36 protein-coding genes and 3 pseudogenes are annotated in these 44,427 nt (G+C 60.9%); 17 read left to right on the plus strand and 22 right to left on the minus strand.

Annotated elements, in window-relative coordinates; translation table 11 throughout:
- Positions 1-181: 181 nt before the first annotated feature.
- The 5 genes from BM004_RS34535 to BM004_RS34555 are packed head-to-tail and all read right to left on the minus strand — an operon-like array spanning position 182 to position 5,841.
- A complete protein-coding gene (locus BM004_RS34535) occupies positions 182-1,240 on the minus strand; it encodes an ABC transporter ATP-binding protein (protein WP_093220370.1) in 1,059 nt (352 codons plus the stop codon).
- Positions 1,237-2,271, minus strand: coding sequence for an ABC transporter ATP-binding protein (locus BM004_RS34540; RefSeq protein ID WP_093220373.1), 1,035 nt, complete (start codon positions 2,269-2,271; stop codon positions 1,237-1,239). Before BM004_RS34540 ends, BM004_RS34535 begins: the two co-directional genes overlap by 4 nt.
- Before the next feature lie 6 nt (positions 2,272-2,277).
- Complete coding sequence (locus BM004_RS34545; RefSeq protein WP_093220460.1) at positions 2,278-3,195, minus strand: ABC transporter permease; 918 nt, start codon at positions 3,193-3,195, stop codon at positions 2,278-2,280.
- Between the two features lie 45 nt (positions 3,196-3,240).
- Entirely contained in the window at positions 3,241-4,218 is a 978-nt protein-coding gene (locus tag BM004_RS34550) for an ABC transporter permease (RefSeq protein ID WP_093220375.1), read from the minus strand.
- Positions 4,219-4,251: 33 nt separating this feature from the next.
- The gene (locus BM004_RS34555) at positions 4,252-5,841 is read right to left on the minus strand and encodes an ABC transporter substrate-binding protein (protein WP_093220378.1); all 1,590 of its coding nucleotides are present in this window, start codon (positions 5,839-5,841) and stop codon (positions 4,252-4,254) included.
- 295 nt (positions 5,842-6,136) lie between these two features.
- Between BM004_RS34555 and BM004_RS34560 the strand changes: the two genes are divergently transcribed.
- The 6 genes from BM004_RS34560 to BM004_RS34585 all read left to right on the plus strand — a co-directional run bounded on the left by BM004_RS34560 (position 6,137) and on the right by BM004_RS34585 (position 14,796).
- Positions 6,137-7,105, plus strand: a complete 969-nt coding sequence (locus BM004_RS34560; protein ID WP_143072604.1) for an MBL fold metallo-hydrolase — start codon at positions 6,137-6,139, stop codon at positions 7,103-7,105.
- Between the two features lie 760 nt (positions 7,106-7,865).
- Positions 7,866-9,206 (plus strand): FAD-dependent oxidoreductase, encoded by a 1,341-nt coding sequence (locus BM004_RS34565; RefSeq protein ID WP_093220383.1) that lies wholly within the window; start codon positions 7,866-7,868, stop codon positions 9,204-9,206.
- 15 nt (positions 9,207-9,221) lie between these two features.
- A complete protein-coding gene (locus BM004_RS34570) occupies positions 9,222-9,965 on the plus strand; it encodes an enoyl-CoA hydratase/isomerase family protein (protein ID WP_093220385.1) in 744 nt (247 codons plus the stop codon).
- A complete protein-coding gene (locus BM004_RS34575) occupies positions 9,962-11,545 on the plus strand; it encodes an acyl CoA:acetate/3-ketoacid CoA transferase (protein WP_093220388.1) in 1,584 nt (527 codons plus the stop codon). Before BM004_RS34570 ends, BM004_RS34575 begins: the two co-directional genes overlap by 4 nt.
- A 34-nt stretch (positions 11,546-11,579) precedes the next feature.
- Positions 11,580-13,094 carry an amidase gene (locus tag BM004_RS34580; protein WP_093220391.1) on the plus strand — a complete coding sequence of 505 codons (1,515 nt, stop codon included), beginning with the start codon at positions 11,580-11,582 and terminating at the stop codon, positions 13,092-13,094.
- 112 nt (positions 13,095-13,206) lie between these two features.
- Complete coding sequence (locus BM004_RS34585) at positions 13,207-14,796, plus strand: amidase (protein WP_256220183.1); 1,590 nt, start codon at positions 13,207-13,209, stop codon at positions 14,794-14,796.
- Between the two features lie 250 nt (positions 14,797-15,046).
- On the opposite strand, the gene BM004_RS34590 is transcribed toward BM004_RS34585, so the two are convergent.
- The gene (locus BM004_RS34590) at positions 15,047-16,018 is read right to left on the minus strand and encodes a LysR family transcriptional regulator (RefSeq protein WP_093220393.1); all 972 of its coding nucleotides are present in this window, start codon (positions 16,016-16,018) and stop codon (positions 15,047-15,049) included.
- A gap of 111 nt (positions 16,019-16,129) precedes the next feature.
- On the opposite strand from BM004_RS34590, the gene BM004_RS34595 reads away from it, so the two are divergent.
- Positions 16,130-17,128, plus strand: coding sequence for an MBL fold metallo-hydrolase (locus BM004_RS34595; protein WP_093220396.1), 999 nt, complete (start codon positions 16,130-16,132; stop codon positions 17,126-17,128).
- 69 nt (positions 17,129-17,197) lie between these two features.
- Here BM004_RS34595 and BM004_RS34600 read toward each other — a convergent pair whose 3' ends face one another.
- Positions 17,198-17,908, minus strand: coding sequence for a GntR family transcriptional regulator (locus BM004_RS34600; RefSeq protein WP_093220465.1), 711 nt, complete (start codon positions 17,906-17,908; stop codon positions 17,198-17,200).
- 495 nt (positions 17,909-18,403) lie between these two features.
- A complete protein-coding gene (locus tag BM004_RS34605) occupies positions 18,404-19,306 on the minus strand; it encodes a LysR family transcriptional regulator (RefSeq protein ID WP_093220399.1) in 903 nt (300 codons plus the stop codon).
- Positions 19,307-19,471: 165 nt separating this feature from the next.
- Here BM004_RS34605 and BM004_RS34610 point away from each other — a divergent pair, with 165 nt between their 5' ends.
- Together BM004_RS34610 and BM004_RS34615 are read left to right on the plus strand one after the other, a co-directional pair.
- On the plus strand, positions 19,472-20,197 hold the full coding sequence (locus BM004_RS34610) for a DUF1028 domain-containing protein (RefSeq protein ID WP_093334574.1): 726 nt from the start codon (positions 19,472-19,474) through the stop codon (positions 20,195-20,197).
- 18 nt (positions 20,198-20,215) lie between these two features.
- Positions 20,216-21,184 carry a Bug family tripartite tricarboxylate transporter substrate binding protein gene (locus BM004_RS34615; RefSeq protein ID WP_093220405.1) on the plus strand — a complete coding sequence of 323 codons (969 nt, stop codon included), beginning with the start codon at positions 20,216-20,218 and terminating at the stop codon, positions 21,182-21,184.
- A gap of 544 nt (positions 21,185-21,728) precedes the next feature.
- On the opposite strand, the gene mmsB is transcribed toward BM004_RS34615, so the two are convergent.
- From mmsB to BM004_RS34640, 5 genes are read right to left on the minus strand one after another with little or no spacing between them, the layout of a single operon-like run.
- Positions 21,729-22,652 (minus strand): 3-hydroxyisobutyrate dehydrogenase, encoded by a 924-nt coding sequence (gene mmsB, locus BM004_RS34620; protein WP_093220407.1) that lies wholly within the window; start codon positions 22,650-22,652, stop codon positions 21,729-21,731.
- Between the two features lie 47 nt (positions 22,653-22,699).
- The gene (locus BM004_RS34625) at positions 22,700-23,719 is read right to left on the minus strand and encodes a branched-chain amino acid ABC transporter permease (protein ID WP_093220410.1); all 1,020 of its coding nucleotides are present in this window, start codon (positions 23,717-23,719) and stop codon (positions 22,700-22,702) included.
- 3 nt (positions 23,720-23,722) lie between these two features.
- Positions 23,723-24,601, minus strand: a complete 879-nt coding sequence (locus tag BM004_RS34630; protein WP_093220412.1) for a branched-chain amino acid ABC transporter permease — start codon at positions 24,599-24,601, stop codon at positions 23,723-23,725.
- Positions 24,602-24,625: 24 nt separating this feature from the next.
- Positions 24,626-25,339, minus strand: coding sequence for an ABC transporter ATP-binding protein (locus tag BM004_RS34635; RefSeq protein ID WP_093220416.1), 714 nt, complete (start codon positions 25,337-25,339; stop codon positions 24,626-24,628).
- Positions 25,336-25,821, minus strand: a complete 486-nt coding sequence (locus BM004_RS34640) for an ABC transporter ATP-binding protein (RefSeq protein ID WP_256220184.1) — start codon at positions 25,819-25,821, stop codon at positions 25,336-25,338. Before BM004_RS34640 ends, BM004_RS34635 begins: the two co-directional genes overlap by 4 nt.
- Here BM004_RS34640 and BM004_RS34645 point away from each other — a divergent pair.
- Complete coding sequence (locus BM004_RS34645; protein WP_093220421.1) at positions 25,802-26,233, plus strand: sodium:solute symporter family transporter; 432 nt, start codon at positions 25,802-25,804, stop codon at positions 26,231-26,233. The two genes, BM004_RS34640 and BM004_RS34645, sit on opposite strands and share 20 nt — an antisense overlap.
- Before the next feature lie 766 nt (positions 26,234-26,999).
- Here BM004_RS34645 and BM004_RS34650 read toward each other — a convergent pair.
- A complete protein-coding gene (locus tag BM004_RS34650) occupies positions 27,000-28,355 on the minus strand; it encodes an ATP-binding protein (RefSeq protein ID WP_093220424.1) in 1,356 nt (451 codons plus the stop codon).
- The gene (locus BM004_RS34655) at positions 28,324-29,016 is read right to left on the minus strand and encodes a response regulator transcription factor (RefSeq protein ID WP_093220426.1); all 693 of its coding nucleotides are present in this window, start codon (positions 29,014-29,016) and stop codon (positions 28,324-28,326) included. Before BM004_RS34655 ends, BM004_RS34650 begins: the two co-directional genes overlap by 32 nt.
- Before the next feature lie 441 nt (positions 29,017-29,457).
- Here BM004_RS34655 and BM004_RS34660 point away from each other — a divergent pair, with 441 nt between their 5' ends.
- The gene (locus BM004_RS34660) at positions 29,458-30,255 is read left to right on the plus strand and encodes a MipA/OmpV family protein (RefSeq protein ID WP_093220429.1); all 798 of its coding nucleotides are present in this window, start codon (positions 29,458-29,460) and stop codon (positions 30,253-30,255) included.
- Positions 30,256-30,626: 371 nt separating this feature from the next.
- Here the strand turns inward: BM004_RS34660 and BM004_RS42180 are convergent.
- Positions 30,627-31,155 (minus strand): annotated as a pseudogene (locus BM004_RS42180) (SDR family oxidoreductase); the annotation flags it as partial.
- Positions 31,156-31,195: 40 nt separating this feature from the next.
- On the opposite strand from BM004_RS42180, the gene BM004_RS34665 reads away from it, so the two are divergent.
- Positions 31,196-32,008: a GntR family transcriptional regulator gene (locus BM004_RS34665; RefSeq protein ID WP_093220431.1), complete on the plus strand. Its 813-nt coding sequence runs from the start codon at positions 31,196-31,198 to the stop codon at positions 32,006-32,008.
- On the opposite strand, the gene BM004_RS34670 is transcribed toward BM004_RS34665, so the two are convergent.
- Genes BM004_RS34670 through BM004_RS34685 form a run of 4 tightly spaced genes read right to left on the minus strand, consistent with a single transcriptional unit; the run spans position 32,005 to position 36,963 of the window.
- Positions 32,005-33,687 carry an FAD-dependent oxidoreductase gene (locus BM004_RS34670; protein WP_093220434.1) on the minus strand — a complete coding sequence of 561 codons (1,683 nt, stop codon included), beginning with the start codon at positions 33,685-33,687 and terminating at the stop codon, positions 32,005-32,007. The two genes, BM004_RS34665 and BM004_RS34670, sit on opposite strands and share 4 nt — an antisense overlap.
- Complete coding sequence (locus BM004_RS34675) at positions 33,687-35,084, minus strand: FAD-dependent oxidoreductase (protein ID WP_093220436.1); 1,398 nt, start codon at positions 35,082-35,084, stop codon at positions 33,687-33,689. The genes BM004_RS34670 and BM004_RS34675 overlap by 1 nt, the downstream gene beginning before the upstream one ends.
- Positions 35,085-35,092: 8 nt before the next feature.
- Entirely contained in the window at positions 35,093-36,100 is a 1,008-nt protein-coding gene (locus BM004_RS34680) for a Bug family tripartite tricarboxylate transporter substrate binding protein (protein ID WP_093220439.1), read from the minus strand.
- A gap of 41 nt (positions 36,101-36,141) precedes the next feature.
- Complete coding sequence (locus BM004_RS34685; protein ID WP_093220441.1) at positions 36,142-36,963, minus strand: shikimate dehydrogenase family protein; 822 nt, start codon at positions 36,961-36,963, stop codon at positions 36,142-36,144.
- Between the two features lie 107 nt (positions 36,964-37,070).
- Here BM004_RS34685 and BM004_RS34690 point away from each other — a divergent pair, with 107 nt between their 5' ends.
- Positions 37,071-37,859 carry an alpha/beta fold hydrolase gene (locus BM004_RS34690; RefSeq protein ID WP_093220444.1) on the plus strand — a complete coding sequence of 263 codons (789 nt, stop codon included), beginning with the start codon at positions 37,071-37,073 and terminating at the stop codon, positions 37,857-37,859.
- A gap of 354 nt (positions 37,860-38,213) precedes the next feature.
- The gene (locus BM004_RS34695) at positions 38,214-38,816 is read left to right on the plus strand and encodes an IS66 family transposase (protein WP_093220446.1); all 603 of its coding nucleotides are present in this window, start codon (positions 38,214-38,216) and stop codon (positions 38,814-38,816) included.
- 141 nt (positions 38,817-38,957) lie between these two features.
- Here the strand turns inward: BM004_RS34695 and BM004_RS34700 are convergent, their stop codons facing one another.
- Positions 38,958-39,464, minus strand: a complete 507-nt coding sequence (locus tag BM004_RS34700; RefSeq protein ID WP_093220449.1) for a hypothetical protein — start codon at positions 39,462-39,464, stop codon at positions 38,958-38,960.
- 426 nt (positions 39,465-39,890) lie between these two features.
- Between BM004_RS34700 and BM004_RS34705 the strand changes: the two are divergent.
- A pseudogene (locus BM004_RS34705) lies at positions 39,891-41,300 on the plus strand (IS701 family transposase).
- Between the two features lie 283 nt (positions 41,301-41,583).
- Here BM004_RS34705 and BM004_RS42185 read toward each other — a convergent pair.
- Positions 41,584-41,769, minus strand: a pseudogene (locus BM004_RS42185) (IS110 family transposase); the annotation flags it as partial.
- A gap of 85 nt (positions 41,770-41,854) precedes the next feature.
- On the opposite strand from BM004_RS42185, the gene BM004_RS34715 reads away from it, so the two are divergent.
- Together BM004_RS34715 and BM004_RS34720 are read left to right on the plus strand one after the other, a co-directional pair.
- Positions 41,855-42,832 (plus strand): IS5 family transposase, encoded by a 978-nt coding sequence (locus BM004_RS34715; protein WP_093220452.1) that lies wholly within the window; start codon positions 41,855-41,857, stop codon positions 42,830-42,832.
- 202 nt (positions 42,833-43,034) lie between these two features.
- Positions 43,035-44,060, plus strand: a complete 1,026-nt coding sequence (locus tag BM004_RS34720; RefSeq protein ID WP_093220468.1) for an IS110 family RNA-guided transposase — start codon at positions 43,035-43,037, stop codon at positions 44,058-44,060.
- Positions 44,061-44,427 lie beyond the last annotated feature (367 nt).

Here is a 44,427-nt window from a genome sequence, read left to right on the forward strand (position 1 = left end):
TTGCATTCCCAGACTTGCGGACCGTCTTCATCGAACATTGACGGGTAAGCTGCGGCACTCTCGTGCCTGTCGTATGCATCTGCCCTGCCATCGGGCGTCTCGCACCCGTGATGTCCCGCCATTTCGGTGTCACATTCCCGCGCCGCGGCCAGCGCATACAAGGGCCATTGCGCCCGGTCCTTCATGCCACTTCAGGACTGAAGTGACAGGCGCTCCAACGCTGCACGCCAATCTGTCGCAGCAAAGGGCGCTCGACCCTGCAACGGTCTTGCGCCTGGGGACAGCGCGGATGGAAGTGGCACCCCGGCGGCGGCGATAGTGGGGACGGGATTTCACCCACGATCGACACATATGCCTTCTTTCGCACCTCGAGACTCGGAGCCTCCGCCAACAGTGCGATCGTGTATGGATGACTTGGACTGGCGAACAGCGCTTCGGTCGGAGCGCTTTCCACCACGCGGCCAAGATACATGATTACCACGCGGTCGCTGATGTGTTGCACGACGCCAAGATCATGGCTGATGAAGAGGTAAGTTAGGTTGAGCTCCTGACGGAGTCGCATGAAGAGGTTGAGTACCTGAGCCTGTACAGAGACGTCAAGGGCAGCGACAGACTCGTCACAGACGATCAGTTCCGGCTGCACCGCCAGCGCGCGCGCGATGCCAATGCGCGCGCGCTGCCCTCCCGAGAACTGATGCGGAAAGCGCTGCATGGACGCCTCATCCAGACCGACGCGATCGAGCATCCGTGCGACATAGGCGTGCTGATCCCTCCCTTTGACCAGACCGTGAACCACCGGGGCCTCACCAACGATGTCGATGACGCGCATACGCGGATTAAGCGACGCATATGGATCCTGGAAGATCATCTGGATAGCAAGTTGGCGCTGTCTTCGCTCCTCGATGTCCTTGCCGCTCAACGAATCGCCCTTCCAAAGCCGGGCTCCCTCTGTCAATGAATGCAGACCGACGACCATACGTCCAAGCGTCGATTTTCCGCACCCCGACTCGCCTACCAGGCCCACCACCTCACCGCGTCGAATGGTGAAATCGACGTCGTCGACCGCGCGCACCGCCTGGGCCTCGACCCTAGCGCCGAAGAGGCGCCCGGCCCGGGCAAAACCACCGATCGGTTTGACGAAGCGCTTCGACGCCCGCCTCAGTTCCAAAAGCGGCGCCTCGTCTTGATGCACCGGGAGATGCGGGGCAAGGTTGAGATTCTCGGCAACGGGGCTTTTCATACATTGATCTCATACTTCTGCCGCACGGGGTGAAAGCATCTGAGCACCCGGCCAGAGATGTTGGTTTGCAGCGGTGCGCTCCGTTGACAGTCGTTCTGCACTACGGCACAGCGCTCGGAAAAGGCGCATCCGACAGGAAGACGGGCAAGCGACGGGGTCATGCCTGGGATCTGAGCCAACGACTGGCCGCGCCGACTGCGCGACGGCGCGCATCCAATAAGCCCTTGCGTATAAGGATGCATCGGAGACTCGAGTACCTCAGCGACCGAACCCGATTCGACGATCCTGCCCGCATACATCACACTGAGCGAGTCTGCCAGTCCCGCTACCACCGACAGATCGTGCGTGATCCAGATGAGCGCAGTCCCCGATTCGGCGCAAAGCTTCTGCATCTCGAAGAGGATTTGTCCTTGAATCGTGACATCGAGCGCCGTAGTTGGTTCGTCGGCAATGATCAGATCAGGCTTGTTAATCAGTGCGATAGCAATCGCGACGCGCTGTCGCATCCCTCCCGAAAAATGATGTGGATAGGCCAGCAAGCGATCGTCTGGCGACGGGATGCCGACCTTGACGAGCGCTTCACGTGCCCGACGCCGGGCTTCGCTCGTACCCACTGCTTCGTGCGCAAGCACCGCCTCCATCATCTGTGTGTCGATACGCAGGACCGGATTGAGCGTCATCATCGGATCCTGGAAGATCATGGCGATGCGGTTGCCTCTGATGCGACGCATCTGCTCCTGGGTCAATGCCCGGAGGTCAATCGTCACGCCGTCTCTACCGGTGTATTCGATCGTTCCACCGCAGATTCGACCAGGCTTGTCGACCAACCCCATGATGGAGTAGCCGGTCATCGATTTGCCAGAGCCAGACTCACCCACCAAGCCCATAACCTGACCGCGTTGCACACCGAATGAAACATCGTTAACGGGGGCCACTACACCGGTCGACGTACGGAACTCGGTGCGCAGATTGCGCACCTGCAAGACAGGCTGGGAGCCAGCATCCGTAAACAGCATAGAAGATTGCTCCATCAAAACTCAACGAGTCTGCAGACGTGGATTCAGCACGTCGCGCAACTGGTCGACTACCAGATTGATCGCCACGATCGTCAGGAACAACGCTACACCTGGGAAGAAGCTGATCCAGTACTTTCCGGAAAGCAGGTACTGGAACCCATTAGCAATAAGCAAGCCCAGGGAAGGCTGCGTGATAGGCACGCCAAGGCCTAGAAAAGACAGCGTGGCTTCCAGCGTGATGGCAGATGCGATCTGCAGACCTGCGATAACGATGAGCGGCGGCATGCAGTTGGGCAACAGGTGCCTGAACATCACACGGACCGGTGACAGCGCCAGCACTTTTGCCGCCTCGATGTATTCCTTGCGGCTTTCGACCAATGCAGCACTGCGAGTTGTGCGAGCGTAATAGGCCCACTGCACTGCGACCAGCGCGATCACGATGTTGGCTAGCCCCGGCCCCAACAACGCCAGCAGGATGAGCGCCAGCAAGATCGGAGGAAATGAAAGCTGCAAGTCGGCTGCACGCATGATCAACGCATCCGTGGCGCCGCCCTTGAATCCAGCCAGCAGGCCCAGCGTGGCGCCGATCACCAGTGCAATCAACGTACTGACCAGACCGACGCCAACGCTAATGCGCAGTCCGTAAAGGATGGCAGAGAGGATGTCGCGGCCCTGTTCGTCGGATCCCAAGAGAAACCTGAGCCCCTCGGCGGATGTCTCGCCAGGTCGCATCCGCGCGTCCAACACGTCGAGTAGGGCAAGGTTGTAAGGATCCTGAGGCGCAATGAAGGGTGCCAGCAGTGCAGCAAGAACGATCGCAACCAACACGAAAAGCCCGGCCGTTGCAACCTTGCTGGAGCGGTACATCGACCACAGACGCAGAAAGGAAGATGGGGTGGCATCCGCCGGATTTCCGGAACCCACAGAAGTGTCCGTCATGGCCGAGTACCGCCAGATCGCTCGCAAAGCGTCATCGAAGTGAACTTACGCATCGGAAGCAGACAGTCGGACCCGCGGATCCAGCACGCTATAAGCCAAGTCAACCACCAAATTGATGACGACGAACAGTGCCACGATGACCATCAGGTACGCCACGATTACCGGTCGGTCGAGCAGTTGGATCGAATCGATGATCAGTTTGCCCATGCCAGGCCAGGCGAAAATCGTCTCGGTCACGATGGCGAACGCAATGATGGAGCCGAACTGCAAGGCAAGGACCGTGACGATCGGAATCAGAATGTTCTTGAGCACGTGAACACCCACCACGCGTTTTTCAGTGAGGCCCTTGGCGCGCGCGAACTTCACGTAGTCCTGCAACACGGCTTCCTGCGCTCCGGCGCGCGTCAGGCGGATCACCATGGCGATATTGAGCAGCGACAGGGTCACTGCTGGCAAGATCAGGTGTCGTAGGCCATCCCACGTTAGGAAGCTCAGCGCTAGGCCAAAGACAGTTGCGGTTTCCCCTCGTCCGCTCGCTGGGAGCCACCCCAATTGGACTGCAAAGACAACGATCAGCATCAGACCCAACCAGAAGGTGGGCAATGAGAACCCCAAGATCGAGAGCGATTGAATAGCCCTATCGACCAGGCTGCCCGGACGCAGCCCCGCCCAAAGGCCCAAAGGAACGCCGATGGACAGCGCGAGAATCGTCGCGCAGCAAGCGAGCTCCAAGGTCGCCGGCATTCGCTCGATAACCAGTGGTAGCGCGGGTATTCCAAACGCGAACGAGACGCCCAGATTGCCATGCAGCGCGCCTTTCAAAAAGCTGAAGTACTGAGACCACAATGGCTTGTCCAAGCCAAAGTCCTCAATGGTCCGCCGGATGTCCTCCTGGGTCGCCTGGGGGCCGATCAGGGAGTCGATTGGGTTCCCAACGGCAAAGACGCCTGCGAACACCAACATCGACATGAGGAGCATCACCAGCGCACTCTGCAGTAGCCGTTGAGTAATGAATGCGAGCATCGTGTGATTAGGTTTGGCTGATTGCGTGGTCCGTCACTTCACACGCGGCCGGAAGCTGAACGCATAAGTCCGCTCGTCAGTCCGGGGCAGGTAGACGAGTCCTTTTTGCATAGCCCAGGTCGTAAACTGTTGGTGGATCGGAATGAGTCCGCCATCGTTTATGGCCAACGCGGTCGCGTCCTGAAGCAGTTTCAGGCGAGCCGTGTCGTCCACCGTAGCCAGCGCCTTTTCCAGCTGCGCGGTCATTTCCTGGTTGCAGTAGTTGCTCCAGTTTTGAGTTCCGAAACCCTTTTTGGAGTCTTCGCATGCCAGCAATGCCCTCAGCGGCGAACTGGCCTCGATCGGCCCCCATCCGAGCAGTCCGATGGAGAACTCTTTCCTTGCGCCCTTACCGGCGTATGCCGCCATGGGCATGGCCTCGACCTTGCTTGCGATGCCGATGCGAGCAAGATTCTGGGCGATAGTCTGCGTGATCTTTTCGTCGTTTATGTAGCGGTTGTTAGGCGTGTGCAAAGTAATCGCGAAACCGCCCGGATAGCCAGCCTTCGCCAGAAGGCTCTTGGCGCCCTCCGGATCGTAGGCAACAGGCTTGAGTTTCGGGTTGTAGCCGAACAAGGTCGGAGGCACCAGGTTGTTGGTAGGCTCGGCGAGATCTTCCATGAGGCGGCTCTTGATGCCCTCCCGGTTGATGGCCATGCTGATCGCGCGTCGAACCTGCGGATCGGTCAGCGGACTCTTGGCAAGCGGCTTGCCCTCCTTGTCGGTGACGTAGCGTGAAGCCGACCGTGCCGTATCAACGTACAGATAAATGGTGCGCGCCGAGATCTTGGAAACCAGCGTGAGGTTCGCGTTGCCTTTGACTTGTGCAAGATCTGGCGTCGGAACGTTTTCTATGGCCTGCACGTCCCCGGCGAGAAGCGCAGCCATGCGCGCGCCGTTGTTCGGAATAAAGCGCAAGGTCACCCGATCCCAAGCCGGCTTCTCTCCCCAATAAGCGTCGTTTCGAACGAGTTCCACGCGGTCGTCGCGCTTGTACTGGAGGAATTTGAAAGGCCCGGTCCCGATCATCCCCTTGCCCTGGGCGAAGTCGTCCGTGCTGAGGCCCTGCGTCGCTTTCTTGGAGACAACTAGAACCGCGACCAGATCCACTGGCATCAGCGGATACGGTACCGCCGTCTTCAATTGGATCGTATAGGCGTCGACAATTTTCTTGCCGACGATCTGCTTGGTGAAGACATCGAACTTGCCAGGGCTGTTGGTGATGGTCGCCGGCCGATCAAGCGACCAGACCACGTCATCCATCGTCAGATCAGAACCGTCATGAAACTTCACGCCCGGACGGAGTTTGAACTCCCAGGTCATGTCATCGACCAAGCGCCAGGATTGCGCCAGACCGGGAATAACGCGGCTGTCCGCATCTAACTTGACCAGCGACTCGAAAACGTGCTCCGACACACCGACGTTCGCCGCCGCATAGTAGAAATGGGGATCCAGCGCGGTCGGCGGCGAGCTCAGAGCCACACTTAGATCTGCTGCCTGTGCTGACGTCAACGCTGAGACGCTGATGACGGCCGCCACGACCAGCGCTTGGTACCGGGCGCGCTTTGAAAGCGGTATTGACATTGCGGCATTTCCTTGAGAGGGCAATCAATGACCAAGCCGCCGCCTTTGATGAGGCATCCCGGCAAGGAGAAACAACGGGGGTTACTTCGATCGCCAGTCTAACAACTAACATATCAGTTGCATACTCAAAGATTTGTTGATTGTTTCTCTTGGTTTTGTTGAGAATGCAGTGGCGTACGCCTGACTCACGACTCTCAACCGAAAGCAGACGAACCTTCTGCTCGCGAGGCCTATATCGAAGACCCGGGCGAACGCATAGTGGCGGCGTTGTTCTTACGCCCACACAAGGAAGCCCGTGACCGTTCCATCGCCGATCGCCATTCATTGCCTAAGCTCGCGCCTGGTCAGCCTGCTGCTCACCGCAGCTTGTCTCCTGCCACTATCGCCAGCTCTCGCCCAAGTCAAAACCGGCTATCCCGCAGAACGCGGTTTGAAGTCGAGCGACTTCCCCCGCACAATCAGATTGGCCGATGGCGTCTATGGCTACGAAGACATCCGTGCTCCAGGCTTTACCACGGTCAGCATGTTTTTTGTTGGGACCGAAGGTGTCCTATTGGCCGACGGCCAGGAGAGTCCGCAGGCCATGAGGCGCCTGCTCGAGGCCATCGCGCGAGTGAGCGACAAACCCGTCAAGTGGTATGTGTTCGGATCCGATCACTTGGACCACACTGGAGGCAATGCGCTGCTGCCAAAAGATGCACGCTTGATCGTGCATCCGACCTCCCGCGCGCAGCTTGCAAGCGATGCAATCAATGCAAAGCCTGACGCGCTCCGGGTGTCCGTGCCCCCAACCGCCATGACCTCCAGCGAAGAAACAGTGGATATTGGTGGACGTGAGGTTCGCGTGATGTTTCTAGGACGAGCACATACTGGCGGCGACCTCGTGGTCTACGCGCCCAAGGAAAAAATTCTCTTCATGAGTGAGGTCTATTTCAACCGGGTGTTTCCCGCTATGCGCGCCGCATTTCCGGACGAGTGGTTATCGACAATCGACAAAGCCCTCCAGATGGACGTACAGCAATTCGTTCCCGGGCATGGATTTATCGAAGCCGCTTCGCGTTCGCGTGAGCAACTGGTGGAGTTTCGCGGCGCGGTGGCCTATGTCATAGCCGAAGTGACGCGTCTCAAGTCGCTGGGCCTCTCCATCGACGATGCCATGAAGGAGGCGAACTGGGGGCCCTACACAGACTGGATGCTCGCAGACTCACAACGTCTCGTGGCCATCAAGAGAATGTACGACCAGCTTGACGAAAGACTTCGATAAACGGCATGGCCTTAGCGTCCCTGCCTTGGAAATCGTCCATCCGGCGCGGGTCAATCGTTCAACCAATCCATCGGACCGAGACACCGCTGCGCGTGCTCATGCACCTCTCGTGCTGCCATGCGGAGCAGCACCGCGGCATCCCGAGACCCAGCCTCAACCGATGCATTGCGCTTTATGAAGTGCAGTCGATCAGAATCGACGTGACTGAGCATGGATGCCCTGCGTCAATCAGACCAGGGATCGGTCGTGCCAAGGACGACTTCCGCATCATGGACGGCATGATTTGCCTTGATGTAAGCAGCGATGTAGTTGCCCATGGCCGCATCGGCCAACTAGCCCGCTAGCTTGCCAAGTTCCTTCCGCGCTGCACGACTTGCCCGCGCCGTAGCGGCGCGTATGACCATCCTTTCCCACCGTTACCGTATATCCAGGATTCGATTTGGTATCGCGGATCTGGTCCCGCAATCTGCGAGCTTCAGGGCGGGTGCGCGGCGACCAATCGGCCTGTCGCGGCCTATGGAGCGTCCAGCACATGGGCTATCTGGCCATGCTCGGTTGCTGCGCAAGCCAGGTTTGACAACCATCGGGCCGGCAGGCACCAAGGCACTCGCTCAAGCGCATGAATCATCGTAAACGAGAAGATGCTGCGGCAGAAGAGCGGATGTCGACTGAGATTCACCGACACCCGATCGTGCATAGCTGTTGACTTTGCTTTCAGTCATATGGATGATGTCGACCACTGACATATCAGATCAACTGCATGACGAATTCATTGATACGCAGCACAAGTTGCGAACATATCCGCACCGACGTCCTCGTGGTCGGAGGGGGGGCAGCGGGCGTCGCCGCTGCCGTGACCGCAGCAAGGCAAGGATTGCGCGTGGTCCTAGCTGAACGATACGGTTTTTGTGGTGGCGGGGCTGTTGCGGGCCTCTCCGGCACCGTATGCGGCCTCTACCTTGCCACCGGTCGCGCTGGCGCCAAACCAGAACAGATCGTTTTCGGCATGGCTGATGAATTTTGCACCGAGCTCGCGCGCCGGGGCGGGCTGGGCCCCCCCGTCGCCTATGGCAAAACGTGGACGCGCGTGCATGAGCCTCTGGCCTGGCGCGACACTGCCGACGCCTTGCTAGCTGACGCCGGCGTGCAAGTGATCTATCACGCTGTTGCCACCGGTGTGCTTATGGAAGGCGGCTCGCGCGTAGAGGGCGCGCAGATCTGGACAAAGCAAGGCGTCGTGACAGTCCGCGCAGACGTCACGGTCGACGCCAGCGGCGATGCCGATGTGGTTGCCATGGCTGGTCTCGACAGCTTCGTCGGTGACCAAGGACGAGTGCAAAACCCGACCATGATCTTTCGGATGATGGGCGTGGATGTTTCGGCTTTCCTTGGCCACTACGGCAGCGACACCATCATGGGCGAAGAGGTCGGCGCCTTGATACGGCGCGAGAACGACGCGGGCAACTACGCGCTGCCCCGTTCGAAAATCTGGCTCTTTACAACGACCCGCCCGGGTGAGTTGCTTTGCAACTGCACGCGGATCACGGCGAGTGACGGGCGCGAACTGAATCCTCTCTTCCACCGCGATTTCACTGAAGCAGAGATCAACGGACGACTGCAAATCCGCGAATATGCCCGTTTCTTCCGCGACCACCTTGTCGGCTGTGCAGATGCTTTCATCAACGACAGCGCGGTGCAGGTCGGAGTCCGACAAACACGCCAGGCTGAGGGCGTGGCCAAGCTTATGAACAAGGACATCCTCGCCGCGCGCAAGTTCGACTCGTCGATCGCGCGGTCGGCCTGGCCCATTGAATTACACGCCGGCGCGAAGCCCAAGGTCGAGTGGTTGTTGGACGACTACTACGAGGTGCCTTACGAATGCTTTGTTCCCACGCAGGGTGAAGGCCTGTTGGTGGCGGGCCGCTGCCTCAGCGCCGAGCACGAAGCCGTGGCCTCGGCGCGCGTCACTGCTCAGTGTTTTTCATACGGGCAGGCGGTCGGGCATGCCGCATCGATTGCTGTGCGCGATCGACTGCCAGCACGGTCCGTCGACCCCGCTGCCATTCGCAGTCGTTTGAATAACGACGGTGCTCACATTTAAACTAAAGGAGAACACATGTTGAACGCCCATACGCGGGATTCGGTTACCGTCATCACGCTCGACCGCCCGCAACGCCGCAATGCATTGGGCATCGAGATACGCGATGCCTTGCGGCGCGCACTCGTGGCCGCCGATCGCGACCCGTCCGTGAGATCCATCGTACTGCTGGGCGCCCCGCCTGCCTTTTGCGCCGGCAGTGACCTTAAAGAGCTTGGCGGCCTCTCGATCGCGGAAATGTGCGATCACGAGGCCGATATGGCAGAGGTCGCACGTGTCATCACCGAAATCACCAAACCGGTGATCGCGGCGGTCGAGGGCTATGCGTTGGGCGGCGGCTTTATTCTGGCGGCCACATGCGATGTCGTCGTGACCGCTCGCGATGCTCGCTGGCATCTGCCAGAGGTGCCGAATGGATGGCTGCCGCCTTGGGGGTTGGGTGCGCTACTCGCGCGCGTCGGCCCGGTCCGGGCACGGCTGCTGACGTGGGCCGCAGAGGCCATGGATGGCAACGAAGCGTACCGCATGGGGGTGGCTGACTATGTATGCGAACCCGGAGCCGCTGCCGACCGAGCCATGGCACTTGCAGGTGCCCTTTCAAAACTTCCCGCTGAAGCCGTTGCGTCGACGAAGCGGTTTTTCGAACCCTTCGCCGCTGCGAATGCCGAATTGATGGATCGGTTGGCGTCGCGCGCATTCGCCAGCAACTGCGAGGGCGAGTCCGCCAAGGCTGTCCTGTCTAAATTCGGAGCACGTGCATGAACGGCAAAGTAATGACGGCCCGAGAGGCCGTCGCATCGATCGCCGACGGTGCCAGCGTCGGCGCAGTGGGCGTGATCGGGTGGGTGGTACCGGATCTGACGCTGAAGGCATTGGGCGACCGGTTCAGAGAGACTTCGTTTCCCCGTGATCTGACCTTCTATTTTCCAGTCGGCACCGGCGACGCCGTGGGCATCCGCGGCATGGACCATGTGGCGCAGGAGGGGCTAATGAAGCGAATCATCGCCGGCTCCTATATCAATCCAATAGATCCGCAGACCGGCCGCCGCCCGGCTCTGATGGAGTTAATCCAGAACAACAAGATCGAGGCGTATTCCTGGCCCATTGGGGCGACGATGCACTGGTTACGCGAAGTTGCACGCAAAAGCCCCGGCTATATCACTCGTGTAGGTGTCGGAACGTATATCGATCCGCGTCAAGGAGGCGGCAAGTTCACAACGACATGCGAAGACGACCTGGTCCGGCTGGTCGAGATCGACGGTGAGGAGTTGCTCTTCTACCCGACCTGGAAACTCGATGTCGCGATCATCCGCGCCAGCACCGCGGATGAATTCGGCAACTTGTCATTCGAGGACGAACCACTGACATCCTCGAATATTGCGCTGGCGCTGGCAGCCAAAGCCAGTGGAGGTCGCGTAATCGCCCAAGTGCGTCGGATAGTGCCTGCAGGCGAGCGCCTTGCTACAAATGTGCGCCTGCCCGGCATGTTCGTAGATGCGTTGGTGTTAACCCCGGACATGATGATGTCCACTGACACACCATACGAGCCGGCCTACCTGGGTGGCCGGAGCAATAGTGCGCTGCCAGCCATAGCGTTCGGCGCGGACAAGATCATCGCCCGGCGTGCTGCACTCGAGGTGCGCAAGCATGAGCTGTCCATTTTCGGCTTCGGTGCAGCGGCCGACATTCCGCTCGTCATGGTCGAACAAGGCCAGATCAGCACATCGGATGGGCCGAGTGACTACTGGTTCACGACCGAGCATGGCTCCTATGGTGGAGTCGTCATGAACGGCTGGCAGTTTTCGGCCAACATGTTTCCTGACGCGCTTCTGGACGGAGTGAGCCAATTTGACGTGATCGACGGTGGACTGTGCCGCTTTGGCGCTCTCGCGTTCGCCGAAATCGACTCGGTAGGTTCGGTCAACGTCAGCAAGTTCGGCAAAGCCAACCCGGGGTCCGGGGGCTTTGTGGACATTGCCATGGCGGCGCAACGCCTAGTATTCACCGGAACATTCACCACCGGCGGACTGGAGATCGAATGCGAAGCGGGTCGTCTCCTGATCAAACGGGAGGGACGAGTGAGCAAATTCGTCCAGACTGTACAAAGCATCACCTACAGCATTGCAAAGGGCGTGACGCGGGGACAGACGGCCTTGATCGTCACCGAGCGAGCGGTGTTCGAGGTCACCCCCGAAGGATTGGTTCTGCTCGAAATTGCTCCGGGCATCGAACTGCAACGAGACGTGCTTGACCTTATGTCGTTCCGACCGGTGCGAATTGCAGAGCCTTTGAAGTTCATGGATGCGAGCCTGTTCGATGCGTCGCCTGCGAACGGTCTCTAGACCAGCGGCATTCCAACGTAGCAAGGAGAACAGCATGACAGTGCGCAGACCCGATCCCGCCCAACTTCACAAACTCGCATCGCAAAACCATTTCTCAATTGGCAATGGTGAATTAGCTTCCTACCAAGCGCTATTTGAGCGGGTAATGACCAACTACGACCTGCTGGATCTGATGACGCTGTCGGCACCTGCGGTCCGTGCAGGCCGGCGTGAATCGGGGTCGCGACCAGATGCAGCGACGAACTTTTGCAACGCAATTGTGCGACGTTGCCAGGTCGAAGGTTCGGGTATCGGTCTGCTCGCCGGTCGGCGCATCGGCCTGAAAGACAGCATTTGCGTCGCGGGCGTTCCACTGACCTGTGGATCCAACGTCATTGAACATGTCCCTTCCGCGGACGCGACGATCGTCAGTCGAATACTAGACGAAGGAGGTGATGTCGTCGCCATTCTGAACATGGACAATCTGGCCTTCTCAGGCGCAGGCGATACCAGCGTCTACGGGCCCACGCGTAACCCGCATGATGACACCCGGCTGGCTGGTGGCTCCTCGGGCGGGTCAGCCGCCGCGCTTTTCTCAGGCGAGATTGACCTTACGATCGGGTGTGACCAGGCCGGCTCCATACGCATCCCAGCGTCCTGGTGCGGCGTCGTCGGTCTGAAACCAACCTTTTCTCTGGTGCCTTACTCCGGCATCCTGGGTTATGACCTGAGTTTTGACCACGTTGGTCCGATGGCACGCAACGTGAGTGATGTGGCCAGGTTGCTTGAAGTGATTGCAGGCGCTGATGGTTTAGACCCCCGACAACGTTCCGTTCCTCGACACTCCTATATGAAAGCACTGTGTCGCTCGGACCTCAAGGGGGTCCGCATCGGCGTATTGAGAGATGGATTCGGCACGGATGGCGGCGAAGCCGATGTCGACGATACCGTTCGGGCGGCGATCGACAAGATGGCTGAGCTCGGAGCCACGGTCAATGAGGTTCAATGCGCTGCGCACACTACCGCTGGCGCCATTGTGTGGGGTGCTTTTGCAGAAGGAGTGACTGCAACGTTCCACTCCAGTGGCCAAGGCCATCACTGGAGCGGCCGTTATGACCCCGACCTTGCCCTTTCGTTCGGCAGTGGGATGCAACTTCGCGGCGAAGCCCTCCCTCTGCAGGCCAAATTTAACCTCCTTCTCGGGACATACATGCGCGAGAACTATCACGGGAGTTTCTATGGCAAAGCACAGAATCTTCGTGCGGATCTGCGCAGCGCCTACGACGCTTTGCTCGTCGACAACGATCTGCTGATCACGCCAACTACGCCGATGAAGGCGCACCGCCACGACCCTTCGCTCAATGCGGAATCGCTCGTGGTGGCTGGTTGGAACATGGTGGCAAATACAGCCCCGTTCAACATGACCGGACACCCGTCGCTGAGTGTGCCCTGTGGCACGTCGAACGGTCTGCCCGTCGGAATGACGCTAACGGGCCGCCACTTTGATGACGCCACGTTGCTTTCTGTCGCGCATGTTTTCGAACAGGCAGTCAGCCACTCAATTGAGTGATCAAAATCCACACTCGAGAAAAACCGTCAGCGGGCTTCCAATTGGTGGCAAGCAAAAGCAGAGGTCCCTCAACTGCTTTCAGTCTCATTTCGCTCGCCTTCCCAGTCAGTTCTTGCTGGCCGGCTTCTGGAGCATCAGCTGCCGCGTGGAAATTGGCCAGCTGCCGAAAGATCAAGGAATTTTCATGATTGACCATCCCGTTGACGAGCAGTTGCGAGCGATTGCGGCGAAGCACCATTTTGAACTGGACTCGACAGAACTCCGTGTGTTTAGTCGATCTATTGCGTCGAGCCTGGAAAGCTACGAACGGCTGATCGGTATGCCCGATCCGATTCCATCTTTGAAATTTTCAAGGGCAGGCGGCGGACGGCCTACTGGCGCACGGAACGCCTATTCCGCGTGGGCATGGAAGGCCTCCGTCAAAGGGGCCGCTGATGGCCCACTTGCAGGTAAGACAATCGCCATCAAAGACAACATCGCGGTCGCTGGTCTGCCGATGCAGAACGGCTCAGCGTTATTGGACGGCTTTGTCCCCGATCAAGATGCAACGCTGGTCTCGCGGATCCTCAAGGCGGGTGGTGAAATTGCCGGCAAGGCGGTCTGCGAGGACCTTTGTTTTTCGGGGGGCTCGCATACCTCCACTCCCGAACCCGTGCGCAATCCCAGAAGCCCCGCTCATATGACCGGAGGATCGTCGAGTGGCTGCGGCGCCCTTGTAGCCAGTGGCGCCTGCGACATGGCGATCGGCGGCGATCAAGGTGGCTCGGTGCGTATTCCGAGCGCCTGGTGCGGCGTCTTCGGACACAAGCCCACGTGGGGACTTGTCCCCTACACAGGAGCGTTCCCGATCGAACCTAGTCTCGATCATGTGGGCCCCATGGCCGCCAGCGTCCATGATGTCGCACTGCTACTCGACGTCATCGCTGGACGCGATGGGTTGGACGCAAGACAGATCAACACGCCGTTTGAACTGCAAAGCCACGTCCAGCAACTGGGCCGCGATCCTCGGGGGTTGAGGATCGGCGTCCTACGCGAGGGATTCGGCAGCGCACTGGCATCGCCTGAGTCAGAGACTGTCGTGAGAGCCGCCGCTTTGAAATTTCAAAAGCTCGGCTGCACCGTGCACGAAGTCTCCATTCCCTTACACACCGCAGGCTTGGATATTTGGAGCGGCATTGCCAACGAAGGTGCGTGGAGCACAATGGTGCGCGACAACTCAATGGGCCACGGTGCCCCTGGACTCTATGATGTCAAACTCATCGAAACCTATGGGAAGGCACGACGCGAACGTGCTGCCCAGTTCTCACCGACGGTGAAAGCGGTCATCCTGCTCGGTCAATATCTGGATGATAAGTTTGGCGGCGCGCTTTACGCCAAGGCGCAGAACCTGCGCCGCAGCTTGCGCGCAAGCTATGACACAGCACTGCGCGACGTAGATGTCCTTCTGATGCCCACCACGCCGCAACTGGCAACGCCTCTTGATGCGTATCACAGCTTGGATACCTATCTCAATGTTGCGCTGAACATGATGGCCAACACAGCTTCGTTCGACGCAACAGGGCATCCGGCCATGAGCGTTCCCTGCGGCCGTGTCGGCGCGCTACCAGTCGGCATGATGTTGGTCGGCCGGCATTTCGACGACGCGACGGTGTTGGCCGCCGCCTTCGCATTTGAGCAGGCGGGATTCGCGTCGCTCGATTAACCTGGCCCCCCAGGCTGCAGCAGGGGGACGACGAGCAACGTCCCTACCTTCGCGACTGCCGAGTGACGTGGCGATGAGCTGGAGTGCCCGCTGATCTCCCTTCATCCGTGATGGCTCAGCTCATGCCTCCGAGACATGCCAGCAAGAGTAGGTCGTTTGCCTACGCCTTCAAGTCGTCCTGGATCTCTGCTAGCCTTGCAGATTCGTCGTCTCCGGGGGAGTACAGAAGGTTTTGCACGCCGAGGCGCGGTTACGCGCGCAGCGTTTCTGGTTTGTCTGCGTTGTTCTGTCCTAGAGCGCCTGCTCGACTGGTCCCTTCGGGCAGTAGGTGCTCCCAAGCATCCTGCAACCGCTCAACAGCAAAGTCAACGAACTGCCGGACGCGCGGCGCAAGTTGACGGCCGTGCGGGAAGACCACATGTAAGGGCTCCGTTGGAGCCGCGAAGTCTTGCATCACGTGCAAAAGGCGGCCCGCTTGGATGTGCGAGCCGACGTCCCAGATTGACTTGAAAAAAATCCCGGCTCCCTCCAGTGCCAACGACTGCGCTACGTCACCGTCGTTTACAAGGAAGGTCCCTTGAATCTTGACGGCGAGCGGTTGCCCGTTGACGTGAAATAGCCAATGACCAGCGGGACGCGGGCCGTAGGCGATGCACGCGTGTTGAGACAGTTCGTCAGGTGTTGTCGGCGCACCGTTACGTGCAACATAGGACTGCGCGGCACACAGAACTCGGTAGTTCGGAGCAATTTGACGTGCACTGAGTGACGAGTCGTGCAACGTGCCGAAGCGGAAGGCAACGTCGATGCCACTTTCGACCAAGTCCATGACGTCGTCGCTCAGTTTCAGATTGATGGACAACGCAGGATGCCTTGCCTGAAAAGCGGCAACGATGGGTGCCAAGTATTGCCGTGCAAACGTGCGCGGAGCGGTCAGCGTCAGCATGCCGCTGACGGTCTCACGACTGCCCGCCATCAGGTGCTCCGCGCCCTGGATTTCCTGCAGGATACGGGCGCAGCGCTCATGAAAAGCCACCCCCTCTGGAGTTAGCGACTGGCTTCGCGTGGTGCGTAGCATCAAGCGCACGCCCAATTTTCGCTCCAAAGACCCGATCCGCTTACTGACCACAGCCAATGACAGGTCCATATCGCGGGCTGCGGCTGACATGCTGCCGGTCGCGACAACTCGAACAAAGACCCTTAGATCCACTACATCGTCAATCATACGGCTTCTCTCAACGCGATGGATATAGTGTATCTATTATTTGGTAGTTTATTAACTTTGTGGAGATGGAGAAACTAGCGCTCATCGCTCTCAACCCCCAGGAAAGTCTCCATGACTACACGTCAATCTTTCGCCCCAATGCTCGCCGCCCTGCTGATCGCCGTCGGTGCCGGATCTTTCTCCTCGGCCAATGCACAGCACAGCGCCGCAGAGCCTCTGACCAAGCTCGCCAAAAGTCAGGCTGGCTTCTATCGCTTAAAAATCGGTGACATTGCCGTGACTGCTTTGTCTGATGGCACCATCCCATTGGAGACAAGGATTCTGACGAATACGAAGGGCCACCACGTAGCGAAACTGCTGAAGGATGGATTTGCCGGAACGACCATCGACGCCTCGATCAATGCGTTCCTGATCGAAACTGCCGGCAAGCTCATCCTGGTGGACGCCGGCACCGGAGAGCTTTATGGGCCGACGTTAAACAAGTTGCCGGCCAGCCTGCGTGCCATCGGCGTGGAGCCAGCGCAGATCACCGACATTCTCCTCACCCACGTCCACACGGATCACAGCGGCGGTTTGATGGACGGCACAACGCGAGTCTTCCCGAACGCCGTCATCCATGTTGAGCGCAAAGAGGTCGACTACTGGCTGGATCCACAAGCGCTCGCACGAGCTCCCGAGTCTCAAAAACAGTACTTCCAGCAAGCCAAGGCAAAGATCGGTCCATATGCCGACTCCGGCCAAATTAAACCGTTTGACGGCGCCGTCGAACTGTTTCCAGGGATCCGCTCCGTCCCCGCTCCGGGTCATACTCCCGGCCATACGTTTTATTTACTCGAGAGCAGGGGCGAAAAACTCATGTTCTGGGGCGATGTGCTACACGTAGCAGAAGTGCAGCTGGCGGCGCCAAATGTCACGATCCAGTACGACGTCAACCCCAAAGAAGCGGCCGCTGCGCGACGGCGAGCGTTCGCCGATGCAGCAGCGAAGGGTTATATGGTGGCGCCAGCACACTATTCGTTCCCGGGCGTCGGCCATCTCCGCAAGGTGGCCGATGGCTATCGCTTCGTGCCGCTAACCTATGTCAACGACGCGCTCCCGATAAAAAAATAAACGTCAGTGCCCGGCTCGACTTGAACCGAGCGAAGGAGGCATGGCGCGAATGTACGAATAAGCCGAGTGTTAGGAATCCAATGTCGCTCTGGTGAATGCCTCGACGTTTTCCATCAAAGCGTCGAGCGCCTTCACCGCCTCCTTCTCTGACCCTTTCGCGACGGCCCGAGCGATCGCAGCGTGCAACTTTACAGTCTCCGAGAGATTTGCGGCCCGTTCGTAATGGGCGAACCAGAATCGCCTAGACATGCCTTGCATGATCTTCATCGACGAGACAGCGAACTCGTTGCGGGCGGCATCGAGCAGCAACTGGTTAAGACACCCGTCCAAAACCAAAAAAGCCTTGCCATCGTTGCGCTTGGCTTCCATCTCCCCGGCAATCGCTAGAAATCGGCCGCGCTCCTCGTCATTGGCGCGGCGCGCAGCGAGCCCAACTATGCAACGCTCCACACAGCGGCGCACTTCAAGCAATCGAAGCTGCTTGCGCACATCAATGTCGGCCACCACGATGCCGCGTCTCGGCATGATGACTACAAGTCCTTCGCGCGCGAGTTGCTGCAACGCCTCGCGCACAGGTGTCCGGCCCAAGCCGATCATGGTGGCAAGCATGTTTTCCGAAACAACCTGCGACGGCGGCAACTTGAGCGTCGCGATCATTTCCTCGATCTGCGTATAGGCTTGGACTACGTGTGTTTCTTCTTCCCCAGGCAAAACCGGTTTTTCGGTAGGCGCTATTTTCCTGCCAAGTTTTTTGGTCGCGATCTTCTTAGTGGCTGGCATGTGGTGATCCGTCATTGCGATAGCGATGATGGTAAATCAAGAAAGCTCTCGAGATATCCCGCTGCCATATCTGGCGGCCGTAGCGTCGAGCTTTGGCATCGATGGCCAATGTGCGCGATCATTCACACGGCACCACGTCTCAAGCGGGTGTGACGTCCGATTGTCTTTGGCATGTGCCTTGATGCAAATCTCACCGCAAAGTTTGCACCTGCTCTACGAAGACTCCCTCTGCCACTAAGGGCGTCAGCCTGCAATCCCGAGACATGGCGTGGGCGAAGAACTAACCCCATCCGTTAGCAGGCGGGGAAAAGTCAGGGCGATCTCCATCGCCAGATCGCGACGGAAACGGACTTCAATCACAGCTTCACAAACTCCCGCGACAAACGCGGGGGATGGCTGGATATCGAAGTGGGGTTTGGTTCAGGGCTGTGAAACAGAAGGGCTTCCGGCGCTGCGGCGCAAGGTTCGACAGCCTTCGCATGCCGAGCAGAGGGTCTAGGCACTTGCCTCTTCGTTCCAGCCCCGCAAGAACCGGATTAGGGCACGTGCATGCACGGACAAGTCGGCGTCGGGCGGCTTGCAGATCACCATATTCAGTTGCGCCCATTCGTCGCGCAACCGGACGATGTTGAAGTCGGCAACCCTCCGCATGGACCGTGCCGTCGTTTCCGGGATCAGTGCGATTCCAGCGCCCTCCGCTGCCAGGCAGCAAGCCACGTCGAAGCCGCGCAGTTGCGCACGGTGTCTGAACTTCTTGCCCTGTCGATGCGCCACGTCCTCGAGCAGGACCTGGATCGCCGTCCCGCGACCCAATCCGACAAAATCGAAATCGAGCAAGTCGGCGAAGTCCACCTCCGATCCATCCGCAAGAGGTCCCTGCACCGGCCCGACGACGACATATCGGTCGCTGCGGTAGGGAACGAACTCCAGTGACTTCATGTCGACCGATTGCGCCACGATGCCGAAGTCGGCCTTGCCTTCCCGCACCGCGTCCGGGATGAGGTGATTGGCGACTTCCTCGATGTTCACGTCCACGGCCGGGGTCTGCACCAGGAAGCGGGCGAGCGGCCTGCCCAGAAATTCCAGCAGCGACGCCGAGTTGGAATAGACCTTGACGTAGCCGCTGATGCGCTCCGCGTACTCGGCCATCTCGTCCTTGAGCTGCTGCATGCCATCGAGCAGGCGGTAGCTGTGCTGGAGCAGTGCACGCCCTGCGTCGGTGGGCGTGACCCCAAGGCGGTCGCGCACCAGCAAGGGCGAACCGATAGCGCGCTCCATCTCCTTGATCTGCACGCTGGCCGCAGCCAGCGACCGATGCGCTCTCGCGGCGCCGTGGGTGATGCTGCCAGCTTCCACGACGCGCACGAACAAGAGTAGATCCGAAAAATCAAACTGCATGGCGGGTCAATCCAGGGTGATGCACCGACGCAATATACGCACCGTTCCGCAGCCTTGTCCGCCAGCGAAGGCTGCCCCCCAAACTTGCAAATTGTGTCGCCGCGGCTGCAGCAGGAGACTTGTCGCTCCAACCCGGCCCAGCCCCCAACCAAGGACTTCGACCTCATGACTTACACCATTGCCGCCAGATGCCCGACCAGCGGGAAGTTGGGCATGGCCATCGCCACTTACTCGCTCGTCGCAGGGCAGCTTTGCCGCGGCATGCAGGCCAACATCGGCCTCGCCATCACACAGGCATTTCCGCGCCAGGCGAACCAGTCCACCGCATTGCGTCTGCTCGGCGCTGGGTTCTCGGCGGCCCATGTACTGCAGATCCTGCAGGCCGACGATCCCCACGCCGAATACCGCCAGACATGCGTGCTGGGCCGCAGCGGCCGCCCGGCCGTGTTCACCGGCACACAGGCCCGCGGTTGGGCCGGCCACTTCATTGGCGAGGATTTCGCCGCCTTCGGCAACGTGCTGGCCGACAAGCGCGTGCTGGACGCCATGTGCGAAGCATTCATCCGGCGAACGGAGGATGCCCTCGAGGATCGCCTGCTCGCTGCAATCGAGGCCGCCCGGGATGCCGGAGGCCAGGCTGGCCGGAGCGGGCATCTGCCGGAACGATCGGCTGCCATCGTCGTGGTCGACCGGGAGGATGTCCCCGAGCTCGACCTCCGGGTGGATTTCCACCCGGCAGCGGTGGATGAACTGCGGCGCCTCTATGAGACCTACCGCCCGTACCACGATTACTACCGCTTGCGCGCGACGGCGCCTGGGACTGGCCTTCCGCAAGAAGAATTCCAAGCCAATCTCGACCGCCAGCACGGCATCGCACGCGACACAGCTTGACCGAACCGGAGTTTTCGAATGGCCCACTCTTTCAGCCGGCGTACCACCCTCCAGTGGATGGCCTCGACCGCGTTTGGCACTGCCTTTGCTTCGGCTGCGGCCGAAGCCTATCCCAGTCAGCCTGTCAAGATCGTCATGCCTTTCGGCCCGGGAGGTGCGGACGCGCTCTACCGCATCGTGGCGGAGCGGCTCCAGGACCTCTGGAACCAGCCTGTGCTCATCGACTACAAGCCCGGTGCCGCCACGGTTGTCGGTACCGACTTCGTGACCAAGTCCAAGCCCGACGGCTATACGCTGGGCATGGCCGGTGCGAACCTGGCCGTCAACCCGATCTTCTACAAAACACCGTACAAGCGCGAGGACTGGCGCGGCGTCGCCAATCTTGTGGAAGTGCAGATGGCGTTGGTCGCGCGCCCCGATGCCCCATTCAACACCGTCAAGGAACTGGTCGCATACGCTAAGGCCAATCCGAACACGGTGAACTACGGCATCGCCGGTCTCGGCGCGACCTACATGGGCATGGAGATCCTGATGCGCCGCGGCGGTTTCTCCATGCTCAAGGTGGGCTTCAACAGCAACGGGACCGCCCAGTCCGAGTTGCTGGGTGGACGCCTGGATGTGCTGGTGGACCCGCTGGTCGGCCTGGCGCAGCACATCAACGCCGGCAAGATGAAGGTCCTGGCCATGCTCGGCGAGAACCGGTTCGAAGGATGGGAACAGCATCCGACGCTGAGCGAATCGATGCCTGGCTTGGCGGTCAGCCCGTACTATGGCGTGATCGTCCCGCGCGCGACGCCCGAGCAGGTGGTCGCAAAGCTCGAGGAGGATCTGGCGCGGGTCATCGGCGACAAGGCTACTCAGAAGCGCATCGCTGCACTGGGACTGGTGCCGCGCTTTCAGACTGCGAAGGAGTTCGAGCAACGCTCGGATGCCGATGTGCGCACCTTCAATGACATGGCCAGGAAGATGAACATTGTCCTGCAGTGATATGGCTAGCAAGGCGCAACTGCGCCCCCCCGCAAATCGAAAACAGCAGATGCTGGGCGAGGACCGTCGCGCGCAGCAGGCGATCGACACTTACCAGAACGTCCTGACCGCCCGCTAGTTTTACGGCACGCCGGCCAAGGAGGTCAGCGCCGGGCATGGAGCTGGCAATGATCGCACTGGGCACCTGTCCGCTGGCATATCCGCGGTTCACGATGATGGTCACCGGCCATTCGCCCGGATACCGACTTCGAGCAGGAGTGGGAGACCTCCCTGGCGCAGCTCAGCGCTCGCCTGTTCTCCACGCCTTCCGCCACCACGCAGCACATTGCCGCGTCCCACGCGCTGCAGAATGCATCTAGTGTCAAGGCTCCACGGCGGTCCCGCCCTGCGGCATCACGCAAACGTCGGGTTGGCCATGTGCGGATAGCGCGCCTGGCGATGGCGCGCTATTCGAGGCCGGCTCAACACCCATATCCCTGAGGGGGGACACCACGTTAGACGCACTCCGCTGGAGTGCGCTGTTCCCCTGAGCTACGGCGAGCCCTCAACCGCGGGCAGTCGACTCCGGCAACGCCTTTGCAGTGCCGCCACGGACGACCTCGAAGACGTAACTGCAGTCCTTATGGCCGTAGCCCTGATTAGAGGCGAGCTGATACATCGCTGATGCGCAAGCGGCGAGCCCCGTGCTCGCCCCCAGCGAGGCCGCAGCGGATTGGGACAGCCGCATGTCCTTCAGCATCAGATCGGTGGAGAAGCCAGGCGTGTAGTCGTAGGACGCTGGCGATGTGGGTACGAGCCCCGGCACGGGACAGTAGTTCTTGAGAACCCACGAGCCGGCGCTCCCGCGCGAAAGCACCTCAAATGCCAATCGATCGTCGATGCCGAACCGGCGGGTCAGCTCGAATGCTTCCGAGTTCGCCAGCAAGATGATCCCGGTCATCATGTTGTTGCAGATCTTCATAGCGAGGCCCGCCCCCGCCTCGCCGACATGGAAGAACGCGGTTCCCATCGCGCGCAGGATCGGGAGCGAATGCTCGTACGCCTCGACAGTGCCGCCCACCATGAAGGTCAGCTCGCTCTTCTCGGCGGCAGACACGGATCCGGTCACGGGTGCATCAACCATCTCGTATCCGAAGGACCTTGCCATTGCATTCACGATCTTCGAAGTATCGACGTCGATCGTCGAGCAGTCGATCAGCAGTGCCTGCGGCTTCGCGTTCTGCAATACGCCATCGGGGCCCTCGTAGACCGCGCGCACGTGTTTGCCGGTCGGCACCATCGTGATCACAACATCTGCGTCCCGCACGGCATCGGCCAAGCTCGACTTCGGTGTGGCGCCGAAGATGGCCAGTGCATTGCGACTGGCCTCAGACAAGTCGTACACGTGAACTGGAAAGTTTGCCTTGAGAAGCGAACGAGCCATGGGATGCCCCATGTTCCCGAGGCCAATAAATGCGATCTGAGTCATACGTATCTCCAATTAATGATTCAATGTTTGACAAGACCCGCGCAGGGTCAGCGTGTCGACGACCCGACGTCGGACATCCCGCCGGAGCGCCGTTTTTCGACCAGGTCGAGCAAGCCCTTGACCCCGCGAGGCAGGACGAACACCAGCCCGACCAAAATGGCGCCGTACACAGCACCCGACAGCCCCTTTGAGATTTCCTCCGCGACGTTCGGCACGTAGAGGACGAACGCTGCGCCGATGAAGGCTCCAGGCAGCCAACCGACTCCACCGACAACCATGCCGACCAAGATTGCGACGGAAAGCCAGAAAGAGTAGGTGTCCGGCGCCACGAACTGCACGACCAGCGCGCCGAGTCCTCCTGCGACACCGGTGAACAGCGCACTGACCCCGAAACTAAGCATGCGATATCGCGCCACGCGGATGCCCATCGAACTCGCCGCAGTCGGGTTGTCGCGCAGTGCGAGCATGGCCCGGCCGCTGCGGCTGCGAATCAGGCCAACGGCGCAAACATAGGCCACGAGTGTGGCCGCGAGCACCACGTAGTAGAGCCACTGATCTGAATTGACCGGAATCCATGTTGGCGCATTGGGCCGGCTCACAGAGAAGCCCACTGAGCCACCGGTCCATGGCTGGAGCGGCTTGATTTTCAACAATTGCGGTGTCGCGAAGGCCAGTGCGAACGTGGCGATCGCGAGATACACGCCCATCAGACGCGACGCGGGCAGCCCAAACAGGCAGCCAATGCAGAACGACAACAGGCCTGCGAGCGGAATCGCGAGCGCATAGGGAATGCCCAGAAGCTCCATCGCAATGCCGGTGCTGTAGGCGCCGACCGCGAAGAAGGCGCTTTGGCCAAGCGAGAACTGTCCGCTGGTTGCGGTTAGGACATTGAGCCCAATAATGGCGATCGCATAGATCATCAGCATGGTGACCTGAAACGTCACGAAGGTCTTCGAGACCAGCGGCAGCAGCAGCGCGCAGGCCACGATGACCCATGGAAAGGCCTGACGCCAGAGACGCTTCGGAGTCACAGCGAGTCGATTCGCCTGAGGGGAGATAGCATTCATGGCTCAGACCCGGTGCGCGATGTTCTTGCCTAGCAGCCCATTCGGACGGACAAGCAGTACAACGACGATGAGGGCCATGGCGATAGTCAGCTTGAGTTCGCCGCCTACCACAGGGATGTAGGTTCCCGACAGGTTCTCGATTACGCCGACCGCCAAGCCTCCGATGACGGCGCCAACAGGGCTGGTGATGCCGCCCACCACCGCACCAGCAATGGCGTAGATGAGCACGCCTGACATCATGTTCGGATCGAGCAGGATCAGCGGCGCGATCATCATTCCGGCCACAGCGCCGATCGTTGAAGCCATACCCCAGCCCAGCGCCTTCATCCAACCGACGCGTATTCCGACCAGCCGGGCCGACTCCGGATTCGCTGCGGCCGCCTGCATGTGCAAGCCCGCGCGGCTGAACCGGAAAAAGGCACCCAAGCTGACCAGGAGCACCACCACCACAACCAGCACGCCGGCTTGGTGCAGGCTGATGAGCTTGCTGCCCAAGAAGCTGTCAAAGCCGAACGGCGAGGGAAATGTTTTGACGTTGAAATCCCAGATGAATCCGGCAAGGCTATTGATCATGGCGAACATGCCGACGAAGACAGCGATGTTGCTCATCTCATCTGCTTTGGCCAACGGGCGCATGATCACGTGATGAATGGCGCCTGCCGCGACAAAAGAAAAGACAAGCGTCGCGACGAACGCGATCCAGTACGGGGTACCCCACTGCATCAGTTGCCAAGCTACGAATGTGGAGAACATCGCCATCTCGCCTTGCGCGAAGTTCACATGACCGATTGCACGATAGATCATCCCGATTCCCAATGCGAGGCATGCGTAGATCGAGCCGGTGAAGAGACCGGCCACGATTTGCTGGATAAAGAGTTCCATAGTGAGGTTCTTAGTTCTTAGTTCTTAGTGGCCGAGGTAGGAGCGTCGGACGGTCTCGTTCTGTCGCACCTCCTCGCATGGGCCGAAAAGCACGACTCGGCCGGTTTCAAGGAGGTACGCAGTGGATGCGGTGGCGAGTGCCAGCGATGCGTTTTGCTCGACGAGCAGGATCGAGAGCTTTTCCTGCGCGTTCAGCTTGCGCAGGATGCCGAACAATTCGGAGACGACCAGGGGCGCAAGTCCAAACGAAGGCTCGTCGAGCAACATCAAACGAGGACGCAACATAAGCGCCCTGCCTACCGCCAGCATCTGCTGTTCACCGCCCGAGAGCGTGCCGGCCTGCTGCTTGCGGCGCTTCTCCAGCACCGGGAAGTAGCCGTACACACGATCGATATCCTGCAGGATGCCAGCCTTGTCGCGACGGAGTGCGGCGCCCAAACGCAGATTCTCTTCGACGGACTGGCGGACGAACGTGCCCCGGCCGTCGGGAACGTGGGCAACACCGCATCGAGCGACCTCTTCGGGCGCCATCGAGACCAATGATTGCCCTGCCAGCGTAATTTCGCCGCTTCGGGAAAGCATGCCGGAGATGGCGCGCAAGGTGCTTGTCTTGCCTGCTCCATTGGCACCGAGAAGCGCCGTGATCTCGCCTTCACGCACTTCCAGGGAAATGCCGTGCAAGACGTATCCATGCCCGTACGTAGCAACGAGGTTCTTGACCATCAGAAGGCTGCTCATACCGTTTCACCCCCGAGATAGGCACGAACAACTTCCGGATGTTGTTGAACGTGAGCCGGCGTGCCATCGGCCAAGGTGCGGCCGAAATTCAGCGCAATGACCCGGTCGCAGATCGACATGACAAGGCCCATGTGATGTTCTACGAGTAGGACCGTCAAACCGTCATCGGCACTGAGGCATCGAATGACGTCGCCCAGTTCCTGCACCTCGTCATGGTTCAAGCCGCAGGCCGGTTCGTCGAGAAGAAGGAGCCGCGGCTGGGTAGCCATCGCACGAGCGAGTTCCACCCGCTTTTGAGTGCCGAAAGGCAAATCGGCGACAGCGCGGTGAGCAACGGCTTGCAACCCGAGGGACTCAATCAGGCGTCCTGCGATCGAGTTCGCTTCATCCTCGGCCCGCCGCGAGCGTGGAAGCTGGAATGCGTCGCTGAAAAAGTCGCTGCGGGTTCTGGTGTGGCACCCAATGCGGACGTTATCGCGCATTGCGACTATCTGCATCGGCGTTACAGCCGTTGCACTGGGCATCGCCTTCGAAAAACAGAACATCGCTTACATGGTCGGACTGGCTTTCGGGGTTGCGGCCAGCACGAACTTCCCCGTGTTGTTGCTGGCCATGTATTGGCGTGGCTTGACTACACGAGGGGCGATCATGGGCGGTGCGGCGGGTCTGGTGAGTGCCGTCGCCCTGACCACCCTTGGCCCCTCGATCTGGGTCAAGCTGCTCGGCAACGCCGTGCCTGTCTTCCCGTACGACCCGCCCACGATCTTCTCCATGCCGCTCGCGTTCGCGGTCTGCTGGATCGTATCGGTGCTCGACCGCTCAGCCCAGAGCGCGCGCGACAGGGCGAACTTCGACTCTTCGACCGCTTCTACCGCCGTCGCGACACAAACCTGAGCAAGCATCAAAGCGCGCAGCGCGCGACCGCGCATGCCTGCACTCGCTAATCATGAACCATGTCTTGCGTCGATTTCCTCCATGCTGCCGGTGATGGCGGTTGTCGCAATCAACCGCATTCCTGCTGATCCACCGCTCGCCGGGCGGCCCGGCCGCGTCCATCCCAGTCGGCCTTGCGAGCGTGGAAGCATGACGCAATTCGAGCTGTATGCAAGGTTCAGCATCGTGGCACGCAGTGGCACGTCCGGAGCCATCCTGCAGAAGCTCAATGCATGCACGAGGTGATGGCCAACTCTGATTTGATGACTCGGCTGATCGAGCCGCTGCATGCGCTCCTCGTTCAGAACAGACGAACGGCGCCCGAGCACATGGTCCAGCAGTTCCGACTTTGTGCCGAAGTAATACACCCTTCATCAGCCTCTGGATCGCCGTCGCATGTTTCACCACGGTGCCGATCCTTTGCTGCCTGTTCGCCAAATCCATGGACATTACAAACCCTGGACCTTGATGCGAGGTCTCCTTGCCCTTCAGAACGATGAGACGTGCAGATGCTCCGCTTGCTTCGGTCAACAGATATCGCTGGTGATGGGGCGCTGTTGAGGCGACATTCGCACGCAGCGGCATTGCATGGCGATCGGCCCGAGCCGGGCCGCGCATCCGTGCGTGAAGGTGGCTGCGAGCTCCGGGCCAATTGCTTCCGCACCCAAAAACAATTGACCAGAGCAACCCCCGACGGACCGGGTGGGGTGTTTTGCCTTTTCGGCCTTCAGTCCCGGGGTTGGGACTGAGTTCCAAACCGCAAACTCACGCGCAGGCCAGGCCGGCAGAGCTCGGCGCTCAACAATCCCCCATGCGCGTGAGCAATCTGTTGGCATATCGATAGCCCAAGGCCTGCGCCCTCGTCGCGTCGGCTCAGGCCTCTCCAAAAGCGGACAAAGAGCTTTGGCAACTCTGCTTCATCCACACCGGGACCCTCGTCCACGACGCCTAGCTCAGTCGACGTTGCCTGCACTCGCACCACGCTGTCGCGGGCCGCATGCTGGATCGCGTTTTCCAGGAGATTCTTTAGCAGCGTGAACAGCGCGCCATGATCTCCCTTCCATGGCCGCAGATCCTCAGCAACTTGCGATTCGACCCGAACTCCCGCCGCGTCGGCGAGCCGCTGCATGTAGGCACAGACTTCCGCCACCAATTCCTGCGGCTGTACGACGCCGAATCGATAGTTCTGGGATTCGCTCGCCTCGGCCAGATGCAAAAGCTGTTGCACCTGGCGAGTCATGCGCTCGACGTCCTTGAACAGGGGAGCGCGACCGACGAGCCTGGGTTCGGCTTCGAGTTGCACGCGAATCAGAGTCAAGGGCGTTTTGAGTTCATGGGCGGCTGCAGCCAGAAACTCCTGCTGCACTTGGAACCCGCGCTCCAAGCGCGTCAGGGCGCCATTGAAGCTGTGCACCAACGGCCGGATCTCCGTCGGGACGCGCGTCTCGTTCAGGCGTGCGTCAAGTGCGTCTGGCGTGATGCGCGTGACCGCAGCCGACACGTCGCGCAGTGGCCGTAGCACACGCGCCAACGTGTAGGCGGTCAATGCCGCCAGTACGACCAGCAGCACACCGCCGGCGATCACTGCGCCGGATCCCACCAACGGCAACCACAAGTCGTTGCGCAAGCGGTCGCTCAGACGCTGGCTGGCGGCGAACTGTATGAACCACCGACGCCCCTCGTTCAGGACGATAAAGGTCCGGCCTCGCAGATTGACTCCGTCGAGGGTGACTGCGAAGGTGCCTTCATCCAGGATAGCGCTTATAGGCCGACGGTCCGTTCCAGGCGCAAGTACCACGTTGCTTTGGTCGTCCACAACACGGTAGGTCACTTCCGTCTTGAGGGTGTCGTAGATCCACGAATACTCCTCTGAATGGGCCGGTGCCATCGGCTGCCCCTGTGCGTCGAAGCGCAGCGACTCGATCAGGTCCGTCGCCACCGTCCCTCCCGACATCAATGGCTGGCCCAGCAGCGAGGCGACGAATGCGGCGATCAGTCCGGTACTCAGAACGCTGCCAGCAAGGTAGGCCAGCACGACGCGGAAGGAGAGACTATCGATCCAGTTCGGTCTGGCGAAGCGCATAACCCAGTCCCCTCAGGTTCTCGATCTCGAGTTGGGAACCAATGGCCACGAGCTTGCGGCGCAGTCGGTACATGGCCACATCGAACGCATTGGCCGTGACAGGTTCGATGAAACCCCAACCCGCTGCCTCCAGTGCGCTGCGACGCACCGTCTCGCCGCCGCGCTGCACCAACAGCATCATGAGCTGAAATTCCGCCGCAGCAAGCGCCACATGGTGATCTCCACAGGCCATCTCGCCCGCCTCCGGAAGCAGGCGAAGGTCGCCGAACGTCGTTACTGGAACCCGCCATTGATTTGCTGGTCGCCGCAGAAGCGCCCGAACCCGCGCCACAAGCTCGTCCATCGCGAAAGGTTTAGGCAGGTAATCGTCGGCACCGGACTCCAGTCCGTCCACCCTGTCGTGCAGCGCATCGCGCGCCGTCAACACGAGGCATGGCAGCCGTGAGCCTGCTGCCCGAAGGCGCCGCAGCAGCGAGAGCCCATCGCCATCGGGAAGGCCCCGATCCAGCACCATTGCGGCGTAGTCGAACTCTCTGGTCGCGACCCAAGCGTCTTCACCGCGCTCCACGGCATCGGCGGCAATGCCGGCCGCCTCAAGAGCATTGACCAAGAGCTCGGTTAATCGCGGGTGATCCTCGACCAACAGGATGCGGTTCTTCATCGCGCAAACCGGGGCACGCCGCCCAGTGAGGTACTGATCGCCATTCCACCCAGCATATCAAGCCTGACGATCAATCGAACGCGTGGATGAAGCGCGGGTGATAGTTCTGCGCGCGTGCATAGGACCGGCCCGCCAACCAAAGCTATTTGCACGCCCGCAGCACTCACCGCAACCAACATCACTTTGAGATAAAGCGTTCTTGCCCAAGATCGCGTACGAGCAGGTCCAGTTGGCCCCGGTGGAGGATGCGGCCACAGAGGCGGGTTGATTGCGGAACGAATGAACATGAAAGAAGTAGCAAACAATGCAGTGCCTCACTGTCGCTGCGCGGGCCTTTCTGAAACCTTACCGAGTCTCAAACATGCACCTCCATCGCGGTAAGTTAGCAGTAAGGCCCTCCCTTCGACCATCTGGACTTCCTCAACTCTGCTGGATTCCGGTATGCATCTGCCAAAACGACACCTTGCGAGCTATGTTACTTTGTCCCTATCGAGCGTCTTCGCGCTGGGCATCTTCCATCCGGTCGCAGCCCAAACTTTGGATGCGCCCGAAGCGGAAAGTCGCTGGGGCTTGGGCCTTGCTGTAGGCAGCAGGCAATCCATGTATGCCGGCAAGAAGCGCGACACGGTCGGAGGACCACTGATTTCCTATGAGAACAGATGGGTGCGCGTGCTCGGTCCAGGATTGGAAGTGAAATTGCCCAGTATTGAACTCGGTCCCCGCAGCTCGTTTAATTTCGGTCTCGTCGCCAACTACGACCAGACTGGCTACGAAGCAGACGATTCGCCAACGCTGGCAGGCATGGCGAAACGCAAGGGCGGCGTCTGGCTCGGCGCTAATGCAGGCTGGCGCACCGACCTTGTGGACCTGAAGGTCACATGGACGGGTGCTTCCGGCAACAGCAAAGGCCAAAAGATCAGACTGGGCGCTGAGAAGAGCTTCTCTACGGGCAGCTTCGTCTTCGTTCCACGGCTCAGCGTGACTTGGCTAGACAAGAAATACGTCGACTACTACTACGGCGTGCGCGCCGAGGAAGCCACAGTCACGCGCCCTACGTATCTGGGCCAAGCCACAGTGGCGACCGAAATCGGGTTGCGCTCGACCTATCTGATCAACCCTCACCACTCCGTGTTCATGGACGTCAGCATGACCGCGATGGGCAAAGAAATAAAGAACAGCCCGCTGGTCGACCGATCGAATCAGACACAGGTACTTGTCGGATACAGCTATCGCTTCTGACGGCTGGGCGACTCAGTCGCGCCGTCCATGGGTATGGAAACGACTCCAGGCCGCACTTCCCCCGTCAATTCCGCGTGTCCTGCAGTCCCAAGACGGCGCAAAGGTAGGCACTCGGCGCAGCCATCACCTCCTGAGAAATCACTCCTATGTTCCAACCTAACGGCTTCGCCCGCTCCCGCGCGACATGCCTGCTAGGTGAGCGTTGCCGCCTTCATATGCTCTTCGCCGCCGCGACGAGGATTTCGGCCAGACCCTTGCGGTCTGGGCATGGGAAAGCTCGCGCTTGTGGCCGCTCCGTTTATGGGACCTCGCACCATTCGCGATATTTCTGGTGGTGTCCTTGACTCTCCTTTGGCGCCTTTGGGATATAGCGTGCCGGGGTAGGCTCCACCGTCCATCAACAGGTTCTGGCCAGTGGCATAGCCGGCGTGGTCGCTGGCCAGGAATGCGCACGCAATGCGAACTCTTTCGGATCACCGAATCTGCCCGTCGGCGATGCAGCCAACTTCGCTGCACACGCAGCCGCAACTGGGTTCCTCGGCGCGTGCGCGCGAGCTTCGAAGAGCCCTGCGATTCGGTCCGTGTCGAAGTAGCCGGGAAGCAGGTTGTTGATCGTGACGTTGTGCCGTGCGGTTGACGGGCCAGTCCGGCGACGAAACCCGTCAGCTGGAGCGTGCACCACGGGACAGGCCCAACGCCTCGACCGGCGCCTTGACCGCTGCGGATGCGATGTGCAACACGCGTCCGAACCGCCGCCGAATCATGGTGCATCGTCGCTCGAATCAGCGCGACCGGTGCGAGCATCTTGGCGTCGAGTGCGCTTATCCAGCGTTCGCGGTCCCTGGCGGAAGTCACCGGGGGCGGCCCGCCTGCGTTGGTCACGAGGACGGGAGCGTGGCAGGGACCGCCTCCCGACCCGAAAAGCCCCTGCGGCCGGCCTATGATCCTCGCCATGTCATCCACAGAGAAGCGCGCTAGCCACACGTCGTCCCAAGCCGCAGGTCAACCGTCATTGGTGGATCCTCCCGAACGGGCCATCTTCGAAGGTCAAACGGAAGACTTGCTGTCCGACCGGCTGGCCCGGCAGATCCGTATCAGCATACTTCGCGGAGACAACCCCGCGGGCTCTCGCCTGAATCTTGACGAGATGAAGGGGCGATATGACGTCAGCCTGAGCCCCTTGCGGGAAGCGCTTTCCCGCCTTACCGCTGAAGGATTCGTGCGCTTCGAAGCGAAACGCGGTTTTCGCGTCAGCGAGATGTCGAGCGCCAACCTCGGCGAGATAACCACCATCAGGAGACTCTGCGAGCCAGTCGCGATCCGGGAATCGGTCTTGCATGGCGACGACGACTGGGAGGAGCGGGTAGCAGCTGCTGCGCACATGCTCGGCAAGCGCGTTGCCGCGGAGCCGAGCCCGATCTCGGCCGCCGAATGGGAAAGCGCCCATCGGAAGTTTCACCTCGCCGTGCTGTCGGGTTGCGGCATGCCGATGCTCATGCATTTCTGCAGCACGCTGATGGACTTACAGGACCGCTACCGCCTGCAGCTCGCAAAGGGCGGCGCCTATTCCCGCCGGGCCGATGGCGAACATCTAGCCCTGCTCGATGCCTGCCTGACGCGCAATGCGCAGCTCGCCGAGAAGCTCGCGCTAGAGCACATTGATCGCACCCACCAGGAACTGCTCGCCGCGATGGGTGGCACGCCACTGCCAGTCGCGAATACCCGAGCCGGAACGCGCCGCCGAAAGAGCTAGCAATCGCTCAAGTGGCGCACGGCGCGCCATGCGAACGTCATGCCCGGCCCGAGGGTCGCTCCTGGACCCGGGTAGGCGCCCCGCATCATCGAAGCCATGTCGTTCCCGCAGGCATAGACGCCCGGAATCGATTGTCCTTCAGCGTCCAGGACGCGCGCGTCGGAATCCGTCCGCAGGCCCACGCTCGTTCCGAGGTCCGCCACGTGAATCTCGACTGCGCACAGCGAACGCGGGTCTAGAGGGCGCAAACACCGATTCGGTGTGCTCGTCGGATCGCCATTGTGTTGATTGAGCACCGACTCGCCGCGATGGAAATCCACATCCACTCCGCCAGCAGCAAGTTCGTTGTACCTGGTCAGCGTGCGCTCGAGCGCAGCGGGCTCGAGCCGAAGGCGTTGTGCGAGTTGGCGGGGCGATCCAGCTCTCGTGAGATAGCCCGCCTGCGTGAGGCGCCGCAACGACCTCCGGCCTGGATGCGCCAAGCCAAGGCCATGGCGTTCGACGAATGCAGCATCGGTGATCAAGAAGAAGCGCTCGCTGCCCGTGCGGCGGTGCGATTCGAGCATACCCTCGCAAAAGTGGTGATACGAGTCCGCCTCGTTGGCGAATCGGTTGCCGGTCGCGTCCACCGCGAGAAGACCCGGCTTGGCCCGATCCATGACGATGTGCGGAAAGGTCGCGACGCTACCGTCCGCTCGCTTCATGGTCGAGACCGGCATCCAGAACGCGGGCGGCATGTGGTCGCCGTCCATAGTGCTCCCCAGCGACAGCCCCAGCTGAATGCCTCCGCCAGTCCCGCCGGCGTGCGCAACGCTATGCGCGCGGGAGATGGTCGGCAACCAGCGCTGCCGCATCGCCGGGTTGCCCGAAAACCCACCGGTCGCCAGCACCACGGCCTTTCGGGTCCGCACCTGCCGCTCCCCTTGCGCGCCGGAAAGCATGCAGCCGAATCCCGACGCCGTCCGCGCCACTTGGGTGACCCTTGTATCGAAAGCGATCTCGACATCCGAATGCAAAAGGCTGTAGAGAAGCTGCGCGACAAGCGCATTGCCCATGACGAGCCGCGTTCCCCGGGCACGGGTGAGCCGGTCTCTCGCGTATCGGGCGACCAGTCGTGCCGCCTGCAGGAAGGCTCGCGGCTCGCGCAGTGCGCTCAGCAGGATCGGAATGTCGGTCTTGGAAACCATCATCCCGCCCAAGACCATGAATTCCGGCAGTGGCGGACGTACACGCGAAAAACTACGACCGAGGCGCCGCCCGTCGAACGGCTCGGGAGCGAATGCCCGACCGCCAAGCGCGGCGCCTGGCAGCGCCTGAAGGTAGTCGGGGTGATGGGGCACCGCTTCGAGGCGCACCTGCGTCCGCTCGCGAAGGAATCGCAGAAGCTCAGGCCCTGACTCAAGGAGCGCGTCGATCTTGGCGCGGTCGGCGTCCGCCCCGATGCATGCCTGCAGGTACGTGCTTGCCGCTTGGTGGCAGCCGGCGATGTCGTTGACGGCTAGCGGGGACGCACAAGGAATCCATAGCGTGCCAGCCGATGTCGCGCTCGTGCCGCCCACCTGGGTGGTCGATTCGACCAGCAGAACCTTCAGACCTCGGGCCGAAGCGCACAGCGCGGCCGTCATGCCAGCCGCACCTGCTCCTACGACGAGGACATCGAAGTCCAGCGCCTGTGGCATCACGCCTCGCTCTGGAGGATGGCGCCCCGCTCCCGCAAACGGCGCTGCAGCTCGGGAATGGATGTCTCCCGGACGTCACCTGTCCAGCTTCGATCGGTGGAGCACATCGCGGCCGCCGTGCCCGCAGCCTGTCCCATTGCCATGCAGGTGCCCATCACGCGCGCCGAGCTTTGCGCCTCGCGCGTGGCGGACAGGCACCGGCCGACAACGAAGAGATTGCGGACATCCTTGGCAATGGCGACAGCCAAAGGAAGATCGTAGGACCCCCCTTCCCTGATCGTTTGGCGGCGATGGGAAGATACTGCGAACAGGTCGATTTCGTGGCCGCCCTTGGCGACCACATCTTCGCGCTTGCGCGCACCCAGGACGTCATCTTCGTCAAGGACGTAGTCGCCCAAAATCCGACGCGTCTCGCGGACGCCGATCTTGCCCGCGACGCCCGAGAAGTGTGCGTCCTCGAAGCCTGGAACGCGTTCCTTCAGGAATCGCATCGATTGCTGAATCTGCGCAAAGAAGGTCGGTATGGCCGCGCTGAGGCGGCGCATATCGGTCGCGTCGACGTTTCCGATCTGCGTGCAGTTGATGCTGACTTCGCGGCGCGCCGTGGAGATAGGCACCACAGCGACGATCGACGTGGGGAACATCTCGCCAGCCTCCACCGCCCGCTGCAGGATGCCGCGCTCGCCAAGGAGCACCACCTTGGGCTGGCCCTGTTTCCAAAGCGCCTCGGCACATTGTTCGCGCGACATGCCCAGGCCCGGAAATTCCGCAAGTCCGTAGTCTTCGGGGTGGCTCCTCACGTTCCCGAGCAACCGCGGCGTGTGCACGCCAGTCATGCGGAAGATCAGCGATGGTGGCTGAAAGAAGCGTCCGTCCTTGCCCAATTCGGTCTTGCCGCCAGAAGCATCCACGAGATCGGCGTCTCCGCTGGCGTCGATGACGACCTTGGCGCGCACCAAGTGGCGGCCGGACTTGTTCTGGACAAATACTCCGCGCACCTGTCCGTCAACGGAAAGAACTCCCGTGGCGAGCGTGTAAAGCATCAGCTCGACGCCCGCCTTGTTGAGCAGACCCACGACAGCGAACTTCATCAGTTCAGGGTCGAAACACACGAGATGCAGCGATCGATAGTCGAAGACGGGACCGATGTAGCCGCCGAGCGTCTCGACCTCGCGCAACAGGTCGCGAGCCACGCCGCCGACGATCCATTCTCCGCGCGTCGAGATCATGCCCAGCATCGAAATGCCGCTGACAAGTTCTCCGCCCACCATGGGCGAAGCTTCGACGAGCAGTGTCTTCGCGCCGTTGCGTGCTGCGCTGACCGCAGCGGCAACGCCCGCGCTGCCTCCGCCCACGACCAGCACGTCGCATTCGATTTCATCAGTGATGTCCAGCATGGTAAAGCTCAAGTAGTGATTTTTTTGGTGATGACGATGTCGCCCCAGCGCTTCACCTCGGAACGCAGCAGGGTCATGAACTCTTCTCGCGAGCCGGCAATGGGAGTCGATCCCAATGCTGCAAAGCGAGCGGTGACCGCCGGATCTGCGAGCGCCTTGTCGAGCGAGGCATTGAGCTTGTCCAAAACTGCGGCTGGCGTGCCCGCTGGCGCAAGCAGCCCATACCATCCCTGGGCATCGAGTCCGGGCATCGTTGCCTCGGCGAGCGTAGGCACGTTCGGCAACTGAGGCGAACGGCGTCGGCTGCTGACCGCGAGCGCACGCAGCTTGCCACCCTGCACCTGCGGGAGTGCCGTCTGAACCAGATCCATGACGAACTCGATCTGGCCGCCGAGTAGGTCGACAATGGCTGGACCGGTGCCACGGTATGGCACGTGCGTGAAACTCGCGCCCGTACTGGATGCCACCAACTCCGGCAGAAGATGCGTCAGTGTGCCGGCGCCGCCTGAGCCGTAGGGCACGGGCTTGGACCTGGCCGCCGTGATGACGTCGGCGAACGTCTTGTAGGGAGAGTCCGCGCGCACGACCACGACGAGCGGAGTCTGCGCAACGCCGCCGACCGCGGCGAAGTCTTCAACTGCGTCGAAGGGTAGCGGCTTCATCATCGTGGCATTGACCGCGTGCCCGTTGGATGCCATCAACAATGTGTAGCCGTCCTTGCGTGCCTTCGCGACCAATGCTGCGGCGATCGTGCCGCCGGCACCGGCACGGTTGTCCACCACAACGCTCTGCTTGAGCTGCTTCGTGAGCAGGGATGCGGTGATGCGGGCAAGCGTGTCGGCAATGCCACCGGCGGCGAATCCTACGACGATGGTCACAGGCCGGGCGGGAAAAGCTGGCTGCGCGTGGGCCAGCGGGGCTAGGCTTGCGAGGCCCATCGCGCCGAGAAACTGCCGCCTGCGCACAAGCCATTCGGGCAGATGGGCGCTGGGAAGCCGAGGGTCTGTGGTTTCCATTGAATGTCTCCGGTAAGTTCGAATGGCGGGGAGCCGCTGCGTCAGCGGAAGAAATCGAGCAGCCGCTGCAGCTGCCCGTCTAATACCTGTTTGCCCGGGTGGATCTCGCAACCCAGCTCGCGCGCGGCATGAAGAAGTGGTGTGAGTTCCGGGCTCATGACAACCTCGGCAACAACGTGGAATCCGCGCAGCAGGTCCGGGTCAATAGGTGAACGCGGGTCACCGGCCATTCCGACTGGCGTCGCATTGACGATAAGCCGGAAATCGGCCGCCGATGTCACGCTTCCCGCATCGAAGCGCGTTCCCGCCGGGCCGTGTTCGGCAAGGCGTAACGCGAGCTGTTGCGCGCGCCAGCCATCGACGTCGACGACGGACACACGCGCAGCACCTTCCTGCGCGAGTGCAAGTGCAATGGCTGAGCCGACCCCGCCGGCGCCGATCACGAGTGCCGAGCACCCCTTCGTCGCAAACCCACGTCCGGCAAGCCCCGACACAAAACCATAGCCGTCGAAAAGATCGCCGAACGCCTTACCGTCGCGAAACCGAACGGCATTCACGGCGCCCGCCACGCGTGCGGCCACCGAGAGTTCGTCCATCCAGTCGACCAAGGCGATCTTGTGCGGGACCGTGGCGATCCAGCCGCGCAAATTCCCGAGTCGCCGCGCTCCCTCGAAGACTGTCCGCAGATCCTCGCTGGATACCGGTGCCGGCAGGACGAGAAGGTTCTCGCCCGCCGCAAGGTAATGCGGATTCATGGCTTGGGGCGCCTTCACCTGCTCGATCGGGTCGCCGACGATCCAGACGAACTGGGTCGCGGCATTTATGAGCGACACCTTGCTTGAAGGGTTTTGATCGTTCTCCATTCATCGATGGTATCCTAATCATCGATGATTTGACAACAATCGATTATCTTGCGAACACTCTGATCACGCGAAATTGCGTCACTTCATCCCACCGAGGAGATCACGATATGAAGCGAAGAACCCTTCTAGGCACGGCTGCGGCCAGCGCGCTGACTGCACGTGCGAACGGCTCGCACACTGCTCAGGCCAAGCCGACACTCTTACTCGTGCACGGTGCCTGGCACGGGGCTTGGTGTTGGGAACGCGTTGCGCTCTTGCTTGGCAATGCCGGATATCGCAGCGCGGCGGTCACGCTGCCGGGCATGGGCGAGCGACGCTCGGAGTTGTCTACGGCCATTGATCTGGATTGCCACATCGACGCTGTTTCCAAGGCGGGGCGCGCCATCGAAGGGCAGATCGTTCTTGTCGGTCACAGCTATGCGGGATTTGTAATCACCGGCGCCGCAGACCGCCTCGCTGCTTCTGGCAAGCTTCGCTCGCTGATCTACGTGGATGCATTCGTACCGTCCGAAGGCGAGAAGGCTTCCGACTACATGCCAGAGGACGCTCGCACAAAGCTCGCCGCCACGCTCGCGATGGGTGACCCCGCTTATCCGCCGTTACACGCGGAGTTCTTCGGCCTCGAACAACCCGAAGACGTTGCGTGGGTGCAGGCCAGACTCACCGCGCAACCGGCAGCGACCTATTTCCAACCCATTCGCCTCGACAACAAATTGGGAGTAAGCATCAGGCGTAGCTACGTGGCGTGTCAGTCGCCCCGCCTCCCCGTCTTTGATTCGACTAAGGCACGGATACGCGCCGACGCCTCGTGGATCTACCAGGAATTGCAGACGGGACACGATGCCATGATTACGTCACCCGATCCCTTAACCAAGTTGCTCATTCAGTTTGCTTGAGTTGAAGGTCTAGGTAGTTCGAATGAGGCACTTGGCGAAATGCAGCGCCAGGCGGGAAAGCGTTGGAGGCTGTCCGGTGTCGAATCACCGAAAGCATCTGTGAGCGCGACACGGCTCCAGTCGCGCTCGACGCTCAAGCTGTGTCGGCCGCACGCGTACTTGTACTTGTCGTCTCAGTCTCCATTCCAATCGGCTGGAGGACCCGGCCTCCCTGCCGCCACCCCCAGCACCGGCGCCAGCGATCGCTCCAGAGAGGATCCGTCTTGAGTTCAAGCGTAGTGCAATCTGCGTAAGCGTGACGTGGCTGATCTCGGTCGCTGCCGACGGCGCGGCGTGGCTTGATGAGATGCTGCGTTGATCCGCATCGACGCGCTGCGGCTATGCACGAAGCCCATGAAGCGCGTGGGGAGGACATCAGCGAACGGCTGGACATCATTCCGGCCGGGTTTCTCCATGCACCGCCATATCTACGGCAAGTGGGCCTGCCGCCGCTGCGAGTGCCTGATGCAGGAAGCGGCCTCGCCACAGATCATCGACGGCCGCATGCCCGCCACGGGCTTGGCGGTGCACACGATGATCAGCCGCTTCGTGGACCGCGTTCCGTATTACCGTCAGGAGGCCATCCACGCGCGCTCGGGCGTGCACGCGCCGCGCTCGACGCTGGCCGAGTTGGTCCGGTGGCGGTGGCGCGTGGCACTGGAGCCGCTGTTCGTGGCGCAAAAGCGCTTCGTGCTCTCGGCGAGGGTGCTGCATGCCGACGAGACGCCGGCGGCCATGCCGGACCCCGGCGCGGGCAAGACCAAGCGAGCCTACGTGTGGGCCTATGCGCGCAGTGCCTTCGATGCGGTACCGGGTGTGGTCTACGACTTCTGCCTTGGGCGAGGGTCGCAGTACCGCATCGCGTTCCTCGGCGCGGATGATGACCAGACTGCCCACACATCTGAACAGTCGCATTGACGACTCTTGCCACATTGCTGGCAACCCATGGTCTAACAGCCTTCGCCTCTCTGCCTGGGACTCTCAAGAAACGATTTCGATGCTAGGTCGACGGGTCGCAACTGAGCGCTCTGCCTATGAGCGCAGTGTTCTCGGAAGCCCCTATCCGAACCAAGGAACTGCATCGAATCGAGGACAGATCGCACCAATCTCGCTGCGCCGAATGACCAATTCGACTGCCGGTTCGAGTTCATCTTCGTACGAGGAAGCGAACTGTCGCAGCGTTACGTGGTATACGCCCGACGGCGTGGGCAATCGGACATGATGAGCGGCATACGGCGCTGTATCGCTGAACTGCGCCGCCATTGTCAACTGGGTGTAGTCAGTCAACCAGAGCCCGCCCTCGCCAACCCGAATCAGCCCTGATACCTCTCGCCGTGCAGCGGCCGTCGACGGGGTGTCAGAAATCCGAAGGGACGCATCGGCCAAATCAGGGCTTGGATAGACCGCGAACAGCGCCCCAGTGTTCATCTGCTCCACGAAAGTGGCGAGCACCTGATCGAGTGTCCAATCTTCGCTCACGTATCCCGAATATGTATCAGGACACACCAGCGCGACAAAGCCGTCCTCGTCCACCACGGCATGCAATTCAAACTTGGCTTCACTCACAGGCGGGCTCCATCACTTAGCGGATTTCCATTATCCACAGGGACGACCGGACCAGGAGCAACCGAACACTCAAAACGGGTTTACTGCATGCTGCCGGCGATGGGTGGAGCGGAGTTTCGAACGCCCCCGAATGCCTCAAGCGTCAAGATATTGGGTTCGATCCACACACCTCACAGGGGGCCAGCAAAGTTAGATCTGCAGCTAACAGTTCATGCCGTCAAAATGGCATTGCCAGCCGCTTACTCTGTCCATGGCCGAGATCGCGTTGACCATACGCGGAGCCAAGGTCCACGACGCTGCACGCGCGGCTGGCTTCTGAGATCTGAGCGACACGGGCGAGGCCTGCTTCGAAGTGCGGCCCTGCTCTAGTCTTACTGTGTCATAAATGAAATAATGTGATCCTCTCGTCTTCGCACCGGAGGATTGATGAATGCAGCCGAGCGCTTCGATAGCTACCTGGAGCACCTGAGCGCAGGCTTGGGTCACGCGGACCGGCACGCCGGCCTTCGGGGCTACTGCACGGGCCTGATGCTTCCCCTGTCGCGCAAGAGCGTGGAGCCCATGGCCGCGCGAGTGGATCCGACACACGCCAGCGCACGGCACCAGTCACTGCACCACTTCGTGGCCAAGGCCGAGTGGTCCGACACCCAGATGCTGCGTCGCGTGTGCCAGTGGGTGATGCCCAGGATGGACTTCAGCCAGGGCGGCTGGTGGATCATCGACGACACCGGGTTCCCGAAGAAGGGTCGCCACTCGGTCGGGGTCACTCGTCAGTACTGCGGGATGCTGGGCAAACAGGACAACTGCCAAGTGGCCGTGAGCATTTCGCTGGCAAGCAAGCAGGGCAGCCTGCCCGTGGCTTGGCAGCTGTACCTGCCCGAGGACTGGGCGGCAGATGCTGAACGCCGCACCAAGGCTGGCGTTCCCGATGAAGTGCGATTCGCCACGAAGACGCAGATCGCGCTGCAGCAATTGCGCACGTTGCTGGACGAAGGAGCACCGCGCCACTGCGTGCTGGCCGATGCTGGCTACGGCGTGGACAACGCTTTTCGTCAGGCGCTCAGCGACATGGGTTTGCTCTATGCGGTAGGTGTCACATCTGCCGTCGTGGTCTGGCCGCCTGGCGTTCAGCCGCTGCCACCTAAGCCTTACAGCGGCATGGGCCGGCCGCCAGTGATGCCCAGGCGCACGGCAGCTCTACAGCCCATGAGCGTCAAGGCATTGGCTCAGTCGCTGCCAAGCCGAGCGTTCCAGGACATCAGTTGGCGCGAGGGAACCAATGACACGTTGAACGGCCGCTTTGCGGCCGTGCGGGTGCGCCACGCCGGCGGCAATACGGGCAAGGCACGTCTGCGTCCCGAGTAATGGCTGCTCATCGAGTGGCCAGCAAGCGACGCTGAGCCGAGCAAGTACTTCTTGTCCACCCTGCCAGAGGACACACCGATCAACGAGTTGGTCGACATCGCCCATCAGCGTTGGCGCATCGAGCGTGACCACCAGGATCTGAAGCAGGATTTCGGCCTCGGCCACTACGAGGGCCGAGGATGGCGAGGGTTCCATCATCACGCCGCGTTGAGCATCGCGGCCTACGGGTTCCTCATGGCCGAACGCCTCGTTGCCGACAAGTCTGTCGGCGGTAAAAAAAACTTCATCGAACGCCAGGTGCTTGCCCTTCCCGAGGATTACATCCCCCGCGGAAGTCCTGCGCGCGCAGCGCCACGTGGCGACGTCAATCACGACACTGCGCCATCGACTGAGCTACCAACTGATCGCTCGTCTCGGGCAGTGTCCCTGCTGCGGAAGGGCAAGCGCAAAACGACTCCTGTGACACAGTAAGACTAGGGAAGGTCTTATACGGGCGCCTCCCGGATTGCAAGAACTCGTGTGTGTGACGATTCAGGAGGCAGGGCTGCAGTCTTATATCCGGCCTGTTGTGCAGGCTGATATGCCTGCTGGCCCTGATGGTTTTCGCTGACGAGGTTCCCATCTGATCAACGAGCTTGACGCTCTTGTTCCCTATCGGAGTGTCCCCGTCCCGGTCCGACCTGTCTGTCCATCACACGCATGGTCGCTTGCTCTCCTTCAAACTGCTTGGCCCGTGTCTTCATTCTTCTGGTCGTCAGTGCGCGGCCTGCCACGCCTCGGGGCGCCAGGCCGGACCTCTTGCCAGCACCGCCCAGATCGTTCGCGCCAGCTTGTTCGCCACCGCGGCGACAGCCACGCTGTAAGGTCGGCGCTCCAACAAAGCGGTCAACCATGGCCATGTCGGGCCATCCTTGGATCTGATCACAACGGCTCGAGCACCAGAGGTAGGGGGGAGGCGCCCATACCATCTGATCAAGAGCACGTTTCTTGCGTGAAGGACTGAACCCTGCAAAGGAGCACGAGCGATGAGCCAGATCAGTTTTTCGGATGCGGAGCAAGCGGGCAAGAGGAAGAAGACCAGGCGCGAAATCTTCCTTGCCGAAATGGAACTGGTGGTGCCGTGGAAGGCGCTGCTCAAAGTCATCGAGCCCCACTATCCAGTGGCAGGCCGAGGCCGTCGTCCCTACCCGCTGCAAGCCATGCTGCGCGTGCACCTGATGCAGAACTGGTTCGCACTGAGCGACCCGGCGATGGAAGAAGCCTTGTACGAGATCGCCTCGCTGCGCACGTTCGCCGGACTCGGTCTGGAGGCGATCCCCGACGAGACGACCATCCTGAACTTCCGCCACCTGCTGGAAGCCAACGACCTGGCCGAAGACATCTTCAAACAGGTCAACGCCCACTTGGCCAGGAAGGGGCTGCTGCTGAAGCGCGGCTCCATCGTGGACGCAACCATCATCGCCGCGCCCAGCTCCACCAAGAACAGCACGGGCGAGCGAGACCCCGAGATGCACCAGACGAAGAAGGGCAACCAATGGCACTTCGGCATGAAGGCGCACATCGCGGTGGATGCCGAGTCGGGATTGGTACACACCGTGACGGCGACGGCCGCCAACGAAGCGGACGTAGAACAGGTGGCGGACTTGCTGCATGGCAAGGAAGAGCAGGTGTGGGCCGACTCGGGCTACCGGGGCGCGCAGGCACGCGTGAAGCGCGATGTGCTGTGGAACATTGCAGGCCGGCCAAGCGACATCGCGAAGATGCCCGAGGGACGCGCCAAGGCCAGAGCACGCAAGAACGAATATGAGAAGGCCAGCGTGCGGGCAAAGGTGGAGCATCCGTTCCGCGTGATCAAGCGCCAGTTCGGTCTCGCGAAGGTGAGGTTCAAGGGACTGGCCAAGAACACGGCGCATGTGATCACGCTGTTTGCGCTGTCCAACCTGTGGATGGCGCGCAAGAAATTGATGGCGATGATGGGACAGGTGCGTCTGCAAACAGCGTGAGTGCGCTGGATCAGGGGCAGACCTCGCCGATTCGGGGCATCTGGCGGGGCGATCCATTTCCGTGCACACCATTGAGCTTCATCGCACGCCGTTTGGGGACCTGTTCAGATGGTATGGGCGCCCCCTCCCGCTGCTGCTTGCAGCGCGCTGCGGGTAGTGCCAGATTGACGATCCCACCGTCAGCATCGAAATGGAGACCATCATGGAACGTACCGTCATTGCCGTCGACATTGCCAAGAAGGTGTTTCAGCTGCACTGGGTCGAGATGGATACCGGTTGCATTGAGCGCTTGCAGTTGAAGCGCGCAAGGATGCTGGAGTGGTTTGCCAATCACGCTGCTGCGCTGGTCGTCATGGAAGCTTGCGGCGGCGCACACGACTGGGGTCGAGCTCTGATTGGATTGGGCCATGAGGTACGACTCGTCTCCCCCAGGAAGGTGCGTCCGTTCGTGCAGCGGAACAAGACCGATGCCGCGGATGCGCAAGCGATCTGGACGGCGTGCCAGCAGCCCGGCATGCGCTTCGTTCCCGTCAAGACCGAGGCCCAGCAGATCGTGCTGTCGCTGCACCGGCTGCGCGCGCAACTCATGAAGAGCCGCATCATGCAGACGAACGGACTTCGGGGGCTGCTCTATGAGTTCGGCATCGTGCTACCGGAAGGTCACGCGGCACTGCTCAAGGCATTGCCTGACGCCATGTGCGATGCGAAGACCCGGCTGCCAGCGATGCTCATGGATAGCCTGGATGAGCAGCTCGTGCGAGTCCGGCAACTGCAGGCCGACATCGGCCTGATCGAGCGACGGCTCTCGCAGCAGATGCGGGAAATACCAGCCTGCAAGGCTGTCGCCGAAATCCCCGGCATTGGTCTTCTCACAGCCACGGCCGTCGTCGCCAGCATGGGCACGCCGACAGCGTTCAAAGACGCCCGGGAGTTCGCTGCATGGATCGGATTGGTTCCTCGCCAGACCGGTACCGGTGGCCGGGTGCGGCAGTTGGGCATCAGCAAGCGAGGCGATGCTTACCTGCGAACGTTGTTGATGCACGGTGCGCGAGCCGTCGTGCTTAGATCCAAGGATGGACCGACATGGCCATGGTTGACCGCTTTGTTGCAGCGCCGACCGTACAGCGTGGCTGTCGCCGCGGTTGCGAATAAGCTGGCACGAACGATCTGGGCGGTTCTGGCACGCGGTCAAGCCTGGCGCCCCGAAGCGTGGCAGACCGCGCACTGACGACGAAGAGAACGAAGCAACCAGTTTGAAGGAGAGCAAGCGACCACGCGTGTGATGGGACAGACGGGTCGGACCGGGACGGGGACACTCCGATAGGGAACAAGAGCGCCAAGCTCGATGTTCAGATGGGAATCCCGTCAGCGAAAACCATCAGGGCCAGCGGGCATATCCGCCTGCACAACAGGCCGGATATAAGACTGCAGCCCTGCCTCCTGAATCTTCACACAGCGAGTTCTTGTAATCCGGGGGCGCCCATATAAGACCTTCCCTAATCTTACTGTGTCACAAATGACATAATTCGATCTTCCGGACTTCGAGCTGGAGGATTGATGAATGCAGCCGAGCGATTCGATAGCTACCTGGAGCA

It is taken from the genome of Variovorax sp. OK212 (assembly GCF_900112425.1).
In the GTDB taxonomy this organism is placed as follows: domain Bacteria; phylum Pseudomonadota; class Gammaproteobacteria; order Burkholderiales; family Burkholderiaceae_C; genus Variovorax.

What these genes read in the sequence shown, in the direction of transcription:
- BM004_RS34535 (WP_093220370.1), bottom strand. Translation starts at nt 1,240, where the DNA reads ATGAAAAGCCCCGTTGCCGAGAATCTCAACCTTGCCCCGCATCTCCCG.
- BM004_RS34540 (WP_093220373.1), bottom strand. Translation starts at nt 2,271, where the DNA reads ATGGAGCAATCTTCTATGCTGTTTACGGATGCTGGCTCCCAGCCTGTC.
- BM004_RS34545 (WP_093220460.1), bottom strand. Translation starts at nt 3,195, where the DNA reads ATGACGGACACTTCTGTGGGTTCCGGAAATCCGGCGGATGCCACCCCA.
- BM004_RS34550 (WP_093220375.1), bottom strand. Translation starts at nt 4,218, where the DNA reads ATGCTCGCATTCATTACTCAACGGCTACTGCAGAGTGCGCTGGTGATG.
- BM004_RS34555 (WP_093220378.1), bottom strand. Translation starts at nt 5,841, where the DNA reads ATGTCAATACCGCTTTCAAAGCGCGCCCGGTACCAAGCGCTGGTCGTG.
- BM004_RS34565 (WP_093220383.1), top strand. Translation starts at nt 7,866, where the DNA reads ATGACGAATTCATTGATACGCAGCACAAGTTGCGAACATATCCGCACC.
- BM004_RS34570 (WP_093220385.1), top strand. Translation starts at nt 9,222, where the DNA reads ATGTTGAACGCCCATACGCGGGATTCGGTTACCGTCATCACGCTCGAC.
- BM004_RS34575 (WP_093220388.1), top strand. Translation starts at nt 9,962, where the DNA reads ATGAACGGCAAAGTAATGACGGCCCGAGAGGCCGTCGCATCGATCGCC.
- BM004_RS34580 (WP_093220391.1), top strand. Translation starts at nt 11,580, where the DNA reads ATGACAGTGCGCAGACCCGATCCCGCCCAACTTCACAAACTCGCATCG.
- BM004_RS34590 (WP_093220393.1), bottom strand. Translation starts at nt 16,018, where the DNA reads ATGATTGACGATGTAGTGGATCTAAGGGTCTTTGTTCGAGTTGTCGCG.
- BM004_RS34595 (WP_093220396.1), top strand. Translation starts at nt 16,130, where the DNA reads ATGACTACACGTCAATCTTTCGCCCCAATGCTCGCCGCCCTGCTGATC.
- BM004_RS34600 (WP_093220465.1), bottom strand. Translation starts at nt 17,908, where the DNA reads ATGCCAGCCACTAAGAAGATCGCGACCAAAAAACTTGGCAGGAAAATA.
- BM004_RS34605 (WP_093220399.1), bottom strand. Translation starts at nt 19,306, where the DNA reads ATGCAGTTTGATTTTTCGGATCTACTCTTGTTCGTGCGCGTCGTGGAA.
- BM004_RS34610 (WP_093334574.1), top strand. Translation starts at nt 19,472, where the DNA reads ATGACTTACACCATTGCCGCCAGATGCCCGACCAGCGGGAAGTTGGGC.
- BM004_RS34615 (WP_093220405.1), top strand. Translation starts at nt 20,216, where the DNA reads ATGGCCCACTCTTTCAGCCGGCGTACCACCCTCCAGTGGATGGCCTCG.
- mmsB (WP_093220407.1), bottom strand. Translation starts at nt 22,652, where the DNA reads ATGACTCAGATCGCATTTATTGGCCTCGGGAACATGGGGCATCCCATG.
- BM004_RS34625 (WP_093220410.1), bottom strand. Translation starts at nt 23,719, where the DNA reads ATGAATGCTATCTCCCCTCAGGCGAATCGACTCGCTGTGACTCCGAAG.
- BM004_RS34630 (WP_093220412.1), bottom strand. Translation starts at nt 24,601, where the DNA reads ATGGAACTCTTTATCCAGCAAATCGTGGCCGGTCTCTTCACCGGCTCG.
- BM004_RS34635 (WP_093220416.1), bottom strand. Translation starts at nt 25,339, where the DNA reads ATGAGCAGCCTTCTGATGGTCAAGAACCTCGTTGCTACGTACGGGCAT.
- BM004_RS34645 (WP_093220421.1), top strand. Translation starts at nt 25,802, where the DNA reads ATGCGGACGTTATCGCGCATTGCGACTATCTGCATCGGCGTTACAGCC.
- BM004_RS34640 (WP_256220184.1), bottom strand. Translation starts at nt 25,821, where the DNA reads ATGCGCGATAACGTCCGCATTGGGTGCCACACCAGAACCCGCAGCGAC.
- BM004_RS34650 (WP_093220424.1), bottom strand. Translation starts at nt 28,355, where the DNA reads ATGCGCTTCGCCAGACCGAACTGGATCGATAGTCTCTCCTTCCGCGTC.
- BM004_RS34655 (WP_093220426.1), bottom strand. Translation starts at nt 29,016, where the DNA reads ATGAAGAACCGCATCCTGTTGGTCGAGGATCACCCGCGATTAACCGAG.
- BM004_RS34660 (WP_093220429.1), top strand. Translation starts at nt 29,458, where the DNA reads ATGCATCTGCCAAAACGACACCTTGCGAGCTATGTTACTTTGTCCCTA.
- BM004_RS34665 (WP_093220431.1), top strand. Translation starts at nt 31,196, where the DNA reads ATGATCCTCGCCATGTCATCCACAGAGAAGCGCGCTAGCCACACGTCG.
- BM004_RS34670 (WP_093220434.1), bottom strand. Translation starts at nt 33,687, where the DNA reads ATGCCACAGGCGCTGGACTTCGATGTCCTCGTCGTAGGAGCAGGTGCG.
- BM004_RS34675 (WP_093220436.1), bottom strand. Translation starts at nt 35,084, where the DNA reads ATGCTGGACATCACTGATGAAATCGAATGCGACGTGCTGGTCGTGGGC.
- BM004_RS34680 (WP_093220439.1), bottom strand. Translation starts at nt 36,100, where the DNA reads ATGGAAACCACAGACCCTCGGCTTCCCAGCGCCCATCTGCCCGAATGG.
- BM004_RS34685 (WP_093220441.1), bottom strand. Translation starts at nt 36,963, where the DNA reads ATGGAGAACGATCAAAACCCTTCAAGCAAGGTGTCGCTCATAAATGCC.
- BM004_RS34690 (WP_093220444.1), top strand. Translation starts at nt 37,071, where the DNA reads ATGAAGCGAAGAACCCTTCTAGGCACGGCTGCGGCCAGCGCGCTGACT.
- BM004_RS34715 (WP_093220452.1), top strand. Translation starts at nt 41,855, where the DNA reads ATGAGCCAGATCAGTTTTTCGGATGCGGAGCAAGCGGGCAAGAGGAAG.
- BM004_RS34720 (WP_093220468.1), top strand. Translation starts at nt 43,035, where the DNA reads ATGGAACGTACCGTCATTGCCGTCGACATTGCCAAGAAGGTGTTTCAG.